Genomic DNA, 48317 nt, shown 5'->3' with positions numbered 1-48317 from the left:
GTTTTATCATCACTAGCAGAGGCAATAGTTTTACCGTCTGGGCTAAACACAACATTGTTGACTACTTTTTCATGTGTAAGAGTGTGCAGGAGTTTACCATCTAAACTCCAGAGCTTGACAGTTTTATCATCACTAGCAGAGGCAATAGTTTTACCGTCTGGGCTAAACACAACATTGTTGACTACTTTTTCATGTGTAAGAGTGTGCAGGAGTTTACCATCTAAACTCCAGAGCTTGACAGTTTTATCCCAACTAGCAGAGGCAATAGTTTTATCGTCTGGGCTAAAGACAATGCTTGTAACTTGTTGCTGATGAATAGTCAAACTATTACGCTCTCTGACTCCAGAGACTGCTTTGTACAATGCTGTTGTAACTAGGGGCTGGGGTATTTTTTGTTGTTTCAAGATATTCCCTGCTTTAATCCCTTCAATGAGTGCGTCTAATTCTTCATGCTCATTAAAGAGCGAGGAGGAATAGTAACCTAGTGCTTCAGCTCTAGTTTTTTGTGCTTGTTTTTTTTGATCTAAAGCCTCTGACCAAAAATAAGCAGTCACAATTAAGGCTACAACTGCTCCCCCAGCTGTTCCCCAAGCTATCCTAATTTCTCGACGGCGACGCGCTTCTTTTTCTTTTTGCTGGCGCTGGCGTAATTCCACGCAAGCCTTAACATAATCAGCTTCTCGCTGGTTGAGAAAACTAGTGTGTTTTGCTAACACCTGAGCATCTTCTAACCTTCCCCCCCGATGCGCCAAATAGTTTTCGTCTTTTTGCTGCTTTTCCCACTCCAAAGCTGCTTGACGGATAGTTTCCCGTAGTTGTAAGTTAATCCGGTTATCATCTAACCACTTGAGCAATCGCGGCCAGTAGCGGATTAAGGCTTCATGGGCTACTTCCACCTCTTGACGATTTGTAGATTCGTCTACACTTGTAACTACCAATCGCGCTCCTTCACCAGCCAACTGCTGCACCAACTGTTTGGTACTTGCCAAATCACCACCGAATGGTACTAGTTCATCTAGCCAAACTCGCCGTCTTGTATCTCGGCGTTTTTCTCCTTCGAGGGCGCTTTCATCCAAGCGGGTTAAGCGGATGAAGATATTCTTAACTTGGTCTTGTTCTGAGGGTGACAGACTATTGTAAACATCATCGGCAGTTTGAGCGATCGCCATATTCACACCACCGATCGCTTCATACTCCACACAGCGCAACCATCTACCATGTCGCCGCTTCCACATCTCCAACAATGCATGTTGCAGCAGTGGCATTGCTCCTGGCTCACCTTGGACATCATCCAGAATCGAGTTGCTTAACCCTGGTTCAAAGCGTAATCCTACTTGGGCAGCTTGCATTTCCATTGCTTTCCGCAATTCTGCTGCATCCATCGGCCCAATTAGTTTTTGCCTAGCTTCCATCAAATCTTTGAGATTGCGGTAGGTTGCACACTCACCCCAAAAATCTGCCCGCATGGTAATGACAACTTTTTGATATGGAATCAGGCTTAACAATTTCTCGATGAAAGTTACCCTCTCTGCTTGATTAGTACAGAGGGTAAACAGTTCTTCAAATTGGTCGATTACGAGTATTGAAGATTGGCCTTGCACTGGGGAAAGACTAGTTTGCAGTTTTTCTATCGGGTGAGAACTTGGTGTCATGTATGCTAACTGCAAATCGGCTTGTCTTTCCTGTAGTAACGGTATTAACCCACCTAACACCACCGACGATTTACCACTACCAGAAGCGCCTAGCACAGCTAAAAAGTTGTGTTCACTCAGCTTTTGTTGCAGTTGGACAATCAGTTCTTCCCGTCCGAAGAAAAATTCGCGGTTTTCCACCCCAAAAGGATACAAGCCCCGGAAGGGACAACGAGAATCATAGGTGGGTGGTTGCTGATCCAATGCCAAAGCATGGAAGTTGAGGTCAAATATTTCCTCACAGAAGTTGTTAATCTCTTCTAAAGCCTGTGATCGTTCTTTGAGGGCTGGTTTGCTCAAAGCTGTAACATCCGCCCCTAGTGTGTTTCCTAGCTTCTGGGCAGGAATCTCGAATTTTAGTTGCAGTGTTGGCGCTCTTTGTGGTAATAATTCTCCTACACGTTGTAAACCATATTTGATTTCAGCGTTGGTTAGTTCGCGATCGAGTTGGTCACTAAATAAGGGTCGCCCACCTAAGCGGCTAAACAATGCTGGAACTGTAAGATCGCCGCGCTTTGCTAAAGCGGCTGTAGCTTCATGCAATGCAGAGTCCACCTCTCCCGATGCTCTGAGTTGTTTATAAAAGTTCTCTATTAGTGTTTGGGCTGTTTTGATGGTGACTTTATCGGTCATTGCTACCACCGCAGGCATCCCCAAATCCCGCACTAATCTTTGCCCTAAGCCTCCTAACGATCCTTCTGCATCAGGACTGGCGCTCTCGCAAGTGCAAAGAAAGGTAAAGTGCGGTAGCCCTCTGGCTCCACGTAATGGGCGCAACCGCTCTAGTAATTGTGTGGCGGCGATCGCGTCTACTGTATTATCAGCTTTTGACCAGTAGACAACGGTTTCACCATTATCCATTACCCGTCCGTGGCTGACGAAGTGTAGTATTGTATACTGTTTGTTGCGATCGCTCAGTTGGGTACACAATTCGTCTAGCGTAGGTAAACCAATGGCTCCAGGAATTGTTGCCAAAATATCACAAGGTATTTCCCCTAGTGCCGACTTGACACTATTAACACTGGTTTCAACATCGAATTCGGCTAATTTATACTTTTGGGAATCGCTGGGACTAGCAACTAAAACTAGCGCCCGTAAGTCTCGCCGCCCAATGGGGGGAAAGCGGCGATCGGTAATTGCCGGAATGTAGAAAGAAAATGGCACTCGCTGGTTTAGTGTTAATAACTCCCATTCACCATCGATAGGGGCGCACAGCTTTTCCCAACGTAAGGTTCTTAATTCTGGATCTGATGCTTCAATAAAAAGCAACATTCTCAGTGCTTCTTCACTTTCGCGCATAGCACCAACAAAGGCATCACGTACATCATCTCGAAATAGGGTTTTTCCTAGTAATGTACCGTAGTCTTTGGGCTGTCCGAGAAAACTGGTTAGCTGCTGAAAATTTTTAGCAGTCAGTTCGAGAGTACCTTCTGAGCGTAATGGCAGAAGTTCACCAAATCGGCTGTGTTCTACGACAATTGGCCAGTTATTTTCTGATTTGCGCTGGATAGTAATCTCAAACGTGTTCATGAGTTATTCCCGAATGCTCCTTGTGAATGGTTTTTTTGAATGCGATCGCAGCTTGTGTAATTTATCTCGATAAATAAGTCAGTCTAAGTAGGTCAACGTAATTAAAGTTAACTAGTAGGGCTGTCATTTGTCCTTTGTCATTGGTCATTGGTAAGAGTTTTAAGGCTATTTACGTTTCGTAATATTGTTGGATTTATTCCCCCCGACTTACTTAAATGCGATGGTATTTAGCGATCGCCATCTTCACTCCACCGATCGCTTCATACTCCACAGCACGCAACCATCTACCATGTCGCCGTTTCCATAACTCCAGCAAATTCAGTTAGGTATTTATAGTATTTTCAAAAAAATAGGGGCACAAGCTTTCGTAAAGGTTTGAGGTGAGGCAATTTTTTTGGGCGAGTAGCTCGGAAAAGAATATAAAAAATCTGGCTTCTAAGTAAAGTTACTAGAAGCCAGGTTTCTCAGATTTGCAGTTAATTTAGTTTCTTCAAGGTGTCAACTAGAGTAACTACAGCTAAAAGCGCCGCCTGAAGTTCCTCCGTGCGGTCAACTGAAGCTTGCTCAACTGTGTTGACAAACTTTTCTAGGGCTTGGGTCAAGTGTGCCTGGGCTTGCCCAATTGCTGATGTATCAGATACTTGGGGTGTTGCATGTGCAGCAGGTAAATTCACTGATGCGATAACAGAGCGATCGCTTGTCTGATTGTCACTCACAACTAATTTAACTGCGGGGTCGCCAATAATGGCATAACTACGAGCATCATTGTTTGCCGTCCACATCCCAGATAAGTTCATCGGATCGGCGATCGCACCATATTTAATTTCTTCTAATTCCGTACTCAAATCAGAAGAAAGTTCAGCGTAGCGCTCGTTGAAATACTCAACAGCTGACCCCACAGGATGACCATCTAGCAATCGCTTTAAGGTACTTTGAAAAACTGCCAATTGCTTACCAGTTTTTTCCCAAACGAAAGAGCAACCCCAAGCTCGTTCTACATGACCGATGACAGCCAAAGCACCGCCGTTGGGGTGGGTCAGGAGTCTGCGGGGTAGAGGTGCAATAAAGGCGTTAGGAGCGATCGCTGGCCTTTCATTGGAGCCTTTTCTATGGGCAAACTCATCAAATTTAGGTGTCCCAGCACCATAACAAGCAAAGTGAAAGGCAATTAGCCCTAGTAACCGAGCATCATCGCCAACATCGTCCGCAGAGAAGTAAAATTCTTCGGGAATTGCTTTATTACCCCACTTATCTTTGCCGGGCCAGTCCTGACAAAGTAAAGCGCCTTGATGGCGTAGTTGTCGCTCATTCCCATTAGGAAAGCCCATACCATGACTAGCGGTGAACAGCAAAGCGGGTGTTTCTTCACCTCCTAGCAGTTTCCCTAACCGTGCCTTGGTGGCTTCTTCTGCGAGTAAAGTTTGTACTGTCCAACTATTATCTTTCTGCTCATCAAGCATCCAATCAGCTAGGGGTCGAATCAAGTTATCAGCACTAAGTTCAGTGGCTGCATCACCCTTGGTACGTACCCCGAAAAAGCTAGCACGGCGAGGCAGTTTTAAATTAGTAGTTTCAGCCTGTACGACACTGCGAGCATACTGAGCATATTCTTGGGGGGTATCAAAGTAAATCCGACCTACCGCATATTGCACATCAAGTTGGTACTGAAAACGATAAGGAATGGTTTCTGGATCGCCAACAATTAACAGATAATAAGGCATTTTATCTGGGTCAGCAGGGCCCGGGCCAACTCCATGACGCGACAAAAATTGATTTTTTGACTCCCCTGGACGATAACCTTTAGGGCCAGTGTATTCCTTATAATAGTTCTCGTGATTTTTTGAGGCTTGTTTTTGCCGATGTTCTAACAGTTCCTTCAGCGCTTCTTTGATTGCTGGGTCGGCATTAAAAGCGAAGATAACTCCCCAACCTGTCTGTGCGAGGTCTTTAGGATCTACTCCCTCTATCGGGGCAAAGTCGGGTTCTAAACCTTTAACATGCAGATCCTTTTTTTTGAGTTCGCTGATTTCTATGGGATCAAAGTCTTCGCCCTGAGCAATCTTAGAAAGCTGCTCAGGTGTCAATGGAGGCAACAAATAATCTCCTGATGCACCGTCAATTCCATTGAAATATAGCTCTTTTGTCAGCTGTTCTATGCTCATTTTAAATTTATCCTTTTGCTTGGTATTCTCGTCAAAACAAATAACTGGGTATTGGAAGTCATAAGGACGTTTTTAAATATCCAGTACGTCTTCTAGCTACCTCTTCAAGCAACCGCTCTGAGGGGTAGCAAACTACTCCCCCGGTGGCGGAGGTTCCACCTGAAACTCTCCTTGACAGTGAGGGCAAGTAACGAAGAAGCGATTATCACCGTTTTGGTTAATGCTTTGGTACAAATTATTCTTCTTGATTCCTTTCTGAGCAAGTTCTAAATTTCCAATTTGATACGTGTCACAACGCTTGTAATCTTCGCAATTAGTGATTGAGAATGGGGAAGAATTTATTTCCAATTCCCCATTCTCCATCTAATTAACTAGCAAGCGCTGCCGACCATACAGCATGAGCTACTTCAGGTTTGTCAATAGCGTTGTGAGCACCCGTGAAAAGGTCTAATAGGCTAGGAGGAACAACAATATATTGACTACTTTCCAAGTTGTAAATTTTACCTGGTTCAAAGTTGTAAGAATCTTGCAGGGAAAGCATCTTTTTTGGCTTATCAATAATTTCCAAACCATCACCCTGAATTCCATAACAACCAATGCCACCTACACCGGGATATGTCTTCTCACTATTAGGGTCAAAGTCTATATCTTGCCCCCCAAATATTCCTAGTGTTCCTGCCATAGGATAAGCATTTTTGACAGCTTTATCATACTCGGATTGGGTAGTAACAATCGGCCCTGTAACTTTGCGATCGCTAATAATGGAGCGGAAGTAACCAGGAATATTTTTTCTATGAGGGACATTTGAGCAGAAAGACCAGAGTGATAAAGCGCCTTGTATTAAGACAAGAGAATTAACTGGACGGATTAATTTGTTATTTTGGGTACCTGCTACGGTAGCTGAAACAAAAATACATCCAAAACTGTGCCCCATCAAATGAAATCGTACAGTATTATCTGTCACCTGTTGAAGTCTGTTTAACAAATTGAAGCCGCTAGTTTGACCAATTTTTCGAGCGAGGTCTTTCATCTTCCAGAAAGATAACAATCTCGGAATGTTCAAAAATGCATCTCCGGCTGATTTCACACTATCCCCAATTCCGAAGCTGACATCTTCGTTATCTTCTACCAAGGTAGCTTCATATACACTTTCAGGATCTAAATTTAATGATTCGTTTTCGCTCCACCCATCTGCATCTTCTCCTTCACTGCTCAAAGAAGCCTCTTTAATCAAAACCTCATAAGCTTCACGCACCTCTGATGGTAATGTGTCAGGTGCAACGTCATATTCTACGGCAGCTGTGAAAATTGTTCTGAGCGCTTCTCTAGTAGTTTCAGTATCAGCTATCCTCTGAGCATACTGTTCAATTAACTCTTCCTGAGAATTATCTGTTGTGTCAAAGGACACAATTGTTTTGTCCGGCGATACTGCACTTAGGTCTTCATCTCCCCAAGGCTTACTAGGCCAATGTAGACCAATCAACAAAGGGTTAAATCCTGGTCGTACCTGTTTCATTTTTTCAATATCAGCCCGGTTTTTAGCCATAGCTGCAATCCATTTGTCGTACTGGCTTTTTGCCGCAGGAATGTCACCTTGCCATCCGTGGCTCATCAAAAAGACATCTGTGATTGGTTTCTCAGATTTTTTGGCGCTTAAGATTTCTAATACCTTTTGGCTAATTAGCTCCCCATTGTTTTTGCGTTCTTCGCCATTAGCATCAAAAGCGATTAAATAGTAGGTCAAAGAAGTTTCGATTAATATTTCTTGCATGTGTAAATCCTTCTGACTCAGGGTTTAATTTCTATGTATGGTGTGAAGTTTGCATCTATCGTTAAGTACTTGTACAAATTAAATTACCCATCACAATTTGGTCAAAAACTTGTTCAGCCAGGGAGATGTGTAAAATTAATTTTCCATAGATACTTACTTTGCAGCGCATAACCACAACTACCAGACACGTTACTAAAACAATTTAGGACTTACGCAGAAGAGATCCCCAACCCCCTTAAAAAGTTGGCTCTTTAGATCCCCCCCTTTTTAAGGGGGGTTAGGGGGGATCGAGGTTTCAGGTTTTCACTGCGTAAGTCCTACAATTAAAAGAACAAGGAAAAAAGTGCATTAATCCCACAAGAATGCTGGCTGCTGTTGGATAACAGCACACCTAATTTTTTGCCTAAAATTACTTAGGCAAATATTTCGTCAAATATCCTTGTGGATATACGGGAACGCAGCAAACATTCTGCCGCCTCTTGATCTTTGCGTCGGTCTACAGTTTCATCGCCATTAGTGAGATTTTGGCGCATCTTTACACAAAACTGGTATAAGATGATTAACGCCAAAAGCTGCTAAAAATTGTTGCTGCCTGACCAGTCAAGAGGCAAAGTTAGCGGATAAGCTTGCTAATTTGTGGCTGGTTGATCACTCTTAGTCCGCCAAGCGAACAATGCTTGGTTTGTAGTAAGCACGCTTTGTGCTTACTACAAAATCATCAAAATTAATGAGATAGACCACTAAGAGCTTGTGAATGCTAATTTAAGTTCCTGCCTTGCAATCTGTTAACACGTAGTAAAGGTTACATTATTAGTTACAGAATAACTTTGCGAAGCCGAGATAACCTGAGTGACAATACTGACCTTTCGCAGAATTTTGCTTAAAAATATATTAAAAAAATATAATTCTATGTCAGTAAGACTTACGCATTGACAAGAAATTGCAAATATGCATAAGTTAAAAACCACATCTTTCGTAAGGGCACAGCAATGTTCCCTACAGCATTGCCTATTTCCGATCGCAGGATAATTAAGAAAAGCCTGAAACAACCGATTTTCGTTAATTCAACGTGAGTTCGATGAACCTCTCCCCCTGCCTGCCTCAACCAAAAAATTCCTTAACCGGACGGTATTGGGAGGCATCAGCAACGGTGCGATATGAAAACTTGAGCCGCATCTATGCATCAAAGTACGCCATCAATAAATGTAGGGTCGGCAAAATTTTGCCCACCCTACAAAACTAAACTTAATAGACATCTCCAAAAATTAAATATGCGTTACCCAGAATCCTTGTACAGACGTAGCACTGCTACGTCAAAACAATTCTTTTTCACTCCTATGTCTAATGATCCGTGCGCTTTTCTCAAAGACGCAGGTTAATGATGATGGTGGTGGTGATGGTGATCCCCAGCGAGTTGGGGATTAACTGCCAAAGCTTGCTCTGACAACAACTCTGCAATATGAGCATCAGCCCATTGGGCCGCCATTGCCATAAATTCTGGATGATCGTTAACGCAAGCCATTTGCACGTAGTTCGTACCAGGATGCTGTTTCTCTAAAGAATGGATGATATGGTGTACATCCAATAAAGTTTCGTGGTTTTCTGTAGCAAAGCCAATTGGCATAAAAATTACCACTTTTGCACCTAGTTGAATCAGGTTATTTGCCGCTTGCTCTGCATTTGGCTGTGTCCAATCAATTAGGGGCGTGTCATGATTGAGCCAACCCACCGAGATTAACGGATAGCGGTTAATCAACTTATCCCGAACTAAATCGTACATTGCTTCACTTTCGGCAATCCCAGAAGTAAAGCCTTTGGCTTTATGGGGACAGCCGTGATTCATTAGCACAATACCGATTTGAGAAGGTAGATAAGCTGTGGCTAACTCAACAATTTTCTCCTCAACCAGATGAGCCATCAAATCGATATAAGCTGGTTCGTTGAAGAAAGAAGGAATGTAACGCTGTGCTTTCACCCAGTGTTCTTCACCATCAGTTAACTCAACGAGAGCATTGTTAACTTGCTCGATCGCAATCCCACTGGTAAAGATAGAATCAACAACCAGCAGTGGGTAGATTAGTAGCTTCTCGAAGCCTTGGTTTTTGATTTCTGCTAAAACTTGATTGGGTAGGAAAGGGGCGCAGAAGTTAAAAGCTTTGAAAACTTGAACCTTATCACCCCATTTTTCTTGTAAATTCTTCTCAATCCCAGCCCGTTGCTGTTCAAAGATGGCATTGTGTGGGGAGATAAAATCGTGGTGTGTATGTCCCCACTCGTGGCGGTCAAATAGCGCTAAAAGCTTTGCCAGAGGGGGATAAATCCAGGTTGGCACCGGTGCAAATTTTGCTGTCAGTAGATTTAAAGCCTGTTCGTTATAGTTGGCGAAATCTTCGTAGCTTTCGACTTCGCCGTAGCCCATAAGCAGTACGGCTACACGGTCTTTACCTGATAGATGCTCGTGAGTGTGTTGTACTTTTTCCGGCGTGGCAACCACAATGAGTTCCTCAATATAACCAGAGTGCAGAGAGATATGAAGTTAGGGAATACCTTAAATATTTCCCCTACTAGTAAAATATTATCCCATCCAGGGGGATAGGATAGGTGGGAAAATCCCAATAATACATCAAAAGACATACTTTGATTGTTACTGTATAGATAAAAACACTCTAATTAATAGAATTTCAGTCTGGAGCTACACGAGCTTGTCGAGCTTTCCAAGACATAATTTACTCGTCACTGTAGTATTCACGGAACAGATTTATTTGTAGGTTAGCACAGCTAACTGTGCTAACCTACAATGGGATATTTTTTCACTGGAAGTCCCTAAACTGCTTCTTTTAAATGGGAATTTAGGAATATCTAAAAATTTAAAAGGCTAAATGAGTAGTTATAAAACACGTTTTAGCAGTCTAATTGCTAGACAAAACAGGTAAGCTGAAAAAAGCATTTACCAGATCTGAAAAATTAGTAACGGCACAATAAAACCAAATCAGGCAAATAAAGATAAATTAGGCTAAAACTCCCTTCGTTACTGCCTCCTATCTCCTGCCTCTTGCCTTATCCTAACTAGAAATATTTACGCTGACTTACTTCTTTTTCGTCTTTATGTATTAGCTTTACTAGTGATTGTTACATATATTCATTGCCAATCTGAGAGCCAGTCTTGTATGATTTATTTCAATAAATTTTTTGAACTGAGACTTTCCAAATAAATTACATGCAAAACAACTCAAATATTGCTCGCGGAGAGTTACAAAAATAGTGGCAGATTTAACTAATGTTCTCTCAATTGCGGTAGGTGCAGTTCCTGGAGCGCTGTCTCGGTTTTACATCACAGAATGGACAAAAGCTAAATTGGGGACAAAATTTCCCTATGGAACATTTGCCATTAATCTGACTGGATGTTTAGCGATGGGTTTCTTTTTCACGATTTCTAAAGGAATTACAGGCTATCCGAAGGAATTGGATTTACTAATTAAGACTGGATTTTTAGGTTCTTACACCACATTTTCAACCTATGGCTTTGATACTCTGACTTTATGGCGTAGCAAACAAAAGGCTGCGACGGCCTTTTATTGGGCAGGGAGTGCAGTTCTAGGTTTGGGAGCAGTGATTTTAGGAGTAGTGATCGCCAAGCTTTTCGTAAAGTAATTTGCTCAACTAATAAAAAAGGTTGGAATACACCTGAGAGCAAGTTTGAAAAAGGTCTTTACGAAAAAAAACACACATTTTTAGGTAAAAAACAATGAATTTTTTGAGAGGACGTTATCCCTTAGCTGTGGCGATCGGGGCAATTTTTGGAGCGTTGAGTCGTTTTTATGGAACTGAATTAGCAAAAGCTATTTTTGGCAAAGATTTTGGCTTTTACGGCACATTCTTTATTAACGTAAGTGGCTGTTTATTGATTGCTTATATTTTGACTCTAGCAGCCGAGAATATTCGCGTCATCTCGACTGAACTTCGCCTGATGACGACAACAGGTTTCTGTGGTGCATATACTACTTTTTCAACCTATGGCTTGGAATCAAAAAATTTCTTGGATAAGGGCGATATCACAATGCTGTTAATTTATTTTGTTGGCAGTGCAATCGCCGGAATGATTAGTGTCCAAATCGGTGTTTTATTGGCAAGATCAAGCCCTCAAAGGTCTTAAATTATAGCGGTGTGTAGTCGGGTGAGGTACAGCAGCATGGGCTATAATTCCTTTGACAAAAGGCTTTTTCTGTATCTCACTCAAGCACACACTGCTATAAAACCCAGAAAATATACGATGGATAACCATAGATATGACATTATTAGTAGAAAGTTTACGCACTCCCGAAGCTTTAGTTGCAGTTCTTAAAGATTTAGGTGCAAGACATAAAGGCTATGGCATACTTAGAGAATATTATCCCGTTGTGGGAGAGATTTTGCTAACAACTTTCGCAGAGTATTTACAAGAAGATTGGACTCTGGAAGTGGCAGAAGCTTGGGTTAATACTTACACAACTATCTCTCAGTTAATGTTAGAAGGTGCAGGAATAAATGGCGCTGTAAAACTAGAACAACCAGAAATCAAAGCTATACCATTTCCTCCGTTGATGAGTGAGACTGTCTCCCCCAAGCGTGGCAGAAGGGTTAGGACAGTGAGGACTGTACCTGAGCAACGTAATTTAAGTAAAGTAATTAGATGATATTAAAACCAATAAAACTCATCCAAAATATTTTCAAAAATATCCTTGATTGGTTCTGGGAATCACCAACATGGTTAGTAGCTATTTCCATTGCTTCTAGTTTGGTGGTATTAGTTATTTTGACTCCTGATGATTCGATTATATCTAGACTTTTATCAGACGTTGAACCGATTAGTATAATAGCTGCTTTAATTTTATATATAAAAGAAAGTCCTGACCGGAAAAAAGAATTTCAATATCAAGCTTGGAGTGTTATTGATGCTGCTCATGGTGTCAAAGTTAGTCCTGCAAGAATTATTGCTTTACAAGATTTGAATGAAGATAGAGTTACTTTAAATAATTTAGATTTACCTGGAGCAAAACTAGTCAGAATTAATCTGCCTAAAGCTGATTTAAGCGAAGCTAATTTAACTAAATGTGATCTGAATCATGCCAACCTTAATCATGCTAACCTTGGGAATGCTTTACTGGCTCGTGTAAACATCGCCTACGCCATCGCACTAAGGGATGGCTCAGAGGATGTTTGAAAAGTATTAGGCGAATAGAATTCGCTACTACACAATCAAAGTCTACCTCCGTAGACTGAATGCAAAATCAAGGGTTTTATAACCCACGGAGGTAGGTTTTGTCTTATGTAGCCAAGCCAGTGCGTTGGGGAGCCAGTGCTGTGGGCGGGTTTCCCGACTTGAGGCACCTGGCGTCCGGCTCTGCCGACGAGCCTTGCAACTGGCGCGCGACTTCTAGTCGCTAGGGCTAGTAATAAATTAGACTTGTTCATTCATCCTCTCAAACCGTCATCCCTGCATCTGAATAATTTTTGGCAAAGTTATGTAATTTTACAACTAATTCAGTTTTATTTGTAACTAAAACTTACTTAAAATCTTCCCTTCATCTACTGTCACATTTTAGTAAACGTGAACAGTTAATAGACCCTTGTAGTAGGTTTAAGTTATTAATAATTTTGAAAGCTGCCACGCATAGACAGATGAGTATAATTATTTGCCCTGGAATCCATGAGCCAGAATTAACTGAAAGCTTTAGAGTAGGATTGTTAGATTTAGTTTCTAATAGCGCGATCGCTCCTAATGCCGCAAATATACTAATTTATCCAAGTAATGATTTTTCAGTTTTATCAGCCTTGCACATTTTGCAGTTTTTGCGCGTTAGCGTAGCTCACCGCAGGTATCGCTTGACCGGCTCTTTCAAATCACCAATTATATTCATTAGCTTTAGTGCTGGCGTAGTTGGGGCAATAGGGGCAGCGCATTTGTGGCAACTCTTGGGTGGTCGTGTCAAAGCATTTATTGCTATAGATGGATGGGGAGTACCACTACAGGGTAATTTCCCCATTCATCGGATGAGCCATGATTATTTCACTCATTGGAGTTCTTGTTTGCTAGGTTGTGGGCAAAATAACTTTTATGCAGAGCCAGCAGTTGATCATTTGTCCATCTGGCGATCGCCCCAAACTGTACAAGGCTGCTGGATAGATTCATCCATTGAAATTTCTCCACCCAAAGGTCGTCTGACAGCAACTGAATTTTTGCTTATGCTGTTAAAGCGCTATGAAGCAAATTAATCCGGACAATGGAGTAAGTAAACAGGAGTTAGTCATTAGTCATTAGTCATTGGTCATTAGTTCCCCGACTCCCCACTCCCTATCTACCTAAAGAAAGTATCTAATGTTTCCAACTGAACCGGCTGCTGTTAATAACGGGTTTAGCGCACTGCTAAAAAACCGTGCTTTTATGCTCCTGTGGATTGGGCAATTGGTGTCCCAGTTAGCAGATAAAGTCTTCTTCGTTTTAATGATTGCTCTGCTGGAGAACTACTCACCGCTTCCTGGGTTGGCACAAAACTCGATGTATTCAACCTTGATGCTGTCGTTTACAATACCAGCAATTTTGTTCGGCTCTGCCGGTGGTCTCTTTGTTGACCGCTTGCCAAAAAAGCTGATTATGATCGGCTCAGACATTGTGCGTGGACTTTTAACACTGTGTGTTCCCCTTTTGCCACGAGAATTCCTGATTCTGTTAATTCTTACTTTTGCCATTTCCACAGTGACGCAGTTTTTTGCACCAGCTGAACAAGCAGCCATTCCCTTGTTGGTGAAGCGAGAAAATTTGTTGGCAGCCAATGCGCTGTTTAGCAGCACAATGATGGGAGCTTTAATTGTTGGCTTTGCTATAGGAGAGCCGATTTTGAGTTTGGCGAAAAGCTTGATGGGAGAACAATACGGTCAAGAGCTTGTAGTTGGTGGATTATACATATTATCGGCTGCAATCATGCAGCCAATTAAGTTTAAAGAACCCAAACTCTCAAAAGAGCACCAGACATCAAATCACCTTTGGGCTGAATTCACCGAAAGCCTGCGCTATCTCAAGAAAAACCCTTTGATCTTGAACGCCATGCTGCAACTTACAACTTTATATTGTGTGTTTGCAGCCTTAACAGTGCTGACAATTCAATTAGCCGAGGAGTTTGGTTTAAAAGAAAAACAGTTTGGCTTTTTCTTGGCAGCAGCAGGCGTGGGTATGGTATTTGGTGCGGCGATTTTAGGCCACTGGGGTGATAAATTGCATCACAAACCCCTACCTTTAATTGGATTTTTGATAATTGCACTAGTTTTAGGGGTGTTCACTTTTACGCACAACTTATTACTGGCGCTAGGACTCTGTGCATTTTTGGGTGTAGGTGCTTCCCTAATTGGCGTACCCATGCAAACTTTAATTCAACAGCAAACACCATCTACCATGCTCGGTAAAGTATTTGGCTTTCAAAATCATGCCGTTAACATCGCTCTGGCGTTACCTCTGGCCATTACTGGGCCATTAACTGATGCTCTGGGCTTGCGAACTGTGCTGGTAGCAATGAGTATTGTTGTCGTAGTTGTCGGTGTTTGGGCTTGGAAAAATACCTGCAAAGTCTTGCAAAACGTAATTTAACTAATGTAGGCTAATAATCTAGCTTTATATTTAATATAAAAATTAATAAGATTTTGATTGAAGTTTTCAATTAAAATGAAATCTTAACTACAGAATTCAGCATTAACTTTAGCTATAGTCTGAGGTTTGACCGTGCGTTCACAAAGTGTCTCCGCAGGAGAATCGCTTTCCCAAATCAGTTTCCCACAAACCGAGAATCACAAACAGTCTCGTGTTTCTAGCCCGCCAGCCGTGCCCAAACGTGCATCTGGTGGTTTTGCTCTGCTTGACAGCCTTCATCGCCACGGCGTTGATTATATTTTTGGTTATCCTGGTGGGGCAATTCTACCAATTTACGACGACCTGTATAAGGTGGAAGCAACTGGTGCTATTAAGCACATTCTCGTGAGGCACGAACAAGGGGCAGCCCACGCTGCTGATGGTTATGCCCGTGCCACGGGTAAAGTAGGAGTATGTTTTGGTACTTCTGGCCCAGGAGCAACTAACTTGGTAACCGGGATCGCCACCGCCTACATGGACTCAATCCCAATGATTGTAGTCACGGGACAGGTAGCACGTCCGTCGATTGGTACAGATGCGTTTCAAGAAACCGATATTTACGGGATCACCCTACCGATCGTTAAGCACTCCTATGTAGTGCGCGATCCTAAAGATATGGCGCGAATTGTCGCCGAAGCCTTCCACATCGCTAGCAGTGGGCGTCCGGGGCCAGTTTTGATTGATGTCCCCAAAGATGTAGCTTTAGAAGAATTTGACTATGTACCTGTAAAACCAGGTTCAGTGAAGTTACGCGGTTATCGTCCCACGGTGAAGGGAAATCCCCGGCAAATTAATGCCGCGATCCAGTTGATTACTGAAAGTCGCCGTCCTCTACTGTATGTGGGTGGTGGTGCGATCGCAGCTGGCGCTCATGAAGAAGTCAAACAACTAGCTGAATTATTCGATATCCCTGTCACCACAACCTTAATGGGGATCGGTGCATTTGACGAACATCATCCCCTAGCTTTGGGAATGTTGGGGATGCACGGCACTGCTTACGCTAACTTTGCCGTTAGTGATTGTGACTTGCTGATTTGCGTCGGCGCTAGATTTGACGATCGCGTTACAGGCAAGTTAGATGAATTCGCCTCTCGCGCTAAAGTAATTCATATCGACATCGATCCGGCAGAAGTCGGCAAAAACCGCGTTCCCGAAGTGCCCATCGTTGGCGATGTGCGGAACGTCTTAGTAGACTTGTTGCGTCGCTGCAAAGAAACAGGCGTTAAGGCTACACCTAATCAAAACCAAGAGTGGTTAAATTTAGTTAACCGTTGGCGCGAAGAGTACCCTCTAATAGTGCCGCAACATCCCGACAGCATTTCACCCCAAGAAGTGATTGTAGAAGTTAGTCGCCAAGCACCCCAGGCTTTCTACACCACAGATGTCGGACAGCATCAAATGTGGGCAGCACAATTCCTGAAGAATGGCCCAAGGCGCTGGATTTCTAGTGCTGGTTTGGGAACGATGGGTTTTGGCTTACCTGCGGCTATGGGCGCTAAAGTAGCGTTTCCTGATGAAGAAGTCATCTGTATTAGCGGCGATGCTAGTTTCCAAATGTGTTTGCAAGAACTTGGTACACTGGCACAGTATGCTATAAATGTCAAGACAATAATTATCAATAACGGCTGGCAAGGGATGGTGCGCCAGTGGCAGCAAGCCTTCTATGGTGAGCGTTACTCATGCTCCAACATGGAAGTAGGGATGCCAGACGTAGAGTTATTGGCAAAAGCATACGGGATTAAAGGCATGGTAATTAGTGATCGCAGCGAATTAAAAGATGCGATCGCCCAAATGCTGGCACACAAAGGCCCAGTAATATTGAATGCCCACGTCACTAGAGACGAAAACTGCTATCCAATGGTAGCCCCTGGCAAGAGCAACGCTCAAATGGTCGGCTTGCAGAAGCAAGCGCCGAAAGCGGCAGCCGAGCCAGTGTATTGTAGCCACTGCAATGCCAAAAATGCTCCCACGCACAACTTCTGTGGTGAGTGTGGGACAAAACTGTAACGCTTTTTGATAATTCAGACTAGAGAGGTAGGGGAGAAAGATGCTGGAATTCCTCAGCAATCAAGGGTTTTACAGCAAATAAATTTATTGATGGGGTTCTCCCCCCTGCTCCCTTTCGTCTTCCTTGACTTTAACCCTGTTTTGTCACTTTCGGAAAATAATAATCGAAGCCAGATTCTGAGACGTTGACTTAATCAAGGTTTGAGGCTTTATTTTCTAACAGTAAATCAAATTTCTAGCTAAAAACTCGAAAGTAAAGCTCTAAAAGGCTTTCAGCGATTGGATTCTCCCAGAATGACAAAACAGGGTTAACCATAGCGTGGGCAAAGCTAGCTGTAGGCATCACTTAATTACGAATTACGTTAGCGCAGCGTTAGCGACGCAGGAGCGTCATTACGAATTACGAATTATTTTAATCTTCCTGATTAGGTTGAGATAAAGAGATATTTACTAAGTAATTGACTAAATCGCTTTGACTGTTGAAATCTAACAGCGCCTCAGCTAACTCTTCTAGTTGAGTAATCGATAATGTACGAATCTGCTGTTCTATCTCTGGCTCAATTGCAGCAAACCGACGTGTTAACTGACGCATAATCAGTTGTAGCGCCTCCTGTTTCTTTCCTCGTTCTTCTCCCTTTTGCAGAATGTCTTGGTAAATTACAGATTCTTGCATAATTTCCTCTCTAAAAAGCTGTGTAATCAAACTTTTGTCAAACCGCAAACCAGCTAAAACCTGTACACTTTCTGATTAGGTTGAGATATTCGCTAAGTAATTCACTAAATCATTTTGACTGGAGAAATCTAACAGCGCCTCAGCTAACTCTTCTAGTTGAGTTATAGATAATGTGCGAATCTGCTGTTCTATCTCTGGTTCAATTGCAGCAAACCGACGTGTTAACTGACGCATAATCAGTTGTAACGCCTCCTGTTTCTTTCCTCGTTCTTCTCCTTGTTGCAATCCCTTTTGCAGAATGTCTTGGTAAATTACAGATTCTTGCATAATTTCCTCTCTAAAAAGCTGTGTAATCAAACTTTTGTCAAACCGCAAACCAGCCAAAACCTGAACACAAGCTGATATATTCTGTCGCTCGTCTGTTTCTTCAATCATATCGACACTAGCCGCGACTTGAGTTAACAAGTCTGTCGGTGAGTCGGTTCTGGCTAATGTCGCCAGTGGTAAGAGTGCGGGGTTAGCTAGCAGTGGTGTAGGATCTTCTTCCCATAAACGAATTACTCGATACTCGTGTCTGGTTTTTTTATCTACATACTGGGTATTAAAAACAATTTCTGAAGAAGTGGCTTGTAAAAAAATCAACACCTGCTCAATCTCACACCAGTATTCTCGCTTTAATCTGGTGTAGTAATCCAGCATCCGAAAGTCAAGCGGGGTTTTGGATTTTGGTGTAGTTTGAAACTCTAAATGTAAGATTTGGTTAGAGATTTGCAGGAACGTTACCGAATCAGCACGAATGGGTTCGAGGTTGAGTTCGGTTTTGAGTACTTGGATATCTGAGGTGTCAGATGCAAGTAACCATCTGGCAAAGTCACCAGGGTATTTTTCGGCAAGGTATTTGCAGGTGTTATCGTAACTCAAGGGCGATCGCTAACTAAGTGACTGTATTTATATATTGTGGTTTAATATACTATCTATATATTTGGGTATGGAATTTTCACGCCAGACTATCGGTGAAATAGAACCCCGACTTTTCTAAAAAGTCGGGGTTTAAAGAAAGGCGATCGCGGACTCTTCCCGGAGGGCGATCGCCTTTCTCATACTTTTGATAATATAGTATATTTTTATACAAGTTAACTACTAATGCAAAAATGTTTACGACAAATTACCCTATGCAAGTTGAACTGTTGCAGGGTTTTCAAAAATGTCGGCACTAGGTAAAATATCCGGGCAGTTATGTTAAGAATACGAACAAAGTTGTTTACTGATGTCAGCTAGAGATTTATTTCATGAAGCGGTAAAAAATGCACTCCAGAAAGAAAATTGGATAGTTACCAACGATCCTCTAAGAGCTTGTTTGAAAAGTGGTTGGCTGTGATTTTAGGCACTTTTAGATCCCCCCTAACCCCCCTTAAAAAGGGGGGAACCAGAATCAAAGTCCCCCAATTTATCGGGGGATTTAGAGGTATTTAGAACTTTTGATACCAACAAGAGGACTTTTCAAACATCCTCTTTGCAAAACCCAACAACATAATCGATGTTGGGTTTCCTTACGTCAACACAACTTACATTTAATACACAAATTTAGGCTTGACACTACACTAGATTTATGAAAGAAGTGGATTATTGCAGCACAGGAGTTGTGCCGTTACCGTTAGTTGACGCATTCGCAATTGCAGCTTGAACCGATTGAGTGGGAAGAACCGCTACAACTGGAGCAACTTTTGAAATAGATTTTTTATTTCTTTTTCCATTAGAGCCGCCAGCTTTGGAATACTGTACACTGTTTCTGCCGTAGATAGTTGCAACTCCACTTAGCATTCGTTCAGACATTTCGGAGAGGGCTTTATCCATCTGGATTATTGTTTTACGCGATTCCTCAAGATTGGACACAAGCGTGTTATGAGCTTCTAACGTTGCACGAGTAGTATTGATAAGGTGGTTGTAGGCTTCAATGGTTAATCCATGTCCTAAATCCAGATTTTCATCAACGGATTTAAGCAAGGCGAGACGAAGTTGGGCTTTGTCAACAGCAGCAGAACCACGAGTTCTTAAAGACATGAGATATCCTTTTTTTAATAATTCCTTTTTCAACATAGTGGAGTATCCTTTTGCCTGAGATGGGTAGTTTTGTGGATTTATTTCATTAAAAGTTCAACGAAATAATTACGAGTTTGTCTGTATTTTTACTCATTTTTTATATCGATTTGTTGTTTGAGAATAAGTGCAATCAACAAATGCGTAGGCGTAGCCAGCCGTAGGCATCGCTAAATCAAGAAATGCGAACGCCGAATCAACAAATGCGAACGCCGAATCAACGAATGCGAACGCCGAATCAACAAATGCGAACGCCAAATCAACAAATGCAAACGCCGAATCAACAAATGCAAACGCCGAATCAACAAATGCAAACGCCGAATCAGCAAATGCGATCGCTAAATCAACAAATGCGATCGCCGAATCAACATTAGAAAGGGGAAAAAAGAAATTTAATCGTATACACAAGTCGAATTACCCCCCTTAATCCCCCCGATATATTGGGGGGAAACAAGAGAATCTCGTTCCCTCCCCTTTATAAGGGGAGGGTTAGGGTGGGGTAATTCGAGGACTGGTAGTGATTCGATAGCTTGTGTGTACACCGTAGCCAATACATACGGGGAGGGTTAGGGAGGGGTAATTCAATAACTTGCATGTACACCGTAGCCTTTTTAAGGAGGATCTAAAACTTTTCATCCCCTAATTTTTCAGAAATTGACGATAATACTGTTGAAGCTTCATCAAGATGCGTCTAACTCACACCTGCTCATGAACGAACAGCGTTTACAAGCTTATTATCAGCTAATTCAAAACCTGCTAGATTGCCCTAGCGAGGAAGAACCAAAGATATTAGCAGCGAATACAGAATTGCTAGATGCTGACTTTGTGCAGGTTGTTGTAGCAGCAGCAGAGCATTTTGCCCAACAGAGAGAGGAAAATACTGCCGAGCGGTTGAGAAACTTAGCAACATATCTCACTACCCCAGAAACTACCCCCATCCCTCAAAAAGATATAGACACTTGCGGGCAATTTTTACTAGAAATACTGCAAGCAACAGCAGACAGCAAAGGCGATGCTCAAGTAATTTACCCATTGCTGGCAGCAAATACCGATAAACTCAATCATCTTTTTGCTGAGTTATTGCGTTATTGGGCAACAAATACCTTAGCAGAAGCGGAACCAGATAGAGCAGAATACATTGCCTACATGATGGTTATATTCAGTAATCTGATTCAGCAGTTCCCCTTGGGTAGCAAAGCCAGCAACATGGAAATTGCGATCGCTGGCTACGAAATCGCCCTAACTGTATATACCCGCAGCGCCTTTGGTGTTGATTGGGCAACGACGCAAAATAATCTGGGGAATGCTTACGGTGACAGAATATTAGGAGAACGAGCCGAGAATATTGAATTAGCGATCGCTGCTTATACTGAAGCACTGTCCGTTACAACCAAGAGCGCCTTTCCTGAAAAATGGGCAACGACGCAATATAATCTGGGGAATGTTTACCGTGACAGAATATTAGGAAACAGAGCCGAGAATATTGAATTAGCGATCGCCTTTTACTCTACTGCACTGGAAGTTTACACCAAGAGCGCCTTTCCTGAAAAATGGGCAATGACGCAAAATAATCTGGGGCTTGCTTACGATAAGAGAATATTAGGAGAACGAGCCGAGAATATTGAAAAGGCGATCGCTGCTTATACAGATGCACTCTCCGTTAGAACCAAGAGCGCCTTTCCTGTAGATTGGGCAATGACGCAAAATAATCTGGGGATTGCTTACGGTGACAGAATATTAGGAGACAGAGCCGATAATATTGAAAAGGCGATCGCTGCTTATACAGATGCACTCTCCGTTAGAACCAAAAGCGCCTTTGGTGTTAATTGGGCAATGACGCAAAATAATCTGGGGATTGCTTACCGTAACAGAATATTAGGAGAGCAAGCCGATAATATTGAAAAAGCGATCGCAGCTTTTACAGATGCACTGGAAGTTCATACCAAAAGCGCCTTTCCTGTTAATTGGGCAACGACGCAAAATAATCTGGGGACTGCTTACGTTAACAGAATATTAGGAGAGCGAGCCGATAATATTGAAAAAGCGATCGCAGCTTATACAGATGCACTCTCCGTTAGAACCAAGAGCGCTTTTCCTGTAGATTGGGCAGTGACGCAAAATAATCTGGGGGCTGCTTACGGTGACAGAATATTAGGAAAGCGAGCCGATAATATTGAAAAGGCGATCGCTGCTTTTACAGATGCACTGGAAGTTTATACCAAGAGCGCCTTTCCTGAAAAATGGGCAGTGACGCAAAATAATCTGGGGGCTGCTTACGATGACAGAATTTTAGGAGAACGAGCCGATAATATTGAAAAGGCGATCGCTGCTTATACAGATGCACTCTCCGTTAGAACCAAGAGCGCCTTTCCTGTAGATTGGGCAATGACGCAAAATAATCTGGGGACTGCTTACCGTAACAGAATATTAGGAGACAGAGCCGATAATATTGAAAAGGCGATCGCTGCTTATACAGCAATACAGTTCAGTTAGCGCCAAAAACCATAAACTGCGTAGGTTGGGTGGAGGAACGAAACCCAACATTTTCGCGGGTTTGTTGGGTTTCACTACGTTCCACCCAACCTACGATTATCCTTAACTGAACCGTATTGGCTTATACAGATGCACTCTCCGTTAGAACCAAGAGCGCCTTTCCTGTAGATTAGGCAACGACGCAACATAATCTAGGGGCTGCTTACGGTGACAGAATATTAGGAGACAGAGCCGATAATATTGACTGTACGTTCGCTGCTTTTACAGATGCACTAGAAGTTAGAACCCGCAGCGCCTTTCCTCAATACCATGCAGAAACTTTGTTAAATCTCGGCAGGTTATACCAAGACGAAAAACAATTTGACTCAGCTTACAATACCTTTGTTGCAGCAATAGAAACAGTCGAAGCTTTGCGGGGAGACATTATTTCTGGTGAAGAAGCCAAACGCAAACAAGCAGAAGAATGGAATCAACTTTATATACGTATGGTGGAAGTTTGCCTAGCATTGGCAAGAGACACCGAAGCAATAGAATATATTGAACGTAGCAAAACCCGCAATTTAGTAGAACTGTTAACCAAAGCAACATTAACAAATCCAGAAAATTTGCCTTTAGTTGGTAGCAGCATCAACTTTGGAGAAATTCAAAACTTCTTAGATAACAAAACTGCAATCATCGAATGGTATCTTTTTAATGATTGTTTTCGTGCTTTCATTATCACGCGTGACAACAAGCCAGCCATCTGGCATTCTAATCAACAAGACTTAGATGCCTTATTCAATTGGACAAAGGAATACCTGATTGACTACTACAACCCCGAAGATCAAGATAAAATCCAATGGCAGAATCAGCTAGAAGAACGGCTGAAAAAATTAGCAGAAATTCTATATATTGATAAAATCTTAGCCCAAGTACCCAAACAATGCGACAGATTAATTCTCATTCCTCATCGCTACTTACACCTGTTTCCTCTCCACGCTTTACCTGTAAAAGAATCATACCTAATTGACTTATTCCCCAACGGTGTAGGCTATACACCCAGTTGTCAACTTCTGCAACAAGTCCAACTGCGTCAACGTCCTGAATTTCAATCTTTATTTGCCATCCAAAACCCCACAGAAGATTTATATCAAGGCTACGAAAAAGATTTAGGAGCAGTTGCAGCCATCAAAAAGCAGTTTACTGATGTTAATATTTTGAAGCAAGACCAAGCCAAAAAATCAGCAATTCTCTGTATTAATGAAAATCCTCATAATGTCACACTACATGAAAAATTGCTGAAAGCTAACTGTGCTTTTTTCTTCTGTCATGGATACTTTAACTCTGCTTCTCCCCAAGATTCTGGATTACAGTTAGCTGATGGAAACCTGACTTTAGCAGATATCATTACTCACTTCAAACTAGAAAACTGTCGCCTAGTTACTCTCTCTGCTTGCGAAACTGGTTTGACCGACTTCACAAGCACCAGTGATGAATACATTGGTTTACCCAGTGGATTTTTGTTAGCTGGTAGCACCAATGTGGTCAGTAGTCTTTGGACTGTCAGCGCTACAGCTACAGCATTATTGATGATTAAATTTTACGAAGAACTACAGCAGCAAAGTAATATTGTATTAGCTTTAAATTCAGCACAACGTTGGTTAAGGGATACGACAGTCAAAGGCTTTCAAGATTGGCTGATTAACTCCTCACTAAGTTGGGGTTGCAAGATATATTTAAATGAATACTTTGCTGCTAATCATGAAAATGCCTCAACCAAACCGTTTGAATCACCTTTTTATTGGGCTGCTTTTTGTAATATAGGTAAAGGAGTTTAGAAAATGTCAATTTCTAGAAATAGCATCAAAGCTTTTATTCAAGTGCTTGACTCTCAATCAAAATTGATTCCGACTCAAGGCTGGAATGAATTGCAGCAACTATCGAGTCAGTTACCAGAAGACGATGAGGAAATTGTAGAAATCCTAGAAAAATGGTTGCAACCAGAATCCCGTAATCAAATTCTAGAAGCTTACAAGCAAAACCTGCAATCGCTCAGTGCTGCATCTCCTATTGATGGAAACGAAAACATAGGAATAGCTAATAGTAAATCACAAACTCCAGTCAATCAACCTAGTGAATCATCAAAAGAACTTACAGAAAATGCTATAAAAAGGAACTCTCCTTTGTCTGACAAGCAAAAAACCAGTAAATCTTAAATAGATGTGTTATGGCTTTAGCCCAACGCACCGCCATATATAGCGCTTCTGGGTTGAGTGCAATACAGACCTAACCCCCAACCCCTTCCCTACTAGCGTTGGGGAGTAAGATTCAAAGCCTCTCTCCTTTTAGGAGAGAGGTTTGGAGAGAGGTCAAAGTGTATTGCTTCCATTCGAGAACCGCTATAATATGCTGCGTTACTAAAAAATTTTAGTTGAGGAACGAAACCCAACATTTCCGGGGATTTGTTGGGTTGCGCTTCGCTTAACCCAACCTACAACGTAACTACTAGCGTTGGGGAGTAAGATTCAAAGCCTCTCTCCTAAAAGGAGAGAGGTTTGGAGAGAGGTCAAAGTGTATTGCTTCCATTCGAGAACCGCTATAATATGCTGCGTTACTAAAAAATTTTAGTTGAGGAACGAAACCCAACATTTCCGGGGATTTGTTGGGTTGCGCTTCGCTTAACCCAACCTACAACTTTATCTGACAACACGAAAACCAATCAAAAATCGTGAATAATTTCAGCCTCAGCCTCTATGCTTTTCATCTCCACCACACCCTAACTGAACTTCCCAGTGAAGTTGTGGCAGATGCTAATCTCTTGTGGGAAAATTTGGTGAAAGTGGGTGAAGGTTCGCTGAGTTTTGTTGGGTTGAAAGATTTACGCTCAAAATTAATTTGTTATCAAAATGGTAAATACGAACCCAAGCGCGAACAAGGAAGAAAAGGTGAACGTTTAACTGATACAGAATATTTAGAATTAGGTGGTCTCCCAACAACAGAAGGCTTTAAAATTAATGCTAATCTTCAGCCTTTCTTGCTTAACGATACCTACGCAGTTGATTTAACTCTGTTTCCAGAATTACCAAACATTTCCATAGACATACTACAACTGCAACATTTTAAACCAAATTCCCTACTACCATCTAATATTCAAGCATCTTTAGGACAAACATTATGGATTTATGGAGAAGTAGATCCAAGTGAAGATTGTGATAAACTAGCTGAAAAATTAGCCATAGCCTTAGTAGCTGGCACAAATTTAAATCCTGTACGATCGCAACAAGGAGAACTGTTTGGTAGTCTTTTATTTGAATACCAAGCACTTGACCCAGATGAACCAGATAATCCTGCCAAACAATGCCATATTTTAATAGTCATTAATAATAGTCAAGCTGCAACAGTAACACTTGCAGAAAAAGCCTATGACTGGTTGCTAAATTTACTTTGTAGCTACCACAAAATACTTTACATTTATCAACTAGCTCGTCAGCGCTACCGAGAAGCAAGAAGAATTTATAGTGATTTAGAAAATAAAATCCAAGAATTTAACAGGCTGATATCTGAAAATCAAACACAATTATCTGGCTTAAAAAGCTTAATGGGAAAAATTCCTAAACAAAACTTTGATTACACCAGATGCTTGCAAGATTTACAAACACACCACACAGCAATTACTACTAATATTACTAATTACAGAATTTGTTTAGAGAAGATTCAAACTATTGATAGCGGGAATATCCCCCAATCTTGGCAAAATTTTATTAATAAAGACTGTAAAAAATGGCAAGAACAAATACAAACAGATATTAACTATCTGACTCCAGGTCAAGAATTGTTTGGGCAATTCGTTGATACTATCCGAGGTATAGTAGAGACAGAACAAACTGAGCGCGATCGCTCCTTAGAAAACACAATCCAAGTACTAGGTATAGGCTTTGGCGGTGGTGCGATCGCCTCTGGTATAATCGTCCAACACATCGACAAAATTAACCAACCCCTAACCGTAATATCTCCCAACAACCCACCCCATCCCTTTTACGCATCTTTATTGTTGAGTGTTTTAGCTACATTCTTTTTTATTGGCATAGGTTGGCTGATAACTAAGCGCCAATATCATCCTGGAGATAAAAAATAAGTAGAGAAATCATAGAACTCTTGTAAAGACGGGATTATAGAAGTTTGCAGTTGATTCTAATACAGCCTTACCTACCTCTCACTTTAAACTACGGTGGTGTACACACAAGTCGAATTACCCCCCTTAATCCCCCCGATATATTGGGGGGAAAAAAGAAATCTAGTTCCCTCCCCAATACATCGGGGAGGGTTAGGGTGGGGTAAAACCCTGGTTAATCAGCTATTTCAGACTTGTGTGTACACCGTATCCTTTTAGGCTACGCAGCGTACACAAGTACTAAAAACCTTCATCCCTTAAGGGAATTTAACCGTTTTTATACGCAGAGTAATATATTCTCTGCGTATTTTTTATGAAAAAAAGATTCATCCCAATGTATATTTCTGGATTCTTTTGGGAATCATAAATTGAGGAAGCACTATAAACCGCAAGGTATGACTTCCTGAAATATCACGTAACTTTTAAAGGATAATTATGTCTAAACGCAAGTTGCCCAAAGGCCGTAGTGTTAGTTCAGTTGCTCTAGAACCAGAAGTTGCGATCGCCATCCTTGGACTGTTTTCAGCTGCGGCTGACGGTGAAGGTATTTCTTCAACAGAAGAATATGCTTTAAGTGAATTTCTCGGTCGGGTTGGCTTATTTGAAGATTACTCTGAAGAAGACTTTGAAGAATTGACCGAAAAAGTCGTCAGCTTGATTGAAGAAGAAGAACCAGAAGATTTAATCGCCCAGTCCATCGAATCCTTACCCAACAGAAATTATCGCGAAGCTGCATACATCACAGCTATCTTAGTGGTAGGGATTGACGAAGAAGTACCCGAACACGAACAAGATTATATTTCTGAGCTTCAAGAAGCCTTAAAAATTTCAGACGAACGCGCACAAGAACTTATTGATGGAGTATTCGGAGAGGAAGAAGACGAAGACGAAGAGGAAGAGGAAGAGGAGTAATCCTTTTTCAATTACAGCCTCAACCATGTAGCATCGTTAATTTGGGGTTGCTAATTTAGAGTAAGAAATAATTTTGTTTAAGTTGAGTTGTTCAGATTCCTGACTTCATAAAGAAGTTGGGAATTTTGCACGTTATCAAAATTAATTCCATAGACCACTAATTAGAAATTGGTACATTTTTAAATGCGGCTGTATCTGGCACAAAAATGTCCAAGTTATTAACACCATCGGGAACTCTTAGCCAGATATAAGCATCTGCGGAGGCTTGTGGACGTACTTGAAACAAAGAAACGCTTCCTGTTGAGCGATTGAGAGCAACTCCTTTGTAGGTTACGCTAGTCTCTGGATTGCGGGCTGTTGTACTAGCAACCGATATAATATCACCACCAACAACTCCGTCTGTGGCAAGGCGACGAATACGCATTTGCAGATTTACCACATCACGGTTTCCAGTTTCTGGATCTTTAATTCGCTTTGCTGAAAGTAACTCAACTTCTGCCTTTTTACCGAAAGCAGGCTGCACAAATTGACCAGGGCTAATTGCTGAGGTTGTAGCAGTGGCTGGCGATGATGAAGCCGTTGCTTGTGGAGAAGTTGTAGCTGTAAGACTTGGCACTTGAGTAGGAATGGTGTTAGTGACTGTATTATTGGCATTTAGTGTCTGCCGTAGCGTGAAAACTTCGTAAGCTACATAGCCGCTACATCCTAAAGCCAAAGTAGAGAGTAATACAGCTACACCAGATAAAAATGTACTCACACCATTGCCTCGATTCCGTATTTGTGTATATTCAGGCTGACTTACGTTTCTATTTTGTAGTCCCATAAATTATGTTTGTGCGTAGGCGCAGCCCGTCGTAGACATCGCCCATATATGAAACATGTGAACATCTTCCCTATACTAATTAAGTAACTTTACTGAGCCAATTCTTCTCTCTCCGGAAAGAAGTTGTTGACAAGGTAAAAATATCTATCTTTGGGATAAGGAGAATTGGTGAGACTTAAGACTTTCAATCATCCACTGGGTGTTTTATTAATATTTTTGACTAGCCAGATAGGATTTAGTTCTATTGCGAAAGCACAAACCCCAGTTGCACCAACAACTACCACAAAATCAATTTGCTCTACCCAACTGGGAACAGCTATAGATGCTGTAATCAATCGTCCCTTGTTTAGTCGGGTGCGCTGGGGAATTTTAGTGCAACCCCTTTCAACCGGGCCAACTCTTTACAGTCGGGATGCTCAGAAATATTTTACTCCCGCGTCTAACCTCAAGTTGCTGACAACAGCAGCTGCATTGCAGCAATTGGGTGCTAATTTTCGGATTCGCACCTCTATTTATCAGAATGGCAATGGTGTTTTACGTGTTGTCGGTAGGGGAGATCCCAGCTTCAGTGATACTCAACTGCAAACATTAGCACAGCAGTTAAAACAGAAAGGTATTACCCAAATTCAGCGATTGATAGCTGATGATAGTTATATTCAAGGTGATATTGTTAACCCCACCTGGCAATGGGAAGATGTGCAGTCAGACTATGGCGCACCAGTCAGCAGCTTTATTCTAAATCAAAATATTTTTAGCTTAAAACTTGTACCGCAAGCTGTAGGTAAATCTTTACAAGTGGTGTGGACTGATGCTGGCGAAGCGAGACAGTGGCGAACAATTAATCAGTCAGTAACCGTTGCCCAAAATCAACCGAGCTACGTCAATGTTACCCGCGAATTATCAGGAACAGTATTACGAATTCAAGGACAACTGACAACAAATTCTGAACCGTCTTTAATAGATTTGCCTGTAGTTGACCCTAATTATTACTTCTTACGGCGCTTCCGTACTGCTTTGGCAACAGAAAAAATTTCCTTGGGACAAATATTAGTAGCAAATGGTGGTGTCAATCAAGAGGAAATAGCATTTGTAGAGTCGCCACCTTTATCTGAATTATTAGCAGAGACAAATCTAAATAGTAATAATCTTTATGCTGAAGCTCTGTTGAGAGCATTAGCTATGAAAAAACCCAGAGTGAATCAGACTAGCGCTGATGTAGGTTTGGAAGTTGTCAAAGCAAGTTTAACTCAATTGGGAGTTGATCCAGCAAATTATATTTTAGTGGATGGTTCGGGTTTATCACGTCGTAACTTAGTGACACCAGAAGCTTTGGTACAAACTTTGCGAGGGATAGCAAGAACACCAACAGCATATATATATCGCGCATCTTTACCCGTGGCGGGTAGAAGTGGAACCTTGAAGGGACGCTTTCAAGATACGCCTGCTGAGGGCATTGTGCAAGCAAAAACAGGTACATTAACGGGTGCAATTTCTCTATCTGGATATATGAATGCGCCTAATTATGAGCCGTTGGTTTTTAGTATTATCGTGAATCAATCAGAACAACCTGCAACAGTTGTGCGGCAGGCAATTGATGAAATTGTTGTGTTGTTAACGCAGTTGCAGCATTGTTAACAAATGTTTAGAGATGCAAAATTTTGCGTCTCTACATTCGCCTACTCTGGTAAGTAATTGAAGCGATCGCACTATAGGATGATCAGAACATTGGTTCTGCCGTAACTTATTGACAACAAAGCTCTAGACTCGGAGCTATCACTTAAGCATTAACACAAAGACAATAATGTTTAATAGTTTAGCGCAGTTGCAGTCTGCTTTATAACGACAATTATATCAGTACTACCAACAAAAAAATATGTGGCATGAATGTCAGAGTTTTTGAGATTACGTATTTTTACTGATTACACTGCTTTTTAAAGGTGACTACGATAGAGCGCATAACAAATATGATGTGCCTAGCTACTTATGTGGCATGTTATTACTGAACTTGAAATAGATAAACTCATTAGTTAACTCTGACAAAAACCAGGATTACACAATAAAAATTGCTAGCTTCATTGGGTATTAGTTGCTTTAATGCATCATGATTCTTCATACCAACCTGAACGCACCAAAAGTAGTGAAAATTAACAAAGTTCAAAAGAATGAATGCTGATACAAACAGCTATCCAATCAAATAGCTCAAAACATTAGCAATCTGAATATATTCAAGATAATCACATGGGAATCAACCTACAAAAAGGGCAACGTATCTCACTTTCTAAAGAAGCTCCTGGGCTAACAAAGCTGATGTGCGGACTAGGGTGGGATGTAGCAAAACGTTCTGGTGGCGGTTTTTTTGGGGCTTTTAATAATACTCAAGATTGTGACTTGGATGCTTCTGTAATCTGTTTAGATCAAAAGGACAAAATAACAGATATAAATAACGTTATTTCCTTTAGAAATTTATCCCACAAATCAGGAGCTATTACCCATTTGGGTGATAATCTCACGGGTGCAGGAGCAGGTGATGACGAGCAGATTATTGTAGATTTAACTAGACTCCCAAAAGAGATTGTCAAATTAGTTTTTACGGTTAACATTTACGACTGCATTGCTTGTAAACAAGAATTTACACAGGTAAAAAATGCCTTTGTACGACTGGTCAATACGTCTAACAATCAAGAAATTGCCAAGTATCATTTATCTGGGTCTGAATACAAAGGAATGACCGGGATGGTCATGGCTGAAATTTACAATCACAATAATGAGTGGAAAATGGCAGCTATTGGTAACGGCATTAAGGTTAATGGTTTAGAGGGACTTATGAAAGTCTATGCTTAACTACTTATTGAGTTACTCAACTCAATAAAAACTCTGAATAAAATTCATTTTGAAAAAATAGGTAGTCATTATGTCAATTAACCTCAGCAAAGGCGAAAGAATCAATCTTTCAAAAGAAGCACCAAGCTTGAAAAATGCCGGAATTGGTTTAGGATGGGATGTCAATGTTACAGATACAGGTTCAGTTTTTGACCTTGATGCTTCTATATTTATGTTAGGTGCTAACGGAAAAATACCTAACGAAAAATACTTTGTATTCTATAACAACTCACAATCACCGGATGGTTCTGTAAAACATGAAGGAGATAGCAGAACAGGAGAGGGCATAGGAGATGATGAGACTATTAAAGTTGATTTGAGCAAAGTTGATGCTTCAGTTCAAGAAATAGTTTTTGTCGTCACCATACATGAAGCGGAGCAAAGAAAGCAAAACTTTGGACAAGTCAGAAATTCGTTTATCAGAATTTATGACAACGCCACAGAAAAACAAATTGCTAAGTATGAATTAGATGAAGATGCTTCTGCCGAAACTGCAATTGAATTTGGTAAGCTTTATCGAAAAGATGGAGAATGGAGATTCCAAGCTGTCGGTGCTGGTTATAAATCAGGGCTGCAAAATTTTGTAGACCGATACGCCGCTTAACAGTTATCTCATTAGTTAAGAAAAAGGGAGTATTCATTGGTGGTACTCCCTTTTTTACGTAAAATAATTAACATAATTTTAATCTATAGGATGTATCTAAAATGGAAATTGAATTAAACAAAGGTGGTAGGTTTAATCTTTCTAAAGAAGTTCCTGATATAAAGAAGGTAGCCATTGGCTTAGGTTGGCAAGCAAGTCATAATGAACAAAGCTATGATATTGATGCTTCTGTGTTCATGTTAGGTGCAGATGGTAAAGTTCCTGATGAAAAATATTTTGTATTCTATAATAACCTTGAATCTTTTGATGGTTCTCTCAGGCACTCAGGAGATAATAGAACCGGGGAAGGTAACGGAGATGATGAGACAATTTATATTGATTTAGCAAAAGTCAATCCAGTTATTCAGGAGATAGTTTTTGTTGTCGCTATTCATCAAGGTCAAGAAAAAAATCAAAATTTTAGCCAAATAAAAAATGCTTTTATCAAGATTTACAATAACGAAAATATAAATTCTTTAGCTCGGTACAACTTAAAAGAGGCTTTTTCTCAAGAGACAGCTTTGGAATTTGGACGCTTGTATAAAAAGGATAATGAATGGAGGTTTCAAGCAGTAGGAGAAGGCTATAGTTCCGGGCTACAAAGTTTTGTAGATAAATATATTGGAGAAACTAAACAGGAACAAAAAAAAGAATATACAAAAGTAGAAGGTGAGAAAGAAAACTGTAAAAATCAAGGAAATATAGCATTAGATAAAAAGCTTGAGCGTGAAGCACCACATATTTTCAATCTCGTTAAAAAAGCAGATATATCACTTCAAAAAGTAAATTTGGCAAATCATAAGGCTAAGGTTGTGCTTTGCCTTGATATCTCTGGTTCAATGAGTTCGCTCTATAGCTCAGGTAAAATCCAGAGGTTTGCTGAAAAAATTCTTGCTTTAGGATGTCGTTTTGATGACAACGCCTCTATTGATATATTTCTATTCGGAGCTAAAACCCATAACGTAGGTGCAATGACTATCGAAAATTTTAAAAGCTTTATTCCAAATCTACTAAAACAGTATCCACTCGAAGGTGGTACTTACTATGGTAAAGCTATCAATATGATTAGAAAATTTTATTTTCCAATATCTAAAAAAAGTAGCAAAAAAAATGATATCCCGTTAAATCAATCAGTTTATATCATGTTTGTTACAGATGGAGCAACGTCTGACGAGCCGCAAACAGAACAGTATCTTAAAGAGTCCTCGTATGAGCCTATTTTTTGGCAATTTATGGCTATTGGCAAGTCAGGTAAGGATGTCAAAGGTAAAGGTATTTTAGGCTGGTTAGGTCAAGCAAAGGCAAGTGATTTTACCTTCCTAGAACGACTGGACGAAATGAGCGATCGCTATGTTGATAATGCCGATTTTTTCAGTTTAGAAGATCCAGAAAATATAGCGGATCAAGAACTTTATGATTTACTGATGACTGAATATCCAAACTGGGTAAAATTAGCTAAAATTAATAATTTATTACGATAAAAATTATTTACTCTAAATAAATGTCTCTTTGCGATCGCCTGAATTTAACTAAACCAAATCGCAAGCTCAAAGTCCCTATTTAGCAACATATAGACTTGAGTATACCTCCCAAACTCCGTTGTCAGGGATGTCAATCAACAGATCACTGAAACCTTGCAATCCCACAACCTCAAGCTGTGGGAGTGTCAATAATTCGGAGTCCCATGATTACTAAGTCCCTTTCAACGCTGTCAATTTCGGCAACTTTAGGTAAATTTCCCCAAGGTTGAAAACCAAATGTTTCAAAAAGTTTTAAACTGGGTTGATTGTGGGCAAAAATAAAGCATAGTAGAGTCTTTAAACCCAAACTAGGACTTTCGCTAATTGCTTTTGCTAATAGTTGTCGTCCCAAACCACATCGATGAAAGCGAGGGGCTATGTAAATACTAATTTCGGCAGTCGTACTATAGGCGGGCCGCCCATAAAAGGATTGGAAACTCAGCCATCCAGCAATTACTCCCTCTACTTCGATTACCCAAAGTGGCCGTTGTGAAGGCGATCGCGCCTTAAACCAAGGAAGGCGACTTTCCACGGATACTGGCTCTAAATCAGCAGTTGCCATACGGCTAGGAATTGCAGCATTATAAATTGCCACAATTGCAGGCAAATCAGTTTCAGTCGCATGGCGAATAGTCATTGCTACCGTCTCGGAAAAAATCTTGAGAAAATATTCAAAAATAATACAGCGTTACGAAAGCCGTAACACTATCTCACCAGAATAGTTTTAGCTCCCCATTGCGCCGCTTGGATAGCCGCCGCAGTTCCTCCGGTTCCTCCACCGACAACTAAGACATCAGCTGTCTATGTCTGATTAATCATCGCTTAACCTCACTGGAGTTTTGACATATTTTCTCCACATAGCTTGGGATCAGACAAGATAATTTATTTTATTTTTCGGATATTTCGTTTATGTAGTGTGTATGATTAAGATGGTGAATAAGATTAACAGTGTAAATTGCATTGTTAATGACAAACCCTGCAACACAGTAGTAGACTAATATGATGTTAAAACAGAACATGTCTTTAGATTCTGTAATATCTCCACAGCTAGAAGCTCAATCTATCAAAGAACTGGAGCGCATACTGAGCGTTAAAGATTTTCAGGCGAAACTGGTAGGAGCTAACGGAGAAAAAATTAACATTCCTGAACCGATTTATCAAGTCCTGCTTCAAGTTGTCCACGCAATGGCATCAGGTAAGGCTATATCTATAATTCCTCAACAACAGGAATTGACGACACAACAAGCCGCTGAGTTTCTTAATGTATCACGCCCATACCTGATCAAGTTATTAGAACAAGGTGAAATTCCTCACATTAAGGTGGGTTCACACCGACGGGTTCGTTTTGATGATTTAATGAATTACAAACAGCAACGGGATGTGAAACGCGATCAACTCTTAACTGAGCTAACTCAGATGAGCCAAGAAGCAGGATTCTACGAATAGGAGTAATTCAAATCTCAAAGATTTTAAAGAAAAGGATCTGAGGTCTTGGAATATAAAAGCCAAGCACCCAGATACCTTTCTTACTCACCTTTACGATCTTGACCCAGATTCCATACTTCAAGTAATGCAGCGATGGTCTCAAGATTTAAAAAAGCCACCGCTGACTTTTGTCGAGCTACTTGATCTGCTCAACAAAGAAGTACCAATATTCGCCAGTAAGGTTTTATGGCATGAATATAGCCAGAGTGTTTTCCAAACTGCTAAAAAAGCCTTGGATAAATTAGGCAAGGTGGCACTAGAAGGGGGCTTATATTTTGAGGGAGAGCGCTATCGACTCTGGCAGAATCGGGGAGTTTTAACAATTACTGCCAAGGACAACCGAGAGGAGATTTTGCGGCTTAAGAATGGCAAAATTCAAGGTAACCTCTCATCGGCGGATATCAAAGCATTCCAAAGATTTGAACAAAGCTTAGAAACAGAACTAGAACAAGGTAAGACATATAAATCACAAACCTGATAGCTTAACGTTCACCACTAATGTTACATCTAGTATCGTTGAGTGGGGAAAAACCAACGTGAAAGCACAGGTATTTAGAGGCGTCAATCAACTGTCTTACGAAGATATCCCAGTTCCAACCCTAGAACCAGATGAAGTACTGGTACAGGTCCGGGTTGTGGGGTTGTGTCAGTCAGATATTAAAAAAATTCGTTATCCATTATATGAACCGCCGCGCATTTTTGGACATGAAACTGCCGGCACGATCGCAGCATTAGGCAATGATGTCAAAGGTTGGCAAGTTGGACAACGAGTAGCAGTGATGCATCACATCCCCTGTATGCGTTGCGCCTACTGCCTAAATGATAATTTCTCCATGTGTGATGTTTACAAAAACATCTCCACAACCGCAGGCTTTAACGCTAGTGGCGGCGGTTTTGCCGATTATGTCAAGGTTCCCGGACATATTGTCCAAAATGGCGGGCTAATTCCCATCCCGGATAATATCAGTTTTGAAGAAGCCAGTTTTGTAGAACCGACTAACTGCTGCTTGAAAGCTGTGAAAAAAGCTCAAATTGCTCCAGGACAAACTGTGTTAGTTACTGGTGCTGGGCCAATTGGGTTAATGTTTATCATGTTGGTAAAGTATTTTGGAGCAAAAGCGATCGCTACCGATTTACTACCCTCTAGAATTGAAAAAGCCTTGAGTGTCGGTGCAGAGGCGGCTTTTGATGCTCGTGATCCCGATTTATCAGCAAAAATCCATGCGCTAACTGGTGGACTGGGTGTTGATATTACCCTGCTGGCTGTTCCTAGCGAGAAAGCTTTCTTTCAAGCACTTGATAGTACCCGCAAAGGTGGCAAAATATTATTTTTCGCGGAATTCCCCGATGAGGTGGAAATTCCCATCAACCCTAATATTCTCTACCGTCGAGAAATTGACTTGATAGGCAGTTATAGCTCATCTTATCGGCTTCAGAATCTATCAGCTGAGATTGTATTTAATCAACGAATTGACGTACAAGCGTTGATTAGCGATCGCTATCCATTAAAAGATTTATCAGCAGCTGTCGAAGTTGCGATCGCACCCACACCGGATACTTATAAAATCTTAATTTATCCGTAAAAGGGAGATGAGGGGGATCTCTTCAATTTTGAATTTTGAATTTTGAATTTTGATCTCCCCTGCTCCCTCATCTTCCTGCTAGCCTCAAAAAAATGCTTATTACCCTAGTTGCAGTCGCCCTACTAGCTTTCTACGTCGCCTGGAATCTCGGAGCAAATGATGTTGCTAACGCGATGGGAACCTCTGTAGGTTCCAAAGCTGTTACCCTCAAACAGGCATTAATAATTGCTGGGATATTAGAATTTACGGGTGCTGTGTTGTTTGGACATGAAGTAACGGAAACTCTGGCAACGAAAATTGCCAATCCCGCTTTATTCGCAGCTACACCCCAAATATTCGTTGTTGGGATGGTAACGGTGCTAATTTCTTGTGGTGTGTGGTTACAAATTGCCACATCACGCGGTTTACCTGTATCCTCTTCTCATGCGGTTGTTGGTGCGATCGCTGGATTTAGTTGGGTAGCTTTAGGAGTAGGTGCAATTGATTGGTCATCAATTGGCTTGATCACCATTGGCTGGGTTTTAACACCATTAATTAGTGGTGCGATCGCTGCTTTATTCTACAGTCAAATAAAGCACTGGATTTTAGATCAACCCAATCAAGTAGTGCAGTTACAAGAATGGATTCCCTGGTTGAGTACTGCGCTACTAGGTGTATTCGGCGTAATTGTATTACCATCGCTGACTCAACCGCTAACCAATTTTGTAATTGAGCAAGTTGGTTTCAACATCCCTGCTTATGACATACCACTATTAACTGGTGCAGTAGCAGCAGTTGGACTCACAATCATTAGTTGGCGACAATTGCAAGATTTGGGGAAAACAGAAGAGTCTATCCAATCCCCAATCCCTAATCCCGTAGAAAGATTATTTGCCCGATTCCAACTACTAAGTGCTTGCTTTGTCGCCTTTGCTCATGGTTCTAATGATGTGGGAAATGCGATCGCTCCTTTAGCTGCGATCGTCTACATCAATCGCACTGGTAGCGTACCTACAGATGGTATCACCATCCCCATTTGGATTTTAATCCTTGGTGGTGCTGGTATTGTTGGTGGTTTAGCTGTCTGGGGTAAAAAAGTCATCGCCACTATTGGCGAAAACATTATTGCCTTGCAACCTAGTAGTGGATTTTGTGCCGAACTTGCTACTGCTGCTACCATCCTCATCGCCTCCCGGCTAGGTTTACCAGTCTCCACCTCTCACGCTCTCGTCGGCGGTGTAGTTGGTATTGGACTAGTGCAAAATATCAAGTCAATTAAGTTTCAAACACTAAAAGGTATTGCCGCCGCATGGCTAATTACAATCCCCCTGAGTGCTGCCCTTAGCGCTGCCATCTTTAGCATCGCCCGGATTTTATTTCTCTAAAGAATTATTAATATTTTCCTAAGTTTTTCTTTTACTGCATCTACTCAAAATAGAACCTAGACTGCAACAACGCCAAAAAAGCGTATTTTTGCAGAACTGCTGCTCATTCATTAGAATGTTGTGCAGGGGTTAATTAACAGTATCCAAAAAGCTAATAATTACTACCAATTACTTACATTTATTATTGGGACTCCCAAAATCATCTGATAAGAGTGATTATGTTGGCATGAGACTGTAAAATACAAATATGCTACTAGGATTCAAGACAGAACTGAAAGTCAACAAGCAACAACGTCTACTACTCTCCCGACACGCAGGAGTAGCCAGACACGCTTGGAATCAAGGTTTAGCATTATGCCAACAGGTATTGCTACATAATAGTATCAACCCAGATGACAAAATTAAATTTCCCACAGCCATAGACTTACATAAATGGTTAGTAGCATCAATTAAATCTACCCATCCTTGGTATTATGAAGTATCAAAATGCGCTCCTCAATACGCATTAAGATATTTATCAGATGCCTTGAAATGTTTTTTCAAGAAAAACAAAGGGTTTCCTAACTTCAAGAAAAAAGGTAAACATGATTCTTTTACTTTAGATGGAGCAATTCATATTGACCACAGAAAAGTAAAAGTACCGATAATTGGATGGATAAAAACCTACGAACTTTTAGCAGCAGGATATAAACCCAAATCAGTCACAATCAGTAAACAAGCCGATAAGTGGTTTATATCTTGGAAAATAGAAGTAGAAACGAGTGAAACCCCTAAAAAACAAGAGTTTATAGGAGTAGACTTAGGAATAAATCATCTAGCGATATTATCAACAGGAGAAATATTTGATGGAGCCAAGAGTTATAAAAAGTATCAGAAAAAACTAGCAAGAATGCAATATTTGAATCGGCATAAACAAGTTGGCTCAAGTAACTATAGAAAAGCCAATATTAAAATAGCGAGACTACACCTTCATATTGCCAACATCAGGAAAGATACATTACATAAAATCACCACCTATATTAGCAAAAACCACGCGGTGATAGGGATAGAAGATTTGAATGTATCACGCCACTTGCTTCAAGTCGGGGAACCCGCCCAACGCAGTGGCTCAGGAATGTTAGCAAATGGGAAGTTAGCTGTATCTATAGCTGATATGGGTTTTTATGAATTCCGTAGGCAGTTAGAATATAAAACCAAAGCTTTTGGTAGTAAGTTAGTAGTTGTGGATAGATTTTATCCCAGTAGCAAAACTTGCTCTAGCTGTGGTGAAAAAAAACCATCTCTGTCACTGTCTCAACGAGTATTCCAATGTGTGTGCTGCGGTATGACATGCGATAGAGATTTGAATGCTGCTATTAATTTAAGTCAGGAAGCGGCTAGATTAGTCGTGTTAGCTTGTGGACTGGATAGTGCCGACACTTCCAGGATGAAACAGGAAGAAAATGAGGGCATTTGTTAGCATTTGTTAGCATTTTTAGATCGGATAGCGTAACTTTGAATTTCCACAGAAAGATACTTTAATCTCCATTTAGAGATATAAACTGTCACACAAGTTACATTCTAGACGAATTTACAGTTAATTTCGCAAGTCAGACAATTTTGTGGCAATAACGCACCCATCTGCAAGTATTTGACAATTACTATTGGTAGCAAAACATTAACAATTCAAAATTCACGCATTCAAAATTCAAACATTTTAGACATTTCAGACGAAGAGAAGTGCCTTCTCCCAAGGGGAGACGCCAAGGGCGATGCGCGGGTTAAGAGCGTTGTGGCAACTACGTTCGATTTAAACCCCGACTGAAACTGGTGCTACATATAGATGTAGGGGTCTTAAACCCTTGAACTTAAGATAAATGTTTATTTGGAGTGAGATTTATTGAAAAGTAAAAATCTCATTAGCAAATAGTTGATCTAAATTAAACTGACCAAAAACAACAAAGGTTATAGTTCAAGCGACTTACAGCCATACGGACAATCCAAAGTCCAAAATCGAATGACAAAATACTTGTCAATGCTGAAGAAAACACTGTGTATTAAGCAGTAGGGCAGATTTGATGCTTTGCCAACCTGTGTCTAGTATGACAGAATTACGTTGAAATGCCCAAGTGCTGTTAAAATTTTCAATTTATCTGACAAAATACAGGAATTAGTATGAGCGCCAATAAAGTGTACCGGAAGCAGCTTTATCGTCAAGGTGTTAGAGGTTAGAAGCTAATGGGGCGATTCGAGAAGCAACCAGAAAACCCGAGAGTCAGAGGCGAGCTATCCAGAGCAGCAGAAAATGCTCTTTGGGCTGTAGTTGAAGACTTAGAAAATCTTCAACAGAATGTCCTCAGAGGATTGCAGGAAGACGTAAAGCGGCTTCAGTCAGAAAAAAACCGGTTATCTGATGACATTCAAAGCTTGCTAGAGGAAAAAGAGCATTTACAACAAGTGCGCCAAATTACTGAGCAGCAAGTGTTAATTCGGCAACTGGCAGAAGTTCTGGCAAAGCATATATCTTCACAACTGCAATCCTCTCTGGCAACTTTAGCTAACCAAACCATAGAGGGCAAGTCTTACGATCAAGCTGCGCTTAAGTCCGCTGAAGTAAGCAGCAATGTAGTAGGTGAAATCAATGAAAAAGTCGAACACATGTTTGACAGCTTGGATGACACCGTTACTATTACCTTTAACTCGCTACAACAGGAGCTGAAGAACTATCAAAGTAATCTTTCCCAACAGTTGTCACGGATGTACAGCCAGCAGCAGCAAGGGGAAACGATTTTGGCGGAGTTTGTTAATCGCCTGCATGGAGAACTAGAAAAAACTATAGAAGAAGCTTCACGCAAAGCAGCAACAGCAGGTACACCTACTGTTTTGCAATTTACCGAGCCAGAGAAAAACAGTTCTTTTGAGACATCCCCGCCACAGGTTGGCGAAGTAGTAAGAAATTCCCCTGAGCCAATTTCCGCGATCCCCAATAAATTTTCACCAAGGGAAACGACATCAGAGCCGACTGTTGTTAGAGAAAACGCCGCAAACCCAGTTTCTGTCCCCAATAAAGACTTATCCCAAAGGGAAACAACATCACAGCCGCCGGTTCTTAGAGAAAACGTCGCTAACATAATTTCTATCACCAGTAAAGACCTGCCCCAAACGGAAATTAAATCAGAGCCGACTATTGTTAGAGAAAACGCCGCCAACCCAATTTCTGTACCTAGCAAAGACTTGTCCCAAACGGAAATTAAATCAGAGCCGACTATTGTTAGAGAAAACGCCGCCAACCCAATTTCTGTACCTAGCAAAGACTTGTCCCAAACGGAAACTAAATCAGAGCCGAATGCTGCTGTAGTTCCGCCACCAAAGGAAAGTGCTGCTGAACCAATTTCTGTCCTCAATAAGGACTTACCGGAAAACGAAACGACATCAGAGCCTCCGACTGTATCTGTGCCACAGCCGGAAGCAATACAACCTTCACGAAGGAGAAACGCTGCTGAATCAATTTCTCTCCTCCGCAGGAACGTGTCACAGAGCAAAGCTAAATCCCCGCCTTCTACTGCGCTAGAGCCGCAGCCGCGAGCAAAACCTCCACAATCGCGATCGCGCAATTCCTCTGGTTTATCCCCGATCCAAATCGGTTTCTGGCTGATTGTCTTATCGGCAGTGTTATCGTCGCTTTACAACGTAGCCATCAAGATAATTTTCGACGAAGGTTCCCAGATTTTTGGAGTATTAGAGGTAGAGCGCTTGCTGCCGCCGACTTTGGGCAATACTTTCTTAATTTTGACCCTACGGTTTATGGTAGTAGTACCACTGATGGTATTGTTGTCTCCGATACTGCATCCAAGTTTGTGGCAAGACTTGGAAAACTTGGCTAACTCAGTCCGAGGAAATCCCACACCTGCTAATGCCGATACGAAGCAGACTTTGCTGTTGTCAGTTGTGAGTGGGTGCTTTTTGTTTTTATCTCAGGTGCTCATATACACTGCGATCGCTCAAGTCCCAACTGGAATGGCGATCGCACTGTTCTTTGTCTATCCAATGCTTAGTGGTCTATTGTCAAGGCTTCTGTTTGGCGCTCGCCTTGGCATATTCCGCATCGGTGCGATCGCCGCTATTTGCTGCGGTGAATTGTTGGTTTTGGCAGGTTCTCCCAGCATAGGTATGAGTAATACTTCAATGGGAAGCAGCACCGCCATTCTTTCAGGCGTGGCTTTTGCTGCCTACATATTTCTGACGGGGCATTGTGCTAGCAAACTGCATCCTGTGACTTTTACTTTAATTAACTTCGCTACCATGTTGCTGTTGAGCTTTATCTGCTTGATGCTACCTTTACCAAGCGATTGGAACTTGGTAGTTGACCCCTCTAAGATGCTGGAACTGGTTTTAAGTGCATTTATTTTGGGTGTGTTGACTCTTGCCGGCTATTTGCTGAATAATGTTGGTATTAGTAAACTAGGCCCCTCCCGATCAGCGCTCATCGGTGCTAGCATCCCAGTTTTAACCGTGATTTTCGCTGGGTTAATCATTCAAGAAAATTTGCATATTGTGCAAATTCTAGGAGTGTTGTTAGTAACCTTTGGCGCGGCTGCTTTCAGCTTTGAAACAATGCGAAATAAGGTTAAACCCTCTAGTCCCAAGAATTAAATGACGAGTTCAATCAGTTTAGGTGTGGTGGGAGGTAAAGTAGCTCCCATCACTCTAGGCATCAATCCTGAAGCGAATACGCCTAGTTGTAACTTCTCTAAATCATCTGTGACAAATAAGATCCCCGGCTTCGTAAAAGTTGCTGGGGATCTCAGCTTTTACGAATAATTTAAGACTGCTGTATAGGTAGAGATAACGCTTAATAGATGAGTGAGCAGTAATCAGAATAACTTTACTTGTAATATTTTTTTAGGGATTTAGCCTGATACAGGTAGGTAAAACACGTATATATAAGCAGTACGAGTAGTACTGACTCAAGCAATTTAGCACGAGTACTTGCTCACAGAGGAGATTGGCAAGGAGTTAAGACCATTGCAGCACGTTTTGCAACTAGGAGATGAAGAAGTAGCACAAGTGTTTAGAGTAACACGGTTTTTCAGCGTGGTAGACTCAGTAAGTGGGCAAGAATAAATTAAACTATGTTACGTAATGTAAAATTAATTAAGTTGTCTTGTAGTAAGACTTTCAGCCTTTAAAATAAGGCTAGAGGCTTTACTACAAACCTTTAATTATTCACGCCCACTTAGTTATTGTGTTTGGGGAGATGGTATATTTATTTCTGTCAATCTGCACTAGTCAATTTAGTCTGCGATCGCCCAGACGCCTAGATAAAGAAGCTTATATCGTAGCTTGCTACGGATTATCTTCTTTTTATTTACGCAATTCAACATCCGTCAAATATATAAAACAGCGAGGTAAAAATATACTTAAAAGTAGCCAATGAATTAGTTAAATCATGAAAATTTAAAATTCTTTCATGAAAAAAATATCTAAATAACTTAGAAAATCAAATATGTTTTATTATATATTTGGCTAATAACTAATTATTTCGCTATTAGTATGATCAAAAAACCTGATAGCTATGCGATTAATTCAGACTGAATTGCAGCTTTCTGTGTAAAATTATCAACCCAAAAATATAATTATGGTTTTGATTTAGAAGGAAAAATCAAAATATCATCAAACCTTGATTGAACCAGAATATAAATTGTTTAAATACGCATTTATCAATTTTAAAAATACATAAATTTATTACAAATTCCAAAAAAAATGATATGATAAGGAACGAGATTTGAAAAAACAACAGGTATTTTTGAAATTGGAATTAATTGCTCTACTTGATGTCTACTATCTTGCGTCAAGCCAACGGCTTATACTGCCGAGACATCACTGGAGGTTGTGAATCAAATGATAGTTCGCAACGAGCCATGTGGCTCAACCTCTGAATGTTTCTACACCTGGTAAGCGATTTATTTTTAGACCACTCCCACTTATTTCTAGTCATTTGTGTGCTAAAAATAATTCGCTAAAGCTGAATAAAAGCCATCTTTTTCGAGTAACAGATATCCCAGATGAACCACGCAAACTAGTTTTTACTCCGAGTCGGCATAGTGCCATAATTAAGGTGTAAACAGCTTGATGTTGTTGCTCTTGAAAGATAAAAAAATCTCAGAGAACTTAAAGGCTTTATAGATTACTTGCAACACAGTTGACATTTGGGACGGAAACCGTCGTCAAGCTGGGATTGGTGATGTCTGTAATTTTCTGGTCAGATGCTCCAGACAGTTATAGTAACCACAACTAAATCTGCCTTAATACCAGAAAAGATGCGAAAATGGTAGTTTGGGCTACCACGGATTTCATAGTTATCGCATACTAATATAGTCTGAAGTGAAAACATTGCCTTCAGCCAGGTGTATACTACCTATTTTCAATCCATTAAAAATTGTGTAAACGTGCTATTCAATTGTCTGTAATATGAGTAACGACATAGATCTGATCAAACGTCTTGACCCCAGTGCGATGGATCAGATCATGCTTTATCTGGCTTTTAGTGCCATGCGGACGAGTGGGCACAGGCATGGGGCATTTTTAGACGCAGCCGCAACAGCAGCAAAGTGTGCAATTTACATGACCTATCTAGAGCAGGGGCAAAACCTGCGGATGACAGGGCATTTGCACCACCTGGAGCCGAAACGGGTAAAAATTATTGTAGAAGAAGTCAGACAGGCTCTAACAGAAGGCAAACTATTAAAGATGCTGGGTTCTCAGGAACCGCGCTATTTAATTCAATTGCCTTATGTCTGGCTAGAAAAATATCCTTGGCAACCGGGGCGATCGCGCGTTCCTGGTACCAGTCTGACAAGTGAAGAAAAAAGGCAAATTGAGCAAAAACTGCCCAGTAACTTACCTGACGCCCAGTTAGTTAGCTCTTTTGAGTTTCTGGATTTGATTGAGTTTTTGCACAGGCGATCGCAAGAAGACTTGCCACCCGAACACCAAATGCCTTTGAGTGAAGCCTTGGGTGAGCATATCAAGCGCCGTCTGCTCTACTCAGGAACGGTAACACGCATTGATTCTCCTTGGGGAATGCCCTTCTATGCTCTTACCCGTCCTTTTTATGCCCCCGCAGACGATCAAGAACGCACTTACATCATGGTAGAAGATACCGCTCGGTATTTCCGCATGATGAAAAATTGGGCAGAACGGCGACGAAATGCCATGCGCTTACTGGAAGAACTTGATATCCTCCCAGAAAAAATGGAGCAGGCTATGGAAGAATTGGATGAAGTTATCCGTGCCTGGGCAGATAAATATCACCAAGACGGGGGTATTGCAGTGGTTTTACAGACAGTTTTTGGCGAAAGAGAAGACTAGTACCGCAAGGCGGAAGTCACGCATTCACGCATAATTATATTCCAAGCTTTTGGGCCATTTGAAATGGTAGATTTATTTCCGCCGACCTGTACTAGTAGCGCTACGCAAAATTCAAAAAGCTTACTTTATAAGCTTTCCACTGATTTTGTCCCTTGCTTAAAAGTAGGGGGATAGTTGGTATATTTACACTGGAACACTGTACTACTAGTACAAAAGTCACAAATTTGCTTGTGACTTTTGTATTGTAAGTGTTTAGTTTGCATAATTTGCAAGCAGAGGACAATTATGGTTTTATATAGATATTTTTGCTTCAGTCATAGAGTATAATGTCTAGGCTAGTTATAACGGTTCGTAGTAAGCACTTTAGTGCTTAACCCTCTTTTATCACTTTGGGAGAACCCAATCGCTAAAAGCCTTTCAGAGCTTTAATTTTTAGGTTTTGTCTATAAATTTTAGTTACTGTTAGATAATATTGGCTCAAAGCTTGATGAAATAAAAGTTTCAGAACCTTGCTTCGATTATTGTTTTCCGAGAGTGACAAAACAGGGCTATTTGGGTTTGGTGGGAACTGGGTTAGCTTATATGCTTTGGTTTGGCGGAATTGAACGATTAAAAACAACACCTGTTTCTTGCTTGGGATTGATGAGTCCCCTAGTTGCAACACTGATGGGATTTATTGTGTTACATCAAACGCTAATGCCAATTCAACTGATTGGAGCAGCGATGGTACTCGTGAGCGTTTTAGTGGGACAACAAACTAATCGATTAGGCGATGGTTCGACCACTTTTAAGCGCAACTTATTGTGAATTGAGGGACAGGCAGAGTGCCCGTCCTTCAAAAATCATAGGTTGATAGGTTGAATGTATCTCTGGGTTAAATTATTTTGGCAGTCCGCAAACCGAACAGCAGACCGACAGCCAAACCAAAGAACAAAGCTAAAAAGCCGATGTAAGCTACAATTGCAAACATTTATGTTTCTCCACAATACTTCCTAAATCTATTGAATCATTAGTCATTGGTCATTGGTCATTGGGCATCAGTCTTTTCTTTGCTCCTCTGCTCCCCCTGCTCCCTCATCTCCCGACTCCCCAGATTGCGATACAATACAGCCCACGGGCGCTTGTTAGGGGTTGGGCAATGACTTCTGTAATTAATGTGAATTTACCAGACCAGTCTTATGAGATTGCGATCGCACCTTCGAGTTTAGATCAACTGGGTCAACAGATGGCCAGTCTCAAGCTAGGCAAGAAGGTATTGCTGGTTTCTAATCCGACGATTTTTAAGCACTTTGGGGAAAGAGCGATAACTTCTCTGCGAGACGCTACGCGAACGTTAAGCTTTGCTAACGCATCCCTAACATCTGCTGGATTTGAAGTTGCTAGCTGCACCCTACCACCAGGGGAACGCTACAAAACCCTCAATTCCATCCAAAAACTTTACGATATCGCCTTGGAAAACCGCTTAGAACGTTCTTCTACTATGGTGGCTTTGGGCGGAGGTGTGATTGGCGATATGACTGGCTTTGCAGCCGCAACTTGGCTGCGCGGCATTAATGTTGTCCAAGTGCCTACAACTCTCTTGGCGATGGTAGATTCGGCAATTGGTGGCAAAACTGGCGTGAATCATCCCCACGGCAAAAACTTGATTGGGGCATTCCATCAACCGCGCTTAGTTTTGATTGACCCAGATGTGTTAAAAACTCTTCCTATGCGTGAGTTTCGGGCAGGAATGGCAGAAGTTATTAAGTACGGTGTAATTTGGGATGCCGAATTGTTTGCCCAATTGGAAGCAAGTAAACGCCTCGACCAACTCCGCTATGTAAAACCTGACCTGATACACACCATACTAGTGCGCTCTTGTCAAGCCAAAGCTGATGTTGTTAGCAAAGATGAGAAAGAAGGTGGATTGCGGGCGATTCTCAACTATGGACATACTATCGGTCATGCAGTGGAAAGTTTGACTGGTTATCGTCTAGTAAATCACGGTGAAGCGGTGGCCATTGGTATGGTAGCAGCTGGTCAAATTGCTGTGGAATTGGGAATGTGGCAAAAGGAAGACACGGAACGTCAAAATGCTTTAATTCAAAAAGCAGGTTTACCGACTCAGTTACCAACTGGGGTAGATATTGAAGAAATTATTGACGCGTTGCAGTTAGATAAGAAAGTCAAAGCGGGGAAAGTGCGGTTCGTTTTACCAACAGAGATTGGTGTAGTGACAGTTACCGATGAAGTGCCATCAGATATTATTCGGCAAGTTTTGCGAGGAATGTGAAGAATTTGAAGAATTCAGGAGTCAGAATTCAGGAGTCGGAATAAAAATTAGTTGCTCTGTCCTTCAATTATGAATTACCAATTATTGAGCCATGATACTCCAAGCTAAAAATCAATTAACCTTGCAAGAGTTCTTAAATCTTTCACCAGGTGAGGGAGATGTAACTTATGAACTTGTTGATGGTCAAGCAATTCCTAAAATGTCACCAAAATTTTTTCACGCAAAACTTACCCGCGTCCTTCTGAATTTGATTGAGCAATCGCGTGAAGGAAAAGGAGAAGTTTGCCCGGAATGGGCTGTTGCATTAACCCGTCGGGGGCGAGATTGGATGCCAATTCCAGATATTTTGTACATTTCTTATGAACGTTTACCTGCGAACTGGGATGAAAACGAAGCTTGTCCTGTTCCTCCTGATTTGGTGATTGAGATTATTTCCCCAGGACAAACCTTTGGACAAATGGCAGCTAAAGCCAAAGACTATTTAGATGCTAAGGTACTGCGGGTATGGGTATTAGATAGTAAAGCCAGAAGCATTACTGTTTTTTATCCCGATGCAGCACCACAAACTTATATGGGAGAAGAATTACTCAAAGATTCTTTATTTGAGGGATTGGAATTTACTGTTGAGCAGGTGTTTCAAAAGGCGAAAATACCATTAGACACCGAATAGTAAACTTTTTACATTTACCACAATTCTCTTCATCTCAACGTCCATCGAAATTTCAATCGGCGGCTTTTGCTACTCAAAGTTTTATATCTTTAGTCAGCAACGCCCTATTTTTAAAACTGCGGTTCTTTCTGCGGTTGCTGCTGGCTATTTGTTGGTTGCAGTTTTTGAACTAAAGCTGGTGGCGTAGCTTTGCGGAAAGCACCGCAGTAGTGCATAGTCATAACTGCTTTAAAAGCCCAATGGTCTGATGGCACATCACTAAAGGGATTTGGTAAAGTTTCTGCTTGATTCTGAACACAAGCATTCAAAACTTGATTCGATTTTGCTGGAGTGTCGGTAGTAGGTTCTTGAGATTTAACAGAGGTAACAAAGCTAGTAGTAGCTAGCACTACGACTGTTGCCAGAAGTTTGCAGTTCATAATTTGAGTTTTTTAGGGATGAAGGTCTACCCTATGTTATACCAATTCAAAAAATGTTTGCGACAGATAAGGCATCAAGGATGAAGTCATAACCAGTCAAAGAAGCAGCAATTTTAGGAGTTAGTTCAGCAAGAAGTTGAGCAACTTTAGTTCGCAGATGCTCCA

At 41.2% G+C, this 48317-nt stretch carries 41 protein-coding genes and 1 pseudogene; 29 read left to right on the top strand and 13 right to left on the bottom strand.

From position 1 onward, the window contains the following. From LC653_RS28670 to LC653_RS28655, 4 genes are all read right to left on the bottom strand, one after another. On the bottom strand, nt 1-3221 hold a 3221-nt coding region (locus LC653_RS28670), incomplete at its 3' end, for an nSTAND1 domain-containing NTPase (RefSeq protein WP_229498049.1). A 476-nt stretch (nt 3222-3697) separates the two neighbouring features. Next, nucleotides 3698-5383 (bottom strand): C25 family cysteine peptidase, encoded by a 1686-nt coding sequence (locus LC653_RS28665; RefSeq protein WP_229498043.1) that lies wholly within the window; start codon nt 5381-5383, stop codon nt 3698-3700. 367 nt (nt 5384-5750) lie between these two features. Beyond that, complete coding sequence (locus LC653_RS28660) at nt 5751-7154, bottom strand: hypothetical protein (protein ID WP_229498042.1); 1404 nt, start codon at nt 7152-7154, stop codon at nt 5751-5753. 1375 nt (nt 7155-8529) lie between these two features. After that, nucleotides 8530-9648 carry a ferrochelatase gene (locus LC653_RS28655; protein WP_229498041.1) on the bottom strand — a complete coding sequence of 373 codons (1119 nt, stop codon included), beginning with the start codon at nt 9646-9648 and terminating at the stop codon, nt 8530-8532. A gap of 767 nt (nt 9649-10415) precedes the next feature. Between LC653_RS28655 and crcB (LC653_RS28650) the strand changes: the two genes are divergently transcribed. The 7 genes from crcB (LC653_RS28650) to ilvB all read left to right on the top strand — a co-directional run bounded on the left by crcB (LC653_RS28650) (nt 10416) and on the right by ilvB (nt 16818). Continuing rightward, nucleotides 10416-10805 carry a fluoride efflux transporter CrcB gene (crcB, locus tag LC653_RS28650; protein WP_308189153.1) on the top strand — a complete coding sequence of 130 codons (390 nt, stop codon included), beginning with the start codon at nt 10416-10418 and terminating at the stop codon, nt 10803-10805. A 94-nt stretch (nt 10806-10899) separates the two neighbouring features. Then, nucleotides 10900-11307 (top strand): fluoride efflux transporter CrcB, encoded by a 408-nt coding sequence (crcB, locus tag LC653_RS28645; RefSeq protein ID WP_229498040.1) that lies wholly within the window; start codon nt 10900-10902, stop codon nt 11305-11307. 133 nt (nt 11308-11440) lie between these two features. After that, the gene (locus LC653_RS28640) at nt 11441-11827 is read left to right on the top strand and encodes a globin domain-containing protein (protein ID WP_229498039.1); all 387 of its coding nucleotides are present in this window, start codon (nt 11441-11443) and stop codon (nt 11825-11827) included. Continuing rightward, the gene (locus LC653_RS28635) at nt 11824-12354 is read left to right on the top strand and encodes a pentapeptide repeat-containing protein (RefSeq protein ID WP_229498038.1); all 531 of its coding nucleotides are present in this window, start codon (nt 11824-11826) and stop codon (nt 12352-12354) included. The genes LC653_RS28640 and LC653_RS28635 overlap by 4 nt, the downstream gene beginning before the upstream one ends. A gap of 458 nt (nt 12355-12812) precedes the next feature. Further along, a complete protein-coding gene (locus LC653_RS28630) occupies nt 12813-13406 on the top strand; it encodes a hypothetical protein (RefSeq protein WP_229498037.1) in 594 nt (197 codons plus the stop codon). 103 nt (nt 13407-13509) lie between these two features. After that, nucleotides 13510-14772, top strand: a complete 1263-nt coding sequence (locus LC653_RS28625; RefSeq protein ID WP_229498036.1) for an MFS transporter — start codon at nt 13510-13512, stop codon at nt 14770-14772. 132 nt (nt 14773-14904) lie between these two features. Beyond that, nucleotides 14905-16818: a biosynthetic-type acetolactate synthase large subunit gene (gene ilvB / locus LC653_RS28620; protein WP_229498035.1), complete on the top strand. Its 1914-nt coding sequence runs from the start codon at nt 14905-14907 to the stop codon at nt 16816-16818. Between the two features lie 412 nt (nt 16819-17230). Here the strand turns inward: ilvB and LC653_RS28615 are convergent, their stop codons facing one another. The 3 genes from LC653_RS28615 to LC653_RS46425 form a co-directional block, all read right to left on the bottom strand. Continuing rightward, nucleotides 17231-17491: a DUF4351 domain-containing protein gene (locus LC653_RS28615; RefSeq protein ID WP_229498034.1), complete on the bottom strand. Its 261-nt coding sequence runs from the start codon at nt 17489-17491 to the stop codon at nt 17231-17233. A 75-nt stretch (nt 17492-17566) separates the two neighbouring features. After that, complete coding sequence (locus LC653_RS28610; RefSeq protein ID WP_229498033.1) at nt 17567-18412, bottom strand: DUF4351 domain-containing protein; 846 nt, start codon at nt 18410-18412, stop codon at nt 17567-17569. Between the two features lie 76 nt (nt 18413-18488). Beyond that, nucleotides 18489-18623 carry a hypothetical protein gene (locus tag LC653_RS46425; RefSeq protein ID WP_267923212.1) on the bottom strand — a complete coding sequence of 45 codons (135 nt, stop codon included), beginning with the start codon at nt 18621-18623 and terminating at the stop codon, nt 18489-18491. 135 nt (nt 18624-18758) lie between these two features. On the opposite strand from LC653_RS46425, the gene LC653_RS28605 reads away from it, so the two are divergent. Beyond that, nucleotides 18759-18869: an element excision factor XisH family protein gene (locus tag LC653_RS28605; RefSeq protein ID WP_229498032.1), complete on the top strand. Its 111-nt coding sequence runs from the start codon at nt 18759-18761 to the stop codon at nt 18867-18869. 245 nt (nt 18870-19114) lie between these two features. Here LC653_RS28605 and LC653_RS28600 read toward each other — a convergent pair whose 3' ends face one another. Then, nucleotides 19115-19588, bottom strand: coding sequence for a hypothetical protein (locus tag LC653_RS28600; RefSeq protein ID WP_229498031.1), 474 nt, complete (start codon nt 19586-19588; stop codon nt 19115-19117). Between the two features lie 203 nt (nt 19589-19791). Between LC653_RS28600 and LC653_RS28595 the strand changes: the two genes are divergently transcribed. The 6 genes from LC653_RS28595 (at nt 19792) to LC653_RS28570 (ending at nt 27143) form a co-directional block, all read left to right on the top strand. Next, nucleotides 19792-19962, top strand: coding sequence for a hypothetical protein (locus LC653_RS28595; protein ID WP_229498030.1), 171 nt, complete (start codon nt 19792-19794; stop codon nt 19960-19962). A 334-nt stretch (nt 19963-20296) separates the two neighbouring features. Further along, nucleotides 20297-22081, top strand: a complete 1785-nt coding sequence (locus tag LC653_RS28590; protein ID WP_229498029.1) for a tetratricopeptide repeat protein — start codon at nt 20297-20299, stop codon at nt 22079-22081. 320 nt (nt 22082-22401) lie between these two features. Further along, on the top strand, nt 22402-23898 hold the full coding sequence (locus tag LC653_RS28585; protein ID WP_229498028.1) for a CHAT domain-containing protein: 1497 nt from the start codon (nt 22402-22404) through the stop codon (nt 23896-23898). Nucleotides 23899-23901: 3 nt separating this feature from the next. Then, the gene (locus LC653_RS28580; protein ID WP_229498027.1) at nt 23902-24276 is read left to right on the top strand and encodes a hypothetical protein; all 375 of its coding nucleotides are present in this window, start codon (nt 23902-23904) and stop codon (nt 24274-24276) included. Nucleotides 24277-24788: 512 nt separating this feature from the next. Then, nucleotides 24789-26195, top strand: a complete 1407-nt coding sequence (locus tag LC653_RS28575) for a hypothetical protein (protein WP_229498026.1) — start codon at nt 24789-24791, stop codon at nt 26193-26195. 471 nt (nt 26196-26666) lie between these two features. Then, nucleotides 26667-27143: a tellurite resistance TerB family protein gene (locus tag LC653_RS28570; RefSeq protein ID WP_229498025.1), complete on the top strand. Its 477-nt coding sequence runs from the start codon at nt 26667-26669 to the stop codon at nt 27141-27143. A 157-nt stretch (nt 27144-27300) separates the two neighbouring features. Here LC653_RS28570 and LC653_RS28565 read toward each other — a convergent pair whose 3' ends face one another. Next, complete coding sequence (locus LC653_RS28565) at nt 27301-27900, bottom strand: hypothetical protein (protein WP_229498047.1); 600 nt, start codon at nt 27898-27900, stop codon at nt 27301-27303. A 261-nt stretch (nt 27901-28161) separates the two neighbouring features. Between LC653_RS28565 and dacB the strand changes: the two genes are divergently transcribed. From dacB to LC653_RS28545, 4 genes are all read left to right on the top strand, one after another. Next, a complete protein-coding gene (gene dacB, locus LC653_RS28560; RefSeq protein ID WP_372478235.1) occupies nt 28162-29601 on the top strand; it encodes a D-alanyl-D-alanine carboxypeptidase/D-alanyl-D-alanine endopeptidase in 1440 nt (479 codons plus the stop codon). Between the two features lie 603 nt (nt 29602-30204). After that, nucleotides 30205-30807 carry a TerD family protein gene (locus LC653_RS28555; RefSeq protein WP_229498023.1) on the top strand — a complete coding sequence of 201 codons (603 nt, stop codon included), beginning with the start codon at nt 30205-30207 and terminating at the stop codon, nt 30805-30807. Between the two features lie 70 nt (nt 30808-30877). Continuing rightward, entirely contained in the window at nt 30878-31450 is a 573-nt protein-coding gene (locus tag LC653_RS28550; protein ID WP_229498022.1) for a TerD family protein, read from the top strand. A gap of 101 nt (nt 31451-31551) precedes the next feature. After that, the gene (locus LC653_RS28545) at nt 31552-32970 is read left to right on the top strand and encodes a TerD family protein (protein WP_229498021.1); all 1419 of its coding nucleotides are present in this window, start codon (nt 31552-31554) and stop codon (nt 32968-32970) included. 169 nt (nt 32971-33139) lie between these two features. On the opposite strand, the gene LC653_RS28540 is transcribed toward LC653_RS28545, so the two are convergent. After that, nucleotides 33140-33646 carry a GNAT family N-acetyltransferase gene (locus LC653_RS28540; protein ID WP_229498020.1) on the bottom strand — a complete coding sequence of 169 codons (507 nt, stop codon included), beginning with the start codon at nt 33644-33646 and terminating at the stop codon, nt 33140-33142. Between the two features lie 74 nt (nt 33647-33720). Next, nucleotides 33721-33828, bottom strand: a pseudogene (locus LC653_RS28535) (FAD-dependent oxidoreductase); the annotation flags it as partial. Nucleotides 33829-34011: 183 nt separating this feature from the next. On the opposite strand from LC653_RS28535, the gene LC653_RS28530 reads away from it, so the two are divergent. The 9 genes from LC653_RS28530 (at nt 34012) to LC653_RS28490 (ending at nt 45598) form a co-directional block, all read left to right on the top strand. Then, nucleotides 34012-34455 (top strand): helix-turn-helix domain-containing protein, encoded by a 444-nt coding sequence (locus LC653_RS28530; protein ID WP_229498046.1) that lies wholly within the window; start codon nt 34012-34014, stop codon nt 34453-34455. A gap of 37 nt (nt 34456-34492) precedes the next feature. Beyond that, nucleotides 34493-34972, top strand: a complete 480-nt coding sequence (locus LC653_RS28525) for a VapC50 family PIN domain-containing toxin (protein ID WP_504828437.1) — start codon at nt 34493-34495, stop codon at nt 34970-34972. A gap of 58 nt (nt 34973-35030) precedes the next feature. Next, the gene (locus LC653_RS28520; RefSeq protein ID WP_229498018.1) at nt 35031-36077 is read left to right on the top strand and encodes a zinc-dependent dehydrogenase; all 1047 of its coding nucleotides are present in this window, start codon (nt 35031-35033) and stop codon (nt 36075-36077) included. Between the two features lie 92 nt (nt 36078-36169). Continuing rightward, entirely contained in the window at nt 36170-37441 is a 1272-nt protein-coding gene (locus tag LC653_RS28515) for an inorganic phosphate transporter (protein WP_229498017.1), read from the top strand. Nucleotides 37442-37688: 247 nt separating this feature from the next. Next, nucleotides 37689-38900, top strand: coding sequence for an RNA-guided endonuclease InsQ/TnpB family protein (locus tag LC653_RS28510; protein ID WP_229498016.1), 1212 nt, complete (start codon nt 37689-37691; stop codon nt 38898-38900). A gap of 758 nt (nt 38901-39658) precedes the next feature. Further along, a complete protein-coding gene (locus LC653_RS28505; RefSeq protein ID WP_229498015.1) occupies nt 39659-42073 on the top strand; it encodes an EamA family transporter in 2415 nt (804 codons plus the stop codon). Continuing rightward, nucleotides 42074-42241 carry a hypothetical protein gene (locus LC653_RS28500; RefSeq protein ID WP_229498014.1) on the top strand — a complete coding sequence of 56 codons (168 nt, stop codon included), beginning with the start codon at nt 42074-42076 and terminating at the stop codon, nt 42239-42241. A gap of 1650 nt (nt 42242-43891) precedes the next feature. Further along, nucleotides 43892-44791: a heterocyst differentiation master regulator HetR gene (gene hetR, locus LC653_RS28495; RefSeq protein WP_229484880.1), complete on the top strand. Its 900-nt coding sequence runs from the start codon at nt 43892-43894 to the stop codon at nt 44789-44791. A gap of 534 nt (nt 44792-45325) precedes the next feature. Continuing rightward, the gene (locus tag LC653_RS28490; RefSeq protein WP_229498013.1) at nt 45326-45598 is read left to right on the top strand and encodes an EamA family transporter; all 273 of its coding nucleotides are present in this window, start codon (nt 45326-45328) and stop codon (nt 45596-45598) included. A 67-nt stretch (nt 45599-45665) separates the two neighbouring features. Here LC653_RS28490 and petL read toward each other — a convergent pair whose 3' ends face one another. Then, nucleotides 45666-45761, bottom strand: coding sequence for a cytochrome b6-f complex subunit PetL (gene petL, locus LC653_RS28485; protein WP_100899295.1), 96 nt, complete (start codon nt 45759-45761; stop codon nt 45666-45668). 168 nt (nt 45762-45929) lie between these two features. On the opposite strand from petL, the gene aroB reads away from it, so the two are divergent. Both aroB and LC653_RS28475 read left to right on the top strand, forming a co-directional pair. Next, on the top strand, nt 45930-47063 hold the full coding sequence (aroB, locus tag LC653_RS28480; RefSeq protein ID WP_229498012.1) for a 3-dehydroquinate synthase: 1134 nt from the start codon (nt 45930-45932) through the stop codon (nt 47061-47063). Nucleotides 47064-47154: 91 nt separating this feature from the next. Next, nucleotides 47155-47733, top strand: coding sequence for a Uma2 family endonuclease (locus LC653_RS28475; RefSeq protein ID WP_229498011.1), 579 nt, complete (start codon nt 47155-47157; stop codon nt 47731-47733). A gap of 110 nt (nt 47734-47843) precedes the next feature. On the opposite strand, the gene LC653_RS28470 is transcribed toward LC653_RS28475, so the two are convergent. Further along, entirely contained in the window at nt 47844-48152 is a 309-nt protein-coding gene (locus LC653_RS28470; RefSeq protein ID WP_229498010.1) for an S-layer protein, read from the bottom strand. Nucleotides 48153-48317 lie beyond the last annotated feature (165 nt).

This window comes from Nostoc mirabile CHAB5784, from assembly GCF_020829645.1.
Taxonomy (GTDB): Bacteria; Cyanobacteriota; Cyanobacteriia; order Cyanobacteriales; family Nostocaceae; genus Nostoc; species Nostoc mirabile.
The sequence above is the reverse complement of the archived record's forward strand: the minus strand, read 5'-3'. Positions and strand labels throughout refer to the sequence as shown.

Bases quoted from the DNA above. Each gene is read 5' to 3' on its own strand.
- LC653_RS28665 (WP_229498043.1), bottom strand. From the start codon at position 5,383: ATGAGCATAGAACAGCTGACAAAAGAGCTATATTTCAATGGAATTGAC.
- LC653_RS28660 (WP_229498042.1), bottom strand. From the start codon at position 7,154: ATGCAAGAAATATTAATCGAAACTTCTTTGACCTACTATTTAATCGCT.
- crcB (WP_229498040.1), top strand. From the start codon at position 10,900: ATGAATTTTTTGAGAGGACGTTATCCCTTAGCTGTGGCGATCGGGGCA.
- LC653_RS28640 (WP_229498039.1), top strand. From the start codon at position 11,441: ATGACATTATTAGTAGAAAGTTTACGCACTCCCGAAGCTTTAGTTGCA.
- LC653_RS28635 (WP_229498038.1), top strand. From the start codon at position 11,824: ATGATATTAAAACCAATAAAACTCATCCAAAATATTTTCAAAAATATC.
- LC653_RS28630 (WP_229498037.1), top strand. From the start codon at position 12,813: ATGAGTATAATTATTTGCCCTGGAATCCATGAGCCAGAATTAACTGAA.
- LC653_RS28625 (WP_229498036.1), top strand. From the start codon at position 13,510: ATGTTTCCAACTGAACCGGCTGCTGTTAATAACGGGTTTAGCGCACTG.
- LC653_RS28615 (WP_229498034.1), bottom strand. From the start codon at position 17,491: ATGCAAGAATCTGTAATTTACCAAGACATTCTGCAAAAGGGAGAAGAA.
- LC653_RS28605 (WP_229498032.1), top strand. From the start codon at position 18,759: ATGTCAGCTAGAGATTTATTTCATGAAGCGGTAAAAAATGCACTCCAG.
- LC653_RS28600 (WP_229498031.1), bottom strand. From the start codon at position 19,588: ATGTTGAAAAAGGAATTATTAAAAAAAGGATATCTCATGTCTTTAAGA.
- LC653_RS28595 (WP_229498030.1), top strand. From the start codon at position 19,792: ATGCGAACGCCGAATCAACGAATGCGAACGCCGAATCAACAAATGCGA.
- LC653_RS28590 (WP_229498029.1), top strand. From the start codon at position 20,297: ATGAACGAACAGCGTTTACAAGCTTATTATCAGCTAATTCAAAACCTG.
- LC653_RS28580 (WP_229498027.1), top strand. From the start codon at position 23,902: ATGTCAATTTCTAGAAATAGCATCAAAGCTTTTATTCAAGTGCTTGAC.
- LC653_RS28570 (WP_229498025.1), top strand. From the start codon at position 26,667: ATGTCTAAACGCAAGTTGCCCAAAGGCCGTAGTGTTAGTTCAGTTGCT.
- LC653_RS28555 (WP_229498023.1), top strand. From the start codon at position 30,205: ATGGGAATCAACCTACAAAAAGGGCAACGTATCTCACTTTCTAAAGAA.
- LC653_RS28550 (WP_229498022.1), top strand. From the start codon at position 30,878: ATGTCAATTAACCTCAGCAAAGGCGAAAGAATCAATCTTTCAAAAGAA.
- LC653_RS28545 (WP_229498021.1), top strand. From the start codon at position 31,552: ATGGAAATTGAATTAAACAAAGGTGGTAGGTTTAATCTTTCTAAAGAA.
- LC653_RS28540 (WP_229498020.1), bottom strand. From the start codon at position 33,646: ATGACTATTCGCCATGCGACTGAAACTGATTTGCCTGCAATTGTGGCA.
- LC653_RS28530 (WP_229498046.1), top strand. From the start codon at position 34,012: ATGTTAAAACAGAACATGTCTTTAGATTCTGTAATATCTCCACAGCTA.
- LC653_RS28515 (WP_229498017.1), top strand. From the start codon at position 36,170: ATGCTTATTACCCTAGTTGCAGTCGCCCTACTAGCTTTCTACGTCGCC.
- LC653_RS28510 (WP_229498016.1), top strand. From the start codon at position 37,689: ATGCTACTAGGATTCAAGACAGAACTGAAAGTCAACAAGCAACAACGT.
- LC653_RS28505 (WP_229498015.1), top strand. From the start codon at position 39,659: ATGGGGCGATTCGAGAAGCAACCAGAAAACCCGAGAGTCAGAGGCGAG.
- LC653_RS28500 (WP_229498014.1), top strand. From the start codon at position 42,074: ATGACGAGTTCAATCAGTTTAGGTGTGGTGGGAGGTAAAGTAGCTCCC.
- hetR (WP_229484880.1), top strand. From the start codon at position 43,892: ATGAGTAACGACATAGATCTGATCAAACGTCTTGACCCCAGTGCGATG.
- petL (WP_100899295.1), bottom strand. From the start codon at position 45,761: ATGTTTGCAATTGTAGCTTACATCGGCTTTTTAGCTTTGTTCTTTGGT.
- aroB (WP_229498012.1), top strand. From the start codon at position 45,930: ATGACTTCTGTAATTAATGTGAATTTACCAGACCAGTCTTATGAGATT.
- LC653_RS28475 (WP_229498011.1), top strand. From the start codon at position 47,155: ATGATACTCCAAGCTAAAAATCAATTAACCTTGCAAGAGTTCTTAAAT.
- LC653_RS28470 (WP_229498010.1), bottom strand. From the start codon at position 48,152: ATGAACTGCAAACTTCTGGCAACAGTCGTAGTGCTAGCTACTACTAGC.